The sequence below is a fragment of the Allobosea lupini genome (assembly GCF_900109525.1).
GTDB classification, from domain to species: Bacteria; Pseudomonadota; Alphaproteobacteria; order Rhizobiales; family Beijerinckiaceae; genus Allobosea; species Allobosea lupini.
Genome location: NZ_FOAN01000008.1, coordinates 1 through 55,661 on the forward strand (window position 1 = coordinate 1; position 55,661 = coordinate 55,661).

56 protein-coding genes and 4 pseudogenes (1 of these 60 running past the window's edge) are annotated in these 55,661 nt (G+C 64.2%); 27 read left to right on the forward strand and 33 right to left on the reverse strand.

Going from position 1 to position 55,661, the window contains the following annotated elements:
* Positions 1-370: 370 nt before the first annotated feature.
* On the forward strand, positions 371-2,845 hold the full coding sequence (locus tag BMZ21_RS21860) for an EAL domain-containing protein (RefSeq protein WP_244543953.1): 2,475 nt from the start codon (positions 371-373) through the stop codon (positions 2,843-2,845).
* A gap of 246 nt (positions 2,846-3,091) precedes the next feature.
* Here the strand turns inward: BMZ21_RS21860 and BMZ21_RS21865 are convergent, their stop codons facing one another.
* The 8 genes from BMZ21_RS21865 to BMZ21_RS21895 form a co-directional block, all read right to left on the reverse strand.
* Positions 3,092-3,736, reverse strand: a complete 645-nt coding sequence (locus tag BMZ21_RS21865; RefSeq protein ID WP_167561706.1) for a LysE family translocator — start codon at positions 3,734-3,736, stop codon at positions 3,092-3,094.
* A 22-nt stretch (positions 3,737-3,758) separates the two neighbouring features.
* Positions 3,759-4,058, reverse strand: a complete 300-nt coding sequence (locus BMZ21_RS30435) for a hypothetical protein (protein ID WP_208862344.1) — start codon at positions 4,056-4,058, stop codon at positions 3,759-3,761.
* Positions 4,055-4,351 carry a hypothetical protein gene (locus BMZ21_RS21870; RefSeq protein ID WP_091839513.1) on the reverse strand — a complete coding sequence of 99 codons (297 nt, stop codon included), beginning with the start codon at positions 4,349-4,351 and terminating at the stop codon, positions 4,055-4,057. Before BMZ21_RS21870 ends, BMZ21_RS30435 begins: the two co-directional genes overlap by 4 nt.
* Positions 4,352-4,399: 48 nt before the next feature.
* The gene (locus tag BMZ21_RS21875; protein WP_091839518.1) at positions 4,400-4,681 is read right to left on the reverse strand and encodes a hypothetical protein; all 282 of its coding nucleotides are present in this window, start codon (positions 4,679-4,681) and stop codon (positions 4,400-4,402) included.
* A gap of 130 nt (positions 4,682-4,811) precedes the next feature.
* Positions 4,812-6,353 carry a peroxidase family protein gene (locus BMZ21_RS21880; protein ID WP_091839521.1) on the reverse strand — a complete coding sequence of 514 codons (1,542 nt, stop codon included), beginning with the start codon at positions 6,351-6,353 and terminating at the stop codon, positions 4,812-4,814.
* A 259-nt stretch (positions 6,354-6,612) separates the two neighbouring features.
* A complete protein-coding gene (locus BMZ21_RS21885) occupies positions 6,613-8,745 on the reverse strand; it encodes a S8/S53 family peptidase (protein WP_091839524.1) in 2,133 nt (710 codons plus the stop codon).
* A 24-nt stretch (positions 8,746-8,769) separates the two neighbouring features.
* Positions 8,770-9,939 carry a phosphatase PAP2 family protein gene (locus BMZ21_RS21890; protein WP_091839528.1) on the reverse strand — a complete coding sequence of 390 codons (1,170 nt, stop codon included), beginning with the start codon at positions 9,937-9,939 and terminating at the stop codon, positions 8,770-8,772.
* Between the two features lie 17 nt (positions 9,940-9,956).
* Positions 9,957-11,600, reverse strand: coding sequence for a hypothetical protein (locus BMZ21_RS21895; protein ID WP_091839531.1), 1,644 nt, complete (start codon positions 11,598-11,600; stop codon positions 9,957-9,959).
* Between the two features lie 135 nt (positions 11,601-11,735).
* On the opposite strand from BMZ21_RS21895, the gene BMZ21_RS29990 reads away from it, so the two are divergent.
* Both BMZ21_RS29990 and BMZ21_RS21900 read left to right on the forward strand, forming a co-directional pair.
* Positions 11,736-11,927, forward strand: a complete 192-nt coding sequence (locus BMZ21_RS29990; protein WP_143079756.1) for a hypothetical protein — start codon at positions 11,736-11,738, stop codon at positions 11,925-11,927.
* 246 nt (positions 11,928-12,173) lie between these two features.
* On the forward strand, positions 12,174-14,435 hold the full coding sequence (locus tag BMZ21_RS21900; RefSeq protein WP_091839536.1) for a hypothetical protein: 2,262 nt from the start codon (positions 12,174-12,176) through the stop codon (positions 14,433-14,435).
* 122 nt (positions 14,436-14,557) lie between these two features.
* Here BMZ21_RS21900 and BMZ21_RS21905 read toward each other — a convergent pair whose 3' ends face one another.
* The 6 genes from BMZ21_RS21905 to BMZ21_RS21930 all read right to left on the reverse strand — a co-directional run bounded on the left by BMZ21_RS21905 (position 14,558) and on the right by BMZ21_RS21930 (position 20,089).
* Positions 14,558-15,817 (reverse strand): TRAP transporter large permease, encoded by a 1,260-nt coding sequence (locus tag BMZ21_RS21905; protein WP_091839539.1) that lies wholly within the window; start codon positions 15,815-15,817, stop codon positions 14,558-14,560.
* The gene (locus tag BMZ21_RS21910; RefSeq protein WP_091839542.1) at positions 15,814-16,371 is read right to left on the reverse strand and encodes a TRAP transporter small permease; all 558 of its coding nucleotides are present in this window, start codon (positions 16,369-16,371) and stop codon (positions 15,814-15,816) included. The genes BMZ21_RS21905 and BMZ21_RS21910 overlap by 4 nt, the downstream gene beginning before the upstream one ends.
* 3 nt (positions 16,372-16,374) lie before the next feature.
* Positions 16,375-17,391: a TRAP transporter substrate-binding protein gene (locus BMZ21_RS21915; RefSeq protein ID WP_091839549.1), complete on the reverse strand. Its 1,017-nt coding sequence runs from the start codon at positions 17,389-17,391 to the stop codon at positions 16,375-16,377.
* Between the two features lie 67 nt (positions 17,392-17,458).
* Complete coding sequence (locus BMZ21_RS21920; RefSeq protein ID WP_091839556.1) at positions 17,459-18,469, reverse strand: transketolase family protein; 1,011 nt, start codon at positions 18,467-18,469, stop codon at positions 17,459-17,461.
* Positions 18,466-19,344: a transketolase gene (locus BMZ21_RS21925; RefSeq protein WP_091839558.1), complete on the reverse strand. Its 879-nt coding sequence runs from the start codon at positions 19,342-19,344 to the stop codon at positions 18,466-18,468. The genes BMZ21_RS21920 and BMZ21_RS21925 overlap by 4 nt, the downstream gene beginning before the upstream one ends.
* Positions 19,337-20,089, reverse strand: a complete 753-nt coding sequence (locus BMZ21_RS21930; RefSeq protein WP_091839562.1) for an SDR family NAD(P)-dependent oxidoreductase — start codon at positions 20,087-20,089, stop codon at positions 19,337-19,339. The genes BMZ21_RS21925 and BMZ21_RS21930 overlap by 8 nt, the downstream gene beginning before the upstream one ends.
* A gap of 137 nt (positions 20,090-20,226) precedes the next feature.
* Here BMZ21_RS21930 and BMZ21_RS21935 point away from each other — a divergent pair, with 137 nt between their 5' ends.
* Together BMZ21_RS21935 and BMZ21_RS21940 are read left to right on the forward strand one after the other, a co-directional pair.
* Positions 20,227-21,111 carry a LysR substrate-binding domain-containing protein gene (locus BMZ21_RS21935; protein WP_091839566.1) on the forward strand — a complete coding sequence of 295 codons (885 nt, stop codon included), beginning with the start codon at positions 20,227-20,229 and terminating at the stop codon, positions 21,109-21,111.
* A 600-nt stretch (positions 21,112-21,711) separates the two neighbouring features.
* Entirely contained in the window at positions 21,712-21,984 is a 273-nt protein-coding gene (locus BMZ21_RS21940; protein WP_167561708.1) for a helix-turn-helix transcriptional regulator, read from the forward strand.
* Positions 21,985-22,049: 65 nt separating this feature from the next.
* Here BMZ21_RS21940 and BMZ21_RS21945 read toward each other — a convergent pair whose 3' ends face one another.
* Positions 22,050-22,460, reverse strand: coding sequence for a winged helix-turn-helix transcriptional regulator (locus tag BMZ21_RS21945; RefSeq protein ID WP_244543954.1), 411 nt, complete (start codon positions 22,458-22,460; stop codon positions 22,050-22,052).
* A gap of 182 nt (positions 22,461-22,642) precedes the next feature.
* Here BMZ21_RS21945 and BMZ21_RS21950 point away from each other — a divergent pair, with 182 nt between their 5' ends.
* The 8 genes from BMZ21_RS21950 to BMZ21_RS21980 all read left to right on the forward strand — a co-directional run bounded on the left by BMZ21_RS21950 (position 22,643) and on the right by BMZ21_RS21980 (position 30,016).
* Entirely contained in the window at positions 22,643-23,479 is an 837-nt protein-coding gene (locus BMZ21_RS21950) for an alpha/beta fold hydrolase (protein WP_091839579.1), read from the forward strand.
* 69 nt (positions 23,480-23,548) lie between these two features.
* Complete coding sequence (locus tag BMZ21_RS30440) at positions 23,549-23,695, forward strand: hypothetical protein (RefSeq protein ID WP_167561709.1); 147 nt, start codon at positions 23,549-23,551, stop codon at positions 23,693-23,695.
* On the forward strand, positions 23,692-23,970 hold the full coding sequence (locus BMZ21_RS21955) for a XapX domain-containing protein (protein WP_091839581.1): 279 nt from the start codon (positions 23,692-23,694) through the stop codon (positions 23,968-23,970). The genes BMZ21_RS30440 and BMZ21_RS21955 overlap by 4 nt, the downstream gene beginning before the upstream one ends.
* A complete protein-coding gene (locus tag BMZ21_RS21960) occupies positions 23,970-25,940 on the forward strand; it encodes an amidohydrolase (RefSeq protein WP_091839584.1) in 1,971 nt (656 codons plus the stop codon). The genes BMZ21_RS21955 and BMZ21_RS21960 overlap by 1 nt, the downstream gene beginning before the upstream one ends.
* Position 25,941: 1 nt before the next feature.
* Positions 25,942-26,331: a DoxX family protein gene (locus BMZ21_RS21965; RefSeq protein WP_091839587.1), complete on the forward strand. Its 390-nt coding sequence runs from the start codon at positions 25,942-25,944 to the stop codon at positions 26,329-26,331.
* Positions 26,331-27,962 carry an MFS transporter gene (locus BMZ21_RS21970; protein ID WP_091839591.1) on the forward strand — a complete coding sequence of 544 codons (1,632 nt, stop codon included), beginning with the start codon at positions 26,331-26,333 and terminating at the stop codon, positions 27,960-27,962. Before BMZ21_RS21965 ends, BMZ21_RS21970 begins: the two co-directional genes overlap by 1 nt.
* On the forward strand, positions 27,959-29,308 hold the full coding sequence (locus BMZ21_RS21975; protein ID WP_091839594.1) for an alginate export family protein: 1,350 nt from the start codon (positions 27,959-27,961) through the stop codon (positions 29,306-29,308). The genes BMZ21_RS21970 and BMZ21_RS21975 overlap by 4 nt, the downstream gene beginning before the upstream one ends.
* 33 nt (positions 29,309-29,341) lie before the next feature.
* Positions 29,342-30,016 carry a hydrolase gene (locus BMZ21_RS21980; protein WP_091839598.1) on the forward strand — a complete coding sequence of 225 codons (675 nt, stop codon included), beginning with the start codon at positions 29,342-29,344 and terminating at the stop codon, positions 30,014-30,016.
* 178 nt (positions 30,017-30,194) lie between these two features.
* Here BMZ21_RS21980 and BMZ21_RS31155 read toward each other — a convergent pair.
* Positions 30,195-30,290: pseudogene (locus BMZ21_RS31155) on the reverse strand (integrase); the annotation flags it as partial.
* Between BMZ21_RS31155 and BMZ21_RS31080 the strand changes: the two are divergent.
* Positions 30,276-30,440 (forward strand): annotated as a pseudogene (locus BMZ21_RS31080) (IS3 family transposase); the annotation flags it as partial. The pseudogenes BMZ21_RS31155 and BMZ21_RS31080 overlap by 15 nt on opposite strands.
* Positions 30,441-30,797: 357 nt before the next feature.
* Complete coding sequence (locus BMZ21_RS21985; protein WP_091839601.1) at positions 30,798-31,832, forward strand: IS110 family RNA-guided transposase; 1,035 nt, start codon at positions 30,798-30,800, stop codon at positions 31,830-31,832.
* 429 nt (positions 31,833-32,261) lie between these two features.
* Here the strand turns inward: BMZ21_RS21985 and BMZ21_RS21990 are convergent, their stop codons facing one another.
* Entirely contained in the window at positions 32,262-32,825 is a 564-nt protein-coding gene (locus BMZ21_RS21990; RefSeq protein WP_091839604.1) for a hypothetical protein, read from the reverse strand.
* Between the two features lie 36 nt (positions 32,826-32,861).
* The gene (locus tag BMZ21_RS21995) at positions 32,862-33,158 is read right to left on the reverse strand and encodes a PepSY domain-containing protein (protein ID WP_091839608.1); all 297 of its coding nucleotides are present in this window, start codon (positions 33,156-33,158) and stop codon (positions 32,862-32,864) included.
* Between the two features lie 151 nt (positions 33,159-33,309).
* Here BMZ21_RS21995 and BMZ21_RS22000 point away from each other — a divergent pair, with 151 nt between their 5' ends.
* Entirely contained in the window at positions 33,310-33,822 is a 513-nt protein-coding gene (locus tag BMZ21_RS22000; protein WP_091839611.1) for a YciE/YciF ferroxidase family protein, read from the forward strand.
* 167 nt (positions 33,823-33,989) lie between these two features.
* Complete coding sequence (locus BMZ21_RS22005; protein ID WP_091839614.1) at positions 33,990-34,346, forward strand: response regulator; 357 nt, start codon at positions 33,990-33,992, stop codon at positions 34,344-34,346.
* On the opposite strand, the gene BMZ21_RS22010 is transcribed toward BMZ21_RS22005, so the two are convergent.
* The 3 genes from BMZ21_RS22010 to BMZ21_RS22020 all read right to left on the reverse strand — a co-directional run bounded on the left by BMZ21_RS22010 (position 34,343) and on the right by BMZ21_RS22020 (position 37,131).
* Positions 34,343-35,257 (reverse strand): sensor histidine kinase, encoded by a 915-nt coding sequence (locus BMZ21_RS22010; protein WP_244543955.1) that lies wholly within the window; start codon positions 35,255-35,257, stop codon positions 34,343-34,345. The two genes, BMZ21_RS22005 and BMZ21_RS22010, sit on opposite strands and share 4 nt — an antisense overlap.
* Positions 35,258-35,456: 199 nt before the next feature.
* Entirely contained in the window at positions 35,457-36,257 is an 801-nt protein-coding gene (locus BMZ21_RS22015; RefSeq protein ID WP_091839623.1) for an alpha/beta fold hydrolase, read from the reverse strand.
* A gap of 346 nt (positions 36,258-36,603) precedes the next feature.
* Entirely contained in the window at positions 36,604-37,131 is a 528-nt protein-coding gene (locus BMZ21_RS22020) for a tetratricopeptide repeat protein (RefSeq protein ID WP_167561711.1), read from the reverse strand.
* Between BMZ21_RS22020 and BMZ21_RS22025 the strand changes: the two genes are divergently transcribed.
* Positions 37,111-37,620 (forward strand): endonuclease/exonuclease/phosphatase family protein, encoded by a 510-nt coding sequence (locus BMZ21_RS22025; protein ID WP_425285467.1) that lies wholly within the window; start codon positions 37,111-37,113, stop codon positions 37,618-37,620. The genes BMZ21_RS22020 and BMZ21_RS22025 overlap by 21 nt on opposite strands.
* A 1-nt stretch (position 37,621) precedes the next feature.
* Positions 37,622-38,074, forward strand: a complete 453-nt coding sequence (locus tag BMZ21_RS22030; RefSeq protein ID WP_091839630.1) for a DUF1810 domain-containing protein — start codon at positions 37,622-37,624, stop codon at positions 38,072-38,074.
* Between the two features lie 51 nt (positions 38,075-38,125).
* On the opposite strand, the gene BMZ21_RS30000 is transcribed toward BMZ21_RS22030, so the two are convergent.
* Positions 38,126-38,512 (reverse strand): hypothetical protein, encoded by a 387-nt coding sequence (locus BMZ21_RS30000; protein ID WP_143079757.1) that lies wholly within the window; start codon positions 38,510-38,512, stop codon positions 38,126-38,128.
* On the opposite strand from BMZ21_RS30000, the gene ku (BMZ21_RS22040) reads away from it, so the two are divergent.
* Positions 38,511-39,350, forward strand: a complete 840-nt coding sequence (gene ku / locus BMZ21_RS22040; protein ID WP_091839637.1) for a non-homologous end joining protein Ku — start codon at positions 38,511-38,513, stop codon at positions 39,348-39,350. The genes BMZ21_RS30000 and ku (BMZ21_RS22040) overlap by 2 nt on opposite strands.
* Here ku (BMZ21_RS22040) and ku (BMZ21_RS22045) read toward each other — a convergent pair whose 3' ends face one another.
* The 3 genes from ku (BMZ21_RS22045) to BMZ21_RS22055 form a co-directional block, all read right to left on the reverse strand.
* Positions 39,351-40,139, reverse strand: coding sequence for a non-homologous end joining protein Ku (gene ku / locus BMZ21_RS22045; protein WP_091840186.1), 789 nt, complete (start codon positions 40,137-40,139; stop codon positions 39,351-39,353).
* A 76-nt stretch (positions 40,140-40,215) separates the two neighbouring features.
* The gene (gene ligD / locus BMZ21_RS22050; protein ID WP_091839640.1) at positions 40,216-42,879 is read right to left on the reverse strand and encodes a DNA ligase D; all 2,664 of its coding nucleotides are present in this window, start codon (positions 42,877-42,879) and stop codon (positions 40,216-40,218) included.
* A gap of 37 nt (positions 42,880-42,916) precedes the next feature.
* Positions 42,917-43,168 (reverse strand): hypothetical protein, encoded by a 252-nt coding sequence (locus BMZ21_RS22055; protein ID WP_244543957.1) that lies wholly within the window; start codon positions 43,166-43,168, stop codon positions 42,917-42,919.
* Positions 43,169-43,287: 119 nt separating this feature from the next.
* Between BMZ21_RS22055 and BMZ21_RS22060 the strand changes: the two are divergent.
* Positions 43,288-44,028 (forward strand): annotated as a pseudogene (locus BMZ21_RS22060) (UvrD-helicase domain-containing protein); the annotation flags it as partial.
* Here BMZ21_RS22060 and BMZ21_RS31160 read toward each other — a convergent pair.
* Positions 43,994-44,122 (reverse strand): annotated as a pseudogene (locus BMZ21_RS31160) (UvrD-helicase domain-containing protein); the annotation flags it as partial. The pseudogenes BMZ21_RS22060 and BMZ21_RS31160 sit on opposite strands and share 35 nt — an antisense overlap.
* Positions 44,123-44,581: 459 nt before the next feature.
* Between BMZ21_RS31160 and BMZ21_RS22070 the strand changes: the two are divergent.
* The 3 genes from BMZ21_RS22070 (at position 44,582) to BMZ21_RS22080 (ending at position 46,934) form a co-directional block, all read left to right on the forward strand.
* Positions 44,582-45,883, forward strand: a complete 1,302-nt coding sequence (locus BMZ21_RS22070) for a cation:proton antiporter (protein ID WP_091839646.1) — start codon at positions 44,582-44,584, stop codon at positions 45,881-45,883.
* 116 nt (positions 45,884-45,999) lie between these two features.
* Positions 46,000-46,482: a hypothetical protein gene (locus BMZ21_RS22075; protein ID WP_143079758.1), complete on the forward strand. Its 483-nt coding sequence runs from the start codon at positions 46,000-46,002 to the stop codon at positions 46,480-46,482.
* A gap of 8 nt (positions 46,483-46,490) precedes the next feature.
* Positions 46,491-46,934: a DUF421 domain-containing protein gene (locus BMZ21_RS22080; protein ID WP_091839653.1), complete on the forward strand. Its 444-nt coding sequence runs from the start codon at positions 46,491-46,493 to the stop codon at positions 46,932-46,934.
* Positions 46,935-47,005: 71 nt separating this feature from the next.
* On the opposite strand, the gene BMZ21_RS22085 is transcribed toward BMZ21_RS22080, so the two are convergent.
* From BMZ21_RS22085 to BMZ21_RS22095, 3 genes are all read right to left on the reverse strand, one after another.
* Positions 47,006-47,314 (reverse strand): hypothetical protein, encoded by a 309-nt coding sequence (locus tag BMZ21_RS22085; protein ID WP_091839657.1) that lies wholly within the window; start codon positions 47,312-47,314, stop codon positions 47,006-47,008.
* A 105-nt stretch (positions 47,315-47,419) separates the two neighbouring features.
* Complete coding sequence (locus tag BMZ21_RS22090; protein WP_091839660.1) at positions 47,420-47,803, reverse strand: GFA family protein; 384 nt, start codon at positions 47,801-47,803, stop codon at positions 47,420-47,422.
* A gap of 50 nt (positions 47,804-47,853) precedes the next feature.
* A complete protein-coding gene (locus BMZ21_RS22095; RefSeq protein WP_425285468.1) occupies positions 47,854-48,120 on the reverse strand; it encodes a DksA/TraR family C4-type zinc finger protein in 267 nt (88 codons plus the stop codon).
* A 225-nt stretch (positions 48,121-48,345) separates the two neighbouring features.
* Between BMZ21_RS22095 and BMZ21_RS22100 the strand changes: the two genes are divergently transcribed.
* A complete protein-coding gene (locus tag BMZ21_RS22100; protein ID WP_244543958.1) occupies positions 48,346-49,221 on the forward strand; it encodes an SDR family oxidoreductase in 876 nt (291 codons plus the stop codon).
* A 48-nt stretch (positions 49,222-49,269) separates the two neighbouring features.
* Here BMZ21_RS22100 and BMZ21_RS22105 read toward each other — a convergent pair whose 3' ends face one another.
* Positions 49,270-50,175 carry a LysR family transcriptional regulator gene (locus BMZ21_RS22105; RefSeq protein WP_091839666.1) on the reverse strand — a complete coding sequence of 302 codons (906 nt, stop codon included), beginning with the start codon at positions 50,173-50,175 and terminating at the stop codon, positions 49,270-49,272.
* Between the two features lie 131 nt (positions 50,176-50,306).
* Between BMZ21_RS22105 and BMZ21_RS22110 the strand changes: the two genes are divergently transcribed.
* Positions 50,307-51,272 (forward strand): tripartite tricarboxylate transporter substrate-binding protein, encoded by a 966-nt coding sequence (locus tag BMZ21_RS22110; protein ID WP_244543959.1) that lies wholly within the window; start codon positions 50,307-50,309, stop codon positions 51,270-51,272.
* A gap of 29 nt (positions 51,273-51,301) precedes the next feature.
* Positions 51,302-52,471 (forward strand): mandelate racemase/muconate lactonizing enzyme family protein, encoded by a 1,170-nt coding sequence (locus BMZ21_RS22115; protein ID WP_091839669.1) that lies wholly within the window; start codon positions 51,302-51,304, stop codon positions 52,469-52,471.
* A gap of 114 nt (positions 52,472-52,585) precedes the next feature.
* Here the strand turns inward: BMZ21_RS22115 and BMZ21_RS22120 are convergent, their stop codons facing one another.
* The 3 genes in view from BMZ21_RS22120 to hpsN are tightly spaced (at most 3 nt apart) and all read right to left on the reverse strand, a layout consistent with a single transcriptional unit that may run on beyond the window.
* Positions 52,586-53,611 (reverse strand): zinc-dependent alcohol dehydrogenase, encoded by a 1,026-nt coding sequence (locus BMZ21_RS22120; RefSeq protein WP_244543960.1) that lies wholly within the window; start codon positions 53,609-53,611, stop codon positions 52,586-52,588.
* Positions 53,589-54,359 (reverse strand): SDR family NAD(P)-dependent oxidoreductase, encoded by a 771-nt coding sequence (locus tag BMZ21_RS22125; RefSeq protein WP_091839677.1) that lies wholly within the window; start codon positions 54,357-54,359, stop codon positions 53,589-53,591. Before BMZ21_RS22125 ends, BMZ21_RS22120 begins: the two co-directional genes overlap by 23 nt.
* 3 nt (positions 54,360-54,362) lie before the next feature.
* A protein-coding gene (gene hpsN, locus BMZ21_RS22130; protein ID WP_091839681.1) for a sulfopropanediol 3-dehydrogenase crosses the window boundary here: on the reverse strand, positions 54,363-55,661 show its 3' portion. It continues 15 nt past the right edge of the window; only the last 1,299 of its 1,314 coding nucleotides appear in the window; the start codon falls outside the window, past its right edge — the gene reads right to left on this strand; the stop codon is at positions 54,363-54,365.

Below are 55,661 nucleotides of genomic sequence, written 5' to 3' on the forward strand. Positions count from 1 at the left end.
CAAAGCAGAATGGGACCTTATCCGCGGAAACCATCAGGGCCAGCGGTCGATGACCGCGCGAACAGGCCGGACACAAGACTGCACCCGACCAGCACGCCAAACTGTCACAGACCCCTTGCAACGCGGGAGCCATCCACACAAGACATTCGGAGAGGCCAGTCAGCCAATGGGTTGAGGCTGCCGAGCGGCAGGACGGCTGATGCGCACCTTTGCTCGTCCTGGTCGCCAGTGGCTACAACAGGTGTGCTGACTTCGCCAACGATCGCCTTCAATTTTAGCGTTCGTTAGCACGATGTCGTTCGCATTCCATCCTACTCATTGGGGAGACCGCCAGAACCGCGCAGCTGCCATGTATAGAACGCTATCGTGCTTGACCGATGAACATTCCGGCTGGGTCCTTCCCCTGTCGGCGTTGATCTGTTGGGTGTCGTGCCACGCGACGTTCGGCTTACTTAAACAGGCACGCGAAAGTACGGGCTGGGCGGCAGCCATCTGGCTGGTCGGCACCGGTGCCGCTGCTGGCGCAGGGATCTGGAGCACGCATTTCATCGCCATGCTCGGCTACGAGCCGCCGCTCAGCATCGGCTATGATGTTCTCCTGACGCTGGCATCATTGGGCGTCGCCATGGCGACCGCTTTCGGCGCCGCAACCTGGATTCGAGGTGCCACCAGTGCCACCTCCGTTGTTGCCAGCGGCATCTTGCTGACCATTGGCATCGCCGCGATGCATTTCACCGGGATGGCGGGCGTCCGCATTCCGGGTCGCTTCATCTGGGACGAGGCACTCGTCGCCGCGGCCCTCGCCGCGGGGGCCATGTTGACCTGCGCGGCGCTATTTGTGTTCACCCACCGCTCGACGCGTTACCCCCGTGCCGTCGCTGCGACGCTCCTCGCCGGCGCCATCGGGACCTTGCATTTCCTGTCGATGGCGGCAGCGCAAGCAATACCGGACCCATCGATTGCCGGGCCTGACGACGGGCTTGCGCGCGGGGCGCTTGCAGCCGGCATCGCCGTCGTGATGTTGACGATCCTGGCGTTCTCCGCGCTCGCCTTGTTCGCCGACCGCCTCAGGCGCGCCAACCACGCGCTGGCATCGCATGGTGCGGCGCTTCGCGTCAGCGAAGAACGCTTGGCGCGCGCTCTAGATGCGGGTAGCGACGGCCTCTGGGACTGGGATATCGGAACCGGCCAGACTTGGTTTTCCGACCGCTGGCTGACAATGCTCGGCTACGAGCCAGGAGAGCTCGAGGCTCATGTCCGGACCTGGCAACGCCTGATCCACCCGCAAGACGAGCCGAAGGCCTTGGAGCTCCTGCAAGCCCATTTCGACGGTCGCTCGCCGGTCTACGAGTGCGAGCATCGGTTGCTCCGCAAGGACGGCAGTTGGGGCTGGGTGCTGGCGCGCGGAAAGGTCGTCGAGCGTTGCGCCCTGGACGCCCCCCAGCGCATCATCGGCACGCACATTGATATCGAAGAGCGTAAGGCTGCGGAACAGCAGGTTGCGCATATGGCGCGTCATGACGGGCTGACCGGCCTGACCAACCGGACTTACTTCCACGAGCTGTTGCGCCTGACATTGCGGGAGGTCGCCGAGGACGGCGACGCCTGCGCGGTGATGTGCCTGGACCTCGACCGCTTCAAGACTGTCAACGATACGGTCGGCCACATGGCCGGCGATGAGCTGCTGAAGCACGTCGCCGCCAGGATCGCCGGGTGCATGCATCCAGCCGACACGGTGGCGCGGCTGGGCGGCGACGAGTTTGCCGTTCTGGTTAAGAGCGACCCGTCAGGGGAGTACCTCGGCAACCTGGCTCAGGAACTGATTTCTATCGCGGGCAAGCCGTTCACCTTCGCAGGACAGATTATCGAAGTCGGCCTCAGCATCGGGATTGCGCGTGCGCCGCAGCACGGCCTCGTCGAGCAGCTTCTCTTCAGCCGGGCTGATCTCGCGCTTTATCGGGCGAAGGCCGAAGGCCGAAATTGCTATCGCATTTTCGACGCGGCGATGGACGAGGCGGTTACGAGGCGCCGCGAGCTCGAACGTGATCTCAAAACGGCCCTCGCGGACGGGGGGTTGGAGCTTTTTTATCAGCCACAGGTTAGAGCTAATAGCTGCGAGCTCGTAGGCTTTGAAGCGCTCGCACGCTGGCGGCATCCGACGCGCGGCCTGATACCGCCCAGCGAGTTCATTCCACTCGCCGAGGAGACCGGTCTCATATCGGTCCTCGGTAAATGGGTCTTACGCACCGCCTGCAGCGAGGCCGCCCGCTGGAGCCGGCCTCTCAAGGTCGCAGTCAATCTGTCGCCTCGGGAGTTCCAGCAGAGCGACCTTCCCGACCTCATTCTCGGCATCCTGTCGGAGACCGGTCTGTCTCCGGCCCGGCTCGAGATTGAAATTACCGAGACGGCGATCTTCGCCGATAGGGGCCGCGCGCTGTCGATCCTGCGGCGGCTGAAGGCGCTTGGAATCAACATCGCAATGGACGACTTCGGAACGGGCTACGCTTCGCTAGCAACCTTGCAGGCCTTCCCTTTTGACAAGATTAAGATCGACAGGTCCTTCGTTGGGCAGGTCGAAATCTGCCCACAAGCCGCGGTGATCGTTCGCACCGTTTTGGGACTGGGACGCAGCCTCGGCCTTTCCGTCGTAGCGGAAGGGGTCGAGACCGCTGGCCAGATGCGGTTTCTGATTGCCGAAGAGTGTCAGGAACTCCAAGGTTATCTGTTCGGAAAGCCGCAACCGATCGCAAGCTTCACGGAAGCCACAGGTGGCCGGGAGGGATCCGATCTCGCGATCAGGGTATCGCCAGCTCGCGACGTAGTACGAATGGAGTTCGCATCGTAAGGCCGGCAGGCATGTTTGGATCGCGAAGATTTCACGGACCAGCGCTGCGGCCGAAATGAAATGTCATTGAACCCGCCAAGCGTCATGCAAGGCGCATGCGAGTTCCACACCGCTCCAAAGGCGCTCCACAGGCTCCATAGACGTGCCGCTCGTCAGCGAAATGCGCCAGAAGCCGACTTTGGATTGATGCCCAAAAGCGGACGTCATCGCATGGCCCGTAAAATCGCGCTGTCAGAGCGCCGCGCTCTACAACAAGCCTCGCAGCGCCATCATCCCAAAGAACACGGCAACGGACAGCTTAATTCGAGGCAACCGCTTCTGAACGGCGGCGCGCGCCCATGGCAGTGCTAAGACCCACGCAAGCATGGTTTTGAAAATCAACGAACAGGCTACGACGCCTATGCCCATCCCGGCGATTGACCCAATGCTGGCGAGGGGCGCCCCGTCGGCAAGCTGTGACGAGAAATAGAGCGCGGTGACTGGGTTTGTCAGCCCGCAGCTGTAACCGAGCGCGAAGTCGGTGACATTTTGCCGGGACATGTCGAGTGCCGGGTCGCATGACGGCGATCGCAACGTCATTATCCTCCAGGCGACGACGAGCAGCATCATCGCGCTGACCTTCGGCAACCACATTTTGATTTGCGCGATGTGCATCACGGAGTTCATCAAAAGGCCAATCGCCAGCGCAAGCGATGCCGCGCCCAGGCTAATTGCGAAGATGAGGGGAACGACGCCGCGAAAGCCGCGTGCCGCACTCACGGTTGCGATCAGGAAGCTGTTTGGACCTGGCACGAGCAAGATCGCCAGGTAGCCGAGCCAAAACTGCAAAGGCAGGGACAGCCATATGGCGGCGGTAAGATCCGATCCACCGCCCGATTGAAAATCGGTCACGTCGGCCTCCTTTGGGGTTGGATCACGAGTGATGCTGGGGATGCGAGCGGCGTGGCGCGATGGTTTGCTGCGTATCGCGGCGAAGATCGGCCTGCGTGTCCCGCCAACACTGGGCGAAGCGCACCAGATTGAGCGGCAGCAGCGCGCAATGCAGGCCAAGCACGGGCATTAGGCCGAGGAGCGCCCCATAGGCGATGAACAAGACGTTGGCCAAGATCGCCGCAGAGCGAAGGCAGAGCATGCGCGTGCAGCAGAAGGCGGTGATCGTCATCCCTGCTGCAAGGAAGCCGATAAAATCCGTGACAGCCGCTGCGGGCGTCACTGCTGGTGCCTTTGGTCGCTCAGAACGTCGAGAAGGATCACGTAGAGCTGCGAGATCCGCTGCGGGTCGTCGCCGGCGCAGCGCTTGCCCATCGTTTCAATGAGGCCTTTAGCGATGGCGGCATCTTCGCCCGGCACGATGCCCAATTCTCCGAACTGGCGAACGGTCGCGTCCAGTCGCTCCCGCCAGGCTAGGCAAGACGACTTCTGGTGGTGGTGATCGTGCGACGGCTGAGCGCTGCCGGGTTGAACGAAGCTGACCAGGACAAAGAGAGCGAGCGTGTGACGGCGCATTATTGCCTCCTGAGAGTTTCGACGGGGTGTTGGAAAATGCGCGAAGGGTCAGCCTCTCGCCGCGACGAGCACGGCGATCGCGATCAGGCCGAGCAGGGCAAGGCCGAAGCACTGGTAGAACTCTTGCTGGCTGGCCGGCGCGCTGCCGGTCGCGTCCGCGGGGCGAGCCGAGGGCTCCGGCGTTGTCGCCGTCGCCGGGTCGCCGGCTTCTGGCGCCAGATTTCGGCCGCGACGCAGATGTGCGGAGCCCGCCATCGGCTGCGGAAGCGGGTCATGCCGTGGAAAAGACGCCGGCGCAGGCACGCGGTCGTGAAGGCTCGAGCTCGTCATGGCACTCTCCTGAAAGGGTTGCGAAGGCGCAGCCGTCCGCGATCGCCGCGTCGAGCGGCGCTCCGGCATCGGATGCTCGGTTTGGTGTGAGAACTCCGATCGGGAGCGACCCCAACCGGCGCGCCGTTCGTCAGGCGGGCATTAAGTTGGTCACGCCGGCGAATGTCAGCAGATCAACGATCGTGAACTGGCCAGGCACCTTGCCGAGGGTGGGCTTGAAGCCGTTCGGCGCGCCGAGATAGGAGGTCTTGCTGCCCTGGACGATGCCGATGAACACTTCTGCGACGATGGTCGCTCCGACCGGCCCCAGATGCAGCCCGCCGGATTTCACCTGCGCCTCTTTGAGGATGTAGTACCAGAGCGGCGTCGCCTTATCGAAGCCGTTGGCCTTTGCGACGGCGCCATCCGGCCCGGTCGCAATCTCCTGCGGCGTCAGGGCAGCGATGCCCATCGCCTTGGCGATCGCCTGGCCGGAGGCGAGTTTCTTCTGGACGCCACGCCGCAGATTGAGGGCGGCGAGGCTCCTGGCGAAGGGCGGCCCCTGCTCGGTCCCGGGCAGCTTGTGCAGCTTGTCGATCAGCAGCGGGTCGATCAGCTGCGAGGCGTTGAACTCGAAGCCCGGCTCGCCCGGCGGCGTGCCGAAGTCGAAGAAGCGACGCCAGTCGATCACCCAGTTGCTGGGCAGGACCGGCATGGGCGGCGGAAGGCCGGGCTTGGGCGGCGCGGTCTTGACGCCCTCGGCTCCGACGATGTCGCCGGATTTCGCCGTGAAGTGGAAGAGCAGTTCCAGCGTCGCCGGAATGCCGCCCGCCGGCCGGAAGATGCGGTTGTGGCTGTAGACCTCCCGGACCATCGAATGGCCGAGCCGATAGGCGGCAGCGGAGAACTCCATCGGCATGAACGGCCAGCGCCTGAAGCGGTAGAACCGCCGCCCGCGGCGCATGATGCGGTCGGTGATCCCGACTTCGCCGGTCAGGTGTTCCAGGAACTCGTGCAGGACCATCCACTGGTAGTGCCAGATAACCTGCTCGCGCGCCTTGTCGAAGAGCTGGCCTTCCGGGACGTTCTGGGCGCGCAGATGCGCCACCACCTTGTTGTGGAAGTGCATGAAGGCTAGATGCATCTGGGCGACGAGCAGGTTCTCGTCGTTTCGCGAGTCGGGAATGATCGCCAGACCTGTCACCGGGCTACGCGGGAGGTCGCCGCCCGGGACGGCGGGGACGAGATTGCCGGGGCCTTTCTGGAGGTCGGGGCTTTCGGCCGCCGTGCCCAGCAGCAGCGTCGGCAGCGTCTTGCGCGTGACCGGGTCGCGCTCGAACAGCGACGGTGAGCCGTCCTGCCCGAAGCCGTAGACGGAATCGAGATCCAGAGCCGGCGTTCGGAAGTTTTCCTTTGCCGCCGGGTCGGAATCCTGCTCGCCGATCGAGGTCAGGTCGAGCGTGATGTCGTGATCGATGAACTGGGCGAGGTAGGTGAGGCCTGCCGGGAGCGCCGGGTTGTCGATCACGTCGGTCGTCCGCATCGCGGCGGCGAGCGCGTCCAGCGCCTCCGGCGTGGCCGTTAGCGGCCTGAGGCTGGGGAAAATGTAGCCGAACAGGCCGGGATCGCCGTTCGCCCTCGATCGAAGCGAGTCCGGGATTGGGGCGCGCGGCGGAACGCCGTGACGGGCCATGATGTGTCTCCTGTCGTTGAGGTACAGGAGTATCTAAGTCCAATTCCGCTTGGTAAGCGCGTGAGGAAACTGTGAGTATTGCGGGAATGGAGGTGAAATCTGATCGCCGGCACGCGAAGACATAAACGTGGGCCAAGCAACGAAAATCCAAATACTTTCGAAGCTTGTGTGAGCGCCGAATGACGCTTGTCGGGAATACCTTGGGCTAGGCCTGGGCCATCCGGCGCTCTGGTCCGTGGACGCCGGCGGTCGGCCGTTTTCAGCCAAGTCTCGTCGGCCGCTCAGACAGCTCCGCGTCGGCGACGGGGTGTCGCAGCGGAATCGCTTGGACCGGCGCTTTCGCCGGCGAGATGTGCTGCATCGCCAGAAATCGCGCGACCTGCGGTGCGGCCATGCTGGTCCCGCTCAACCGCACGACGCTACCGCTGCGCGTGCCGGCGGCCAGCACGCCCCGCAGCGCGGTCGACTCGTCCGAGATGGCCGCGAGCCGGACGTCGCCTGCCCCTGCCGGTACGGTCGCGGATCGCAGCGGACCTGAGGCGCCGTACTCCGTCGCGCGTCCGCTATCGCCGTAGCAGCCGGCGACGACCGAGACCTTGTCATGCGTCGCCAGGCCGTTCAGCGTCCCCAGTCTGCGGACGAAGGCGACTGGCGCGTTCTCGATCCGCGAGACCGCGCCGTCAGCGGTGAATCTCAGATCGGCATCGTCGTCGAAAAAGCTTTGGCGCGCGCCCCGCAGATAGCCGAACGGGTCGTTGTCGCGCTGGATGCGACAGGCGACGGGCGCATCCAGTTCGGCGCCGGCGGTTTTGCTCAGCGCAATGGTCCAGCGACCTGACGGCGCAGCCGGCAAGGCCGGGTTGCCCGGCTCGGTCGGAGCAAGCGCGATGACCACCCGCACCCAGGCGTCGTTGTAGCGTTCGACGACACAAAGGCCGATCGTCTTTCCCGAGAGCGTCAGTTGCTGCGACAATGCGGGCGGGCTGCCCGATCGAGGTTGCATTGCGCATGTTAAGGCCAGCGGGCTCGTGGTCTGGCATGCGATCCCTCTGGGCTCCGTGATCGTCAGTCCAAACTGTGGTGCATCCTCGGCCGCAGCCGGGAGCCAGATCTCGAGATAGCTCGACGTGCGATCGTTCGGCTGAAGCCGCCACGGTATCGGGTAGCTCATACCCGTCCGGAGCCGATCCGCCGGGATCGTGCCGTTCATACGGTCGCCGAAAGTGTTCCCTGACGGCATGACGAGCGTGGTCGGCTTGCCTTGCGCCTGCCTGGCCGCGATCAGGCTGGCGATCGCGACCTCGAGCCTGTCGGAGCCGTCATGGGGGCCGCCCGTGAAGCCGTAGCTGAAGTTGATGACGACAGGCAGCGGCGCAGCCTCGTCGTCGAGATAGGCCGCGCCGAGCCTGTCGGCCCGGTCGAAGATGTAGTGCAGCGCGCTGAGGACGAAGGCGTCCTTCCGAAAACCCGTGGTATCGGCCGTGATGGCGGCGGGCAGTTGCACGGCGATGATGCGCATCAGATCGAGATCGTCCTGCCCGGCTGCCGGCCGCAGGCCCGCCGCCGCATCCAGGACGTGCGAGCCATGCGAAGCGACATGATTGAGGGTCGAGCCGTGCCGCCGCGAAGCTTCCACTGCCCCGGCGCGCGTGTAGATCGCGTCCTCGTCGGGGCCATGCGCGGCAACAAGGTCATCGATGGCGTCTCGGGTGAACTCGCGCCCGAACACGACCGACCCGGCGGGCGTTGTGTCCGATGATTGCAGCCAGCAGAACTCGATGCGCGTGCCGTCTCCGGCGCTGTTCAGAAAATTGCGGTGCGCGAACGGCAGTCCATCATCGATCACGGCCATGACAACCAGTCGAGCGTCGCGCGCGAGGCGGGCTTTCACTGCGCTGTCGGCGGTATGCTGCGACGGATCGCTGCTCCCGCTGTTCAACGCCGCTACGCTCTGCTTGCGCATTGGCGAGTTCAACTGGAACTGGAGCTCTTCCTTCCGCCCGGCGGCATTCAGAATTTGGCGAAGTGGCTCGCTCAGATCATCCAAGGTCCTGTTGATCTGCAGCAGGTCCAGAGGATCACGCGCCTCCGGGTCGTCGAAGTCGAGGACGATCGGCCAATAGGTCGTCTCGTGCGACTGTTCGGGCGCTCCGCTCCAGATCACCGGCAAAATGACGCGCGCCGCGCCATTGCCATCCTTCGCCCGGCGGTCGACCTCGGCGGCGAACTGATGTGGATGGGTGCCTGCGGGCAGACTGACCATCGCGGCGACGAAACGCGCCGCGGTGAGCGCGATATCGGCGAGCGCATAGGCAGCCCCGCCTCCGAAGGTCCATTCCTCATAGGCGCCGGTCAGGCGCGGCACCCCGTCAGGCGGCAAATCAGAATGCATGCAAAGCTCCGGCTGACCGAACGGTCAGAGCTTGAACTCGTTGAGAACCTTGCCCCAAAGCCAGCCAAACAGGGGGCTGCTCGGCATCGGCATGGACATGCTCGCTCGCTCGAGCCCGTGGGCGGACGGGTCGCCGCTGCCACCAGTGATACGGGGGAGAAAATCGGCCAGCAAAAAATCGCTGTCGGTGGCGTCGTAGGTCGCATGCGTGGCGCCGCCGCCCCGGCACTTCGCCAGAATGATTTGGCCGACGACCTCTCCCAGCGCAGCGCCGGCCCAGCTGTCAATCGGGAAATGCACGCCGGCCACCGTCCGATTGACCGCGATCCGCTCGGCCTGCTTGTAGAGCAACCTGATCAGGCGGTCGCTCTGGGGGTAGTGCCGCGCAGCCGGCGGCGTTGCATCGAGCGTCTCAAGCAGCCCCTCGAGCACGGTCGCGACCGCAAAGGCCTCGGCGGCGTGCGCGCTTGGAAACGCACCGTGAGCCGGCGTCGGGATCATCGCCATCACCGTCGCGCCGCGACGATCGGGCCGGCGACAGGCCAGGTGGTGCTTGGCTACCATCGCGACATGCGAGGTGATGACCTGCGTGATGCCGATCAGCTCGAAGGTGAAGCGGTTGGCGTCGTTCAGCCCAAGAATGCTGGCGAAATAGTCGACCGGGAAACCGACCTGCGTCAGGATCTCGGCAGCCCGGTCGGAGCGCTGATCGGCATAGCTTCGCATGTGCTTCAGCTGCATTCGAAACAGATCGGCAGCCGGCCTGGCCAGCGTGATCAGAGGCTTCCTGCCGTAGCTGAGCTCGATGCCGGCAAATGGCTGAGCGATCCCGCCTAGCCGTCGTTTGCCGGGCGTCCAGTCGAGGCGCTTCAGCGTGTCCGTCAGATAGAGCGAGGCGCGCACCCATGCAGCCCAGTCATCCATGTTTTCGGCCGGGCCGATCGGCAGGTCCGCATAGGTTCCAGCAGCGACGTCGCCGACGTCGTCAGGTCCAGCGATATGGCCGATCGCCTGCGCATTGAGCGTCAATCCCTGCGACAGGATCGGGCTGACGGCGCCGCCCGGGACGAAAGGCCCGATACCGGTCGATCCAATGCCGCCGATCCCTCCTATCCCACCGATGCCGCCGATCCCTCCTATCCCACCGATGCCCCCGATCCCGCCTATGCCGCCGATCCCACCCGCACTCGACATGATCTCTCTCCAGATACCTATTGCAGGCCGGCCGCCCTGAAGGCGGCCGCGGCCTTGCGCCCGAACTTGGAATCCGACGCCGGATGGCTGCGGAGATAACTCTCGATCGAAAAATCCGGCATGGCGCGTCGAAGCTCGGATCCGGCGGCGCGAAGCTCATCGCCGCGGTCGAGATTGTGCAAGGCGACGATCTTGGCCCGCAGCGTGGACACGTGACGATCATTGAGGAGGAGCGAACTCTCCGCGAACTCGAGGGCGCTTTGGTAGGCGCCCGCCGACAGGTAGGCGGTCGCGCTCAGCGACTCATAGAAGTAGCGGAACGGGTCGAGCGGCGAGAGCCTGCGAGCCCGGTCGACGGCCTGGACTGCGGGTCCGCCTTCGTCGCGGAATGCGTGAAGCGTGCCGCGCAGAAGGAGCGACAACGCCTCGTTCGGATTGATGGCAAGGGCGGCCTTGTAACGCTGCTCGGCGACGTCGAGCCGCTTCAGCAGGTTGTTGTGGGCGAGACCGTCGATGGTCAGGCAGAAGGCATTGTCGGGCGAGAGGTCGAGCGCGCGCGCCGTGCAGTCGAGGCCGCGCTCGGTTTCCGCCGCGATGTCCAAACTCCAGCCATTGAAGACGCTCAGAAAATACCATTTTCCAAGCCAGGCATGGGTCTCGGCCGCGTAAGGCGCACGCCGTAGCGCCTCCTCGAGCAGTTCGCGCGCGCGGGCGAGATCGTGAAGCGTCGCGCGGTTCATCAGCCTGACCCCGGCGATCACCAGTCGATGGTCCTCGACATCGGCGAGGCGCTGGCTCGAGATATGGCTGAGCGCCTCGTCCGCGATGGCTGCCCCGATCGAGCCGACGATGGCGGCGATACCCTCCTCGGCCGACTGGAAGAACGTCCCGACCGGGCTGGTGATCTGCCGCGTCCAGAGAATGCGGCCGGAGCCCACGTCGAGGAAGTCGGCGTCGAGGATCAGCATGCCACCCGACCGTCTCAGGCTGCCGGTTACGCAGAAATCCGCGTGAAGCCTTGATCGCACCGAGGCGATGTCGATCCCGCCGCGTGCGAGTTCCCGGCAGGATAAGTGCGAGATCACGGCGATCAGCCTGGAGCGGCTGAGCGAGCGGCACATCTCCTCCGCCAGCCAGTCGCTGATCGTCGCATCCGCAATGTCGTTGCCGATGACGCGAAACGGCAGGACGGCGATAGCGGGCAGAACTGAAACGCCGCCGCCGCTTAATGAGAGGCTGAACAGGCCATCGAGCTGCGTTGGATTCTGACGGATGCCGCCGATCCACTGACCAAATCCGGCCTCTCGGATATCCAGTCCCTCGAGGAACTCTCCCTGGCCGGGATGGCCGACGAATCTGACCCGCGACAGATCGAGCGTGACCTCGGAATTGGTGCTCGTAACCAGGTCGCCGTAATGGGGACCCACGATCGCCTTGATGTCTGCCAGCGCGCGCCGGAGGCTTTGGCGGCCGGTATCGTAGCAGGCGACGCCCCACAACGTCTCCTGCAGGAACGAGCGTGTACGCCGACCGAACGGCGCGGTGGCGAGGAGCGCAAACAACGCCTTGTGCTTGGCGCCGCCGATCTCGAATCCGTCCGTCGCGCTCGACCTGACCGAGCACGCACCGAACAGATTGATCTCCAGAAGCTTGCCGTCCATGGCGCGTTGTCCAATCTGACTGCCTCGACGTTACCAACGCCAGGTGACAGATCACAACGCGCTTCACGTTTTTTTCACGCGCCAGTCCAGGCATTGGCCGAATATGCTGAACTTGCGGCATTTGAAGAAAACACCATGAACAAGAAAACACTAGGAGCTGAGGCTATGCCTGTTCGAGATTTGGCGGATTTCCATTTGCGCTGGCCAGAATTTCGCAGGAGAGCGGTCGACGTCTCGCAGTCCGCATTCTTGAAACCGCAAGATCGCGAGACGATCATGTGGTTGATCCGCATGGCTGACAGGATCGGACCCCGCGACCTGAACTGAACAATTTGAATCGCGTCGGCAACTCTTCAGTCGAATTGTCGAGCGATTGTGTGCCGTCGACCTTGGACACGATGGGCTGCCCGGGTTCGGGTAGAGCGTCAGAGATTGGGGGCTCCCGATATGCGTACACGCACAATCAGGAGCGACACCACTGAGGCCGGGAAAGGTTCAGGCGGCTCGTTTCCTCACATTCTGCGTTTTGAACGCGCTGGCAGTCGGAGAGTTTATCATCTCAATGACGAGGGATTGGCCAAGGTCTGGGCTGCGCTGGCGTCTCTCATGTTCGACCAATCGGGCAAGACACAAGAGCTTGTCCTCGATGGACGCGCTCAGATTGCGCTGGCGGAAGTTTTGGCGCAGCCCTGCGCAAAGCTATCTTCGGGCACGACGAGATTCGATCCTTTAACCGACGACCCGGCCGACATTTTTGTTCGACTGGAGCGGAGCGGTCTCGTTGGACAAGGCGCGGGCCCGATCATCTCTTTTCTCAATCGAGCCTCAGCAATTTTGTTGCTGTTGTCGCCGGTTTTGATCGCCATATCGGCGTTCGTCTATATTCTGCTGCAGGTCGATCAGGGGCAGGATATCGTCAGGGCGGCGGAGACGGATCATGGGGCCGCTTTCCGCCTGGCATGCGCCCTCGCGCTCCTCGCCGCCGCGGCTGGAGCGTCGCTTTCGGACATTTTGAGTTTCCCCCAGAATCGAAACGGGCGCATCGGCAAGGCGCCCGCTCTGCACGCCAAGCAAACGAAGAGTGATGTCGTATTTGCGGTCTCACTCCTGTTGGCCCTGTGGGGGGCTCTTCTGCTGACGAGCGCGCTGGGGCTGGGCGCCATTTCCGTAGTGGTGGTTTTAGGCGGCACCGTTGCCGGCTCCATGGTGGCACTACCCTTGGCGTTTGCAGCCAGACGCTTCCCTCCAGCAAACCTGACCATCGGAGCCACGGTGCTTTGTTGTCTGGCGGCAATTCCGGAAATGGCCGGCCGAGCGCTCGGTTCTGCGCCGATACTGGCTCTCGCGCTATCCGGCTGGCTGCTCGTCGTGGCGGGCTTCGTCCGGATGGCACATCGCAAACGCATCAGCGGCGCGTTCGTCGCGATGATTATTTTTATAGGACTCTGGTTTTCAGTCGTCTCGAGCACTCCGCCCATTGATCGCATCCGCGCAGTAACAAGCCTCGATGCGCACGGCGCGGCGCCTTCAGTCACACCGATGCTCTCCTTCAAGAGTGCCCTTTTCAGTCTTCTCGATCGGCAAGCCGAAAGTCGCCCAGTGGTCGTGCTCGTCTCGGCGGCGGGCGGCGGCGTCCGCGCGAGCTATTGGACCGCCAAGGTTCTCGCGCGGCTAACTCAGGCATCGCCTGCGCTTCGCGATCGGCTGTTCCTCGCGAGCGGCGTGTCGGGCGGCTCGCTAGGATTGGCGCTTTATCGCGCGCTCTTGGCGGAACCCGATCTGGCTTGCGCGCCGGACGGCCGTTTGGAGGATTGCGTCGCCACATTCCACGACGCCGACTTCCTCGCTGGCCTGCTGGCCGGCGCCCTGACGCATGATTTGCTGAGCGCCGTCCTGCCGATCTCGCCGCAACGCGGAGCCACGCTGGAGAAGACATGGGAAGCGCAGTGGCGTCGGATCGCGCCGTCCAGCGATCGCTTCGCTGAGCCGTTTCGCGATCTTTTCTCGACCACTGGACCTTCGCTCGTCCTCAACACCACCGCGACCCGGGACGGCGATCGCGTTCCGATAAGCAACCTTGACACAAAAGGGTGGCTGATGTCGCGAAGCCGCTGCAAGGTGAATATCGCCGAAGAAGTCAATCTGCCCCTCAGCGCCGCGGCCCATGCGAGCGCGCGCTTTCCTGTCATCTCGGACTGGGCTTCCTTCGAGGTCGCCGCCGCCAGGCGGGCCGGCTGCGAAAGCCTCGAGACCGTTGCCGATGGCGGGTTTTTCGAGAATTATGGGGCCGCGACGGTTCTAGACGCCTATCGTCAGATCAAAAAGTTGACAGCGACGTTGCCGGAGGCACGAAAGCCGCGCGTCATCGTAATCCAGATTGTCAATGATCCGGACTGCGACGCGGCAAGGCTGCTCGAGGCCAGATCGCTGGCACTGGAATGCGAACAGATCATCGCGCAGCGCAAGGAAGCGTACAAAAAGCGAGACGTCAGTCTGTTGCCTTGGCGCTACGTACAGGCTGACTGGAATTACAACGCAACCCTCAACATCCGACGGCTAATCCGACCGACGCCGTCACTGGACCCGCGGCCTGGCCCCTTCGGCGTGATGCTCCGGTCCCGCACAATGGCCGGCATCGAAGTCGCCGACCAACTCCGCCGAGTGGTTCTTGCTGCCGACGACGTCTACCATCTTTTCTCGATGGCCGGCGCCGTCGATGCACCGCTCGGCTGGACGCTGTCCCAGACCGCGCGGCGTCAACTCGACGAACGGCTTGATGCGGTTTGGAAACAACCGCAAATAGAAAACCTTATCAATACGCTCTCTGCGCGATAACAGCAGTGACTAAGCGAATTTAAATTAAGCGCCCATTGCTCGTCCGGGTAAATTGCGCCAATAGCTGAGATTAGCCACCTGGCAGGAAGCGGACATCTTGTGCTGGCTAAACTCCGATGAATTCAGTAAATCGTCAAAGCGGGCACATAGCTCACCAGTAGCAGGACGAGCATCGCAACACCGAAGAAGGGCCAGAGCTCGCGGGTCGTCTCACCCAAGGTCGTTCGCGCAATCGACGTCGAGATGAAGAGCGTCGTGCCGATCGGCGGCGTATAGAGGCCGATGCCGAGGTTGAGCACCATGATGATGCCGAGCTGGACGGGATCGAGCCCGATCGAGGCCGCCAGCGGCACGAAGATCGGCCCCAGCAGCAGGATCGCCGGCGGCAGGTCGATCGGCATGCCGACGAGCAGCAGCAGAACGTTCATCGCGAGGATGACAAGGTAGGGGTTCGAGATCGTGGCCGAGACCCATTCGGCGAAGCGCTGCGGCACTTGATCGAAGGTCAGGATCCAGCCGACGATGGCCGAACCCATGATGACCAGCATGACGACGCCGGTCGCGACGCCCGCCTCCATCATGCTGATCCTGAACCTGCTCCAGCTCATGTCACGGTAGAGCACAATGCTGAGGATCAGCGCGTAAAGCACGGCCAGGACCGCGATCTCGGTCGGCGTCGCGATGCCGAAGCGGAGTCCGAGCAGGATGAAGACCGGCATCAGCAAGGCCGGCATGCTGCGCCACGCGAGCCGCGCGAGCTCCGCCCGGGAGACCGGCGCCTCGGGCGAAACATAGCCGCGCCGTCGCGCGATCCAGCTGCACAGGACGATGAATCCGCCGGCCATCAGCAGGCCCGGCAGGATGCCGGCGGTGAAGAGGTCGGCGATCGAGACGTTCGAAACCAGCGAGTAGAGGATCAGCGGGATCGAGGGCGGGATCAGGATGTCGATGATGGCGGAGGTGGCGTTGTTGGCGGCGCAGAGAGGCGCCGGGTACCCCTGCCGCTTTTGCCAGGGGATCAGCACGGAGCCGAGCGCACTTGCATTGGCGACAGCGCTGCCGGACACGCCGCCGAACACCACGGATGCGACGACCGTGGTCGAGAGAGGCCCGCCACGCCAGCGCTGCATCGACTTAGAGGCGAAGGCGAGCAGCTCGCTACCGAGCTTGCCGCCGAGCATGAGCGAGCCGGCGAGCATGAAGAACGGCAGCGCCAGCATCGGGAAGGACTGCGTCTGTTGATACATCTGCTGGGCGATGATCGTCAGCGGGATCTGGCCCTGCACCAGCAGGGCCGCGCCCGCCGCGACGATCAGCGCATGCCCGACAGGGATCGCAAGCAGCATCAGGATGACGAAGGAGAGGATCAGGGTGAGGCTCATGCGACCTGCTCCTCCGGAGCGGGAACGGGCATCGCTTCGGGCCCCATGATGGCGACCCTCGCCGCCTGGTTCGCGGTGACGACGATGACGAGCGCGAGCCCGATGGCGATGGTGTAGTAGCCGTAGCTCGCCGGGATCCCCATGACGGGAGAGCGGTCGATCCAGAGCATCTCCGCCAAGAGCAGGATGTCCCTGCTCAGCAGGATGTAGCTTCCGATGACGATGGCGTGCCCGACGAGGAGCATGGCGCGCGCACCCTGGCGGCCGAGCATGACGAGCACCGTCTCGACGGCCATGTGCCCACCCTTCTGCACGCCAAGCACGACGCCCGCCATGATGAAGACCGGGAACAGCCGCTCCGGCAGTTCCTGCGCGAAGCGGAAACCGCCGGAATCGAGCACGTAACGAGCGCCGACATTGGCAGCGAGCATGGCCAGCAGTAGCGAACCCACGCCGATGACGACGATCTCGCAGGACTGGGCGACGACCAGGTCGACGCGATCTGCCAGGCGGATGGCGCCTGCGCGCCATCCAGATGGGTGCGGCCGCTCCACCGCTCAGCCCCGCGCCGTCTTGACGAGGCGATCGACGAAGTCGCCGAAGGGCTTGGCCTTCCAGGTGTCGTAGACCTTGGCCGAAGCCTCGCGGAAAGCTGCCTGGTCGGCCTCGTTGACCTGCAGCTTCGGGTTCGCCCTGAACTCGCCGGCGAACTTGCTGTCGGCCTCCAGGAAGAGCTTGCGCTGAAGCTCGCCCGCCTCCTTCGCCGTCGCCCTCACCACCTCGCGATCGGCCGGCGACAGCCGCATCCAGGTGATCTGCGACATCAGGAAGGGCGAGCACTCCCATTTATGCGCGGTCAGCGAAATGAAACGGTTGACCTCGAAGAGCTTCGACGAGGCGATGTTCACGAGCGGGTTCTCCTGCCCGTCAACAACGCCCTGCTGGAGTGCGACGTAAAGCTCGCCGAACGAAATCTGCTCCGTGCCAGCGCCGAGCGCCTGGAAGATGTCGATGGTCATCGGATCGGGCGGCGTCCGGATCTTCAGGCCCTTGAGATCGGTGGGCTTCGCGATGGCGCGCTTGCTGTTGGTGACGTGGCGGATACCGTTGTCCCACCAGCCGAGCGGCACCATGCCGATCTTGGCGAAGCGCTGATCAAGCTCGGTGCCTATCGGCCCTTCAAGCAGCGTGAACGCCTCCGCCGAGGTCCTGAACAGGAAGGGCAGGCCGAGCGCGGCGAGCTCCGGCAGCAGGGCCGAGGTCGAGCCCTGGCTGTTGACGGTCATGTCGACCGCACCGGTCCTGAGGCTCGTGAGCAGCGACTGCTCGTTGCCGAGCTGTTCGGCTCCGGCCACGCGAACGGCAAGGCGCCCTTTCGTGCGCTCCTTCAGGAGTTCGCCGAACCGATCGGCCGCGATCCAGCGCGGGTTGCCGGCAGCCGCATTGTGGCCCAGCGTCATCGTCACCTGCGCCTGCGCGCGGCGCGGCAGCGTCAGGATCGCCGGCGTGACGACACCGGCCGCGAGCAGGCCGCGGCGACTCAGACCGGTGGCGATCAGGTAATTCTTGGTCATGGCTTTCCTCCCTGATGTGACGTCGCCTGAAGGCGCTTCTGTCGATGGTCGATGGGCGAAGGCGGTCTCAGCCGACCCACTCCTTCACACGGGCGCAGATCGCCTCGGTCGAGATGCCGTAGCGGTCGTGGAGCGTCGGCAGCGCGCCGGCCGCCAGGAACTCGTCCGGCAGGCCGATCATGCGGAAGGCGGGATGCACGCTCTCTCTCATCAGCAAGCCCGCCACGGCCTCGCCCAGCCCGCCAATGACGGTGTGGTTCTCAGCAACGATGACGAGACGACCGGGCCTGGAGCAGGCGTCCACGATCGCCGCGGCATCGAGCGGCTTGATCGTCGGGACATGCAGGACTGCGGCCCCGATCCGGTCATTTTCGAGGAGCTTTGCCGCCTCAAGCGCGCGCATCGTCAGGATGCCCGACGAGACGAACAGGACCTCCGCTCCGTCGCGCAGGAGCTTCGCCCTGCCGAGCTCGAAGCTGTACCCGTACTCGTCGAGCACGAGAGGCACCTGCCCGCGCAGCAGCCGCATATAGACCGGGCCCTGATGCGCGGCGATGGCCGGCACGGCCTGCTCGATCTCGTGCGCGTCGCAAGGGTCGATCACCGTGATGTTCGGCATCGCCCGGAACAGTGCGAGATCTTCGGCCGCCTGGTGCGAGGGACCGTAGCCCGAGGTCAGTCCCGGCAATGCGCAGACGATCTTCACATTGCGGTCTTCTTCCGCGATCGTCTGGTGGATGAAGTCGTAGGCGCGACGCGACGCGAAAACGGCATAGGTCGTCGCGAATGGCGTGAAGCCTTCGGCCGCGAGTCCCGAGGCCGCCCCGAAGAGCAGTTGTTCGGCCATGCCCATCTGGTAGTGCCGCTCGGGAAGGGCCTGCGCAAAGATGTGCAGGTCGGTGTACTTGCCGAGGTCGGCGGTCATGCCGAGGACACGCTCGTCGCTCTTCGCCAGCTCGACGAGCGCATGGCCGAAAGGCGCAGGCTTCGTGCGCTGACCTTCGCCAGCGATCGAGGCAATCATCGCCGACGTGGTAAGGCGCGGCTTGCCCGTGGACGGTGGTACGGCGGGCTTCATGCGGGCCTCCGCTCGTCGAGCGCTTGGAGAGCGAGCGCCCACTCATGGGCTTCGACGCGGATGAAGTGGTTCTTCTCGCGTGCCTCCAGGAAGGGTACACCCTTACCCATTAGCGTATCGGCGACGATCATGGCCGGCCGGCCCTGTCCGCGCTGGGCCTTGCAGGCGTCGAAGGCATCGCGGACGGCGTCGAGGTCGTTGCCATCGACCCGCGTCACGAACCATCCGAAGGCATGGAGCTTGTCGACGAGCGGCTCGAAACCCATGACCTTGGTCGAGGGTCCGTCCGCCTGCTGGTTGTTGATGTCCACGACGGCGATCAGGTTGTCGAGCTGGTGATGGGCGGCGCCCAGGATCGCTTCCCAGACCGAGCCCTCGTCGAGCTCGCCATCCGAAAACAGCATATAGACGGTCGCGTCCGAGGCCTTGCGCTTGAGCCCGAGCGCCCGGCCGACGGCGATCGAAAGCCCGATGCCGAGCGAGCCGCCCGACATTTCCATGCCGGGCGTGTAGGCGGCCATGCCGGACATCGGCAGGCGGCTCTCGTCCGAGCCATAGGTTTCGAGCTCGTCCTCGGGAATGAACCCGGCCTCGATCAGCGCGGCGTAGAGCGCGATCGCATAGTGGCCGTTGGAGAGAAGGAAGCGGTCGCGGCCTTCCCACTCCGGATCGTCCGGCCGGTAGCGCATGGCGTGGAAGTAGGCGGCAGCCAATACATCGGCGATGTCGAGCGCCTGGGCGATGTAGCCCTGGCCCTGGACCTCGCCCATCCGGATAGCGTGCCGCCGGATGTTCCAGGCGCGACGCGCGAGCGAGACGTTGTGGCCGATCGGAGCGTGGCCGGCTCGATCGGCATCATGCGGTGCCTCAGCCATGGATCAGCATCCCGCCGTTCACGTCGATCACCGCGCCGGTCACGTAGGCCGAAAGGTCGGAAGCGAGAAAAAGATAGATGCCCGCCACATCCGCGGCGTCGCCGAGGCGGCCGAGCGGGATGCCCCGGAGGATCTCCCGGCGCATCTCCTCGGTCAGTTTGCCGCCGGTGATGTCGGTCTCGATCAGACCGGGCGTGACGCAGTTCACGCGGATGCGGTCGGGGCCGAACTCGCGCGCCATCGCCTTGGCGAGGCCGAGCACGCCGGCCTTGGCGGCAGAGTAATGCGGCCCGCCGAAGATGCCGCCGCCGCGCTGCGCGGAGACCGAGGACATGCAGGCGATCGAGCCGCCGCCGCGCGCCTGCATATGTGGGATGAAGACTTGGCTCAGGAAGAGCACGCCCTTGGTGTTTACGTCCTGAATGCGGTCCCAGCTCGCCTCGTCGATATCGAGCGTCTTCACCGGCTGCGTCACGCCGGCATTGTTGACGAGGATGTCGATCCCGCCGAATGCGGCGATGACCGCGTCGGCGGCCGACTGACAGGATGCCTTGTCCGCGACGTCGCAGCGCAGACCGATATGGCCGGGACCGAGCCCGGCCGCGGCTTGGCGCGCTGCAGCCTCGTCGATGTCGAGGATGGCGACGCGGGCGCCATGGGCCGCGAAGAGCCTGGCGGTCGCCAGGCCTATCCCGCGTGCGCTCGCCGCGCCAGAGATGGCAGCAGTTTTGTTCTGCAGAAGCATGTCCGTCCCTAGAAGCACTTCTTATGCTGCTGAGAGTGGCTCATGGATCGGCAGCTGGGAAACGCAAAAAATTGCGTCTTACATGAATTGAGTTCAGGTATGACGCCCTGGCCCGCCATCTCCCGGAGCTCGCCCGATTGAGACGCCTTCCGCTTTCCTCGCTCCAGGCCTTCGAGGCAGCGTCACGGACAGGATCCTTCCGTGCGGCCGGAGAGGAGCTGGGAATATCGTCGAGCGCGATCAGCCATGCCATCCGCAAGCTCGAGGAGCTGATGGGCACCACGCTCTTCGATCGTCAGAGCCGCGCCATCCGCCTGAACGGAGCGGGCGAAGCGCTCCTCTCCCATGTCGCGACCGCGTTCGACGAGATGCGGCAGGGCGTCGAGACGATCGGGGTTCGCTCAGGAAATCTCCTGCGACTGCACTGCGCGCCGTCGATGGCGACGCAGTGGCTGATGCCGCGGCTGCGCGGCCTGCTCGAGACGCAGCCGGGACTGGAGGTGCGACTGGCGGCGGGTATCGACTATCCGCGTTTCGAGCACGACGAATTCGACGCCGACATTTGTTACGGACCGCCCCGTCAGGAAGGGCTCGTCGTCATCCCGCTTGGCGAGGAGACCGTGACCCCACTCTGCGCGCCCGAAGTGGCCGAGAACATCCGCACGATCGTGGATCTCAAGTCGGCCAAGCTGATAGAAAGCGACAACAAGCGCGTGCGGTGGGCCGGCTGGTTCGCCGCCAACGACCTCTCTCCGCAAGCTTCGCGCGGATCACGCTTCGACCGCTCGTTCATGGCGATCGCTGCGGCGGTCGACGGACTCGGGGTCGCGCTCGAATCCACGCGCCTGGCCGAACGCGAGCTCGCCGATGGTCGGCTCGTAGCCCCTCTGGCTGGCCGCGCGCAGGACGTCCGCTATATCGGCCACTACCTCGTCTTTCCGCGCGTGGCGAAATCCCGGCTCGCCGTCCGAACCTTTGCGCGATGGCTGACTCAAGAGCTGAAGCTTAGCTCAGTCGATTAGCGAGCTGCCCGGGATTGGACCGTTGCGGGCCTCTATGGCACCTATCGTCTGATTTGGTGCGGAGCAGGAAGCCGGGCGAGCAAAGCTGACCTCGCTTGCGCAGCCAAGGTTCGATCGGAAATGCCGAGCAAGGTGGCGCAAAACGGGCTTGAGCGAAGAATTAGAGGCTGCCTTGCGACAGAAGCCGCCCTTCAGCGACTGCAGGGAAGCGGACGTTGGTCACGCCGTGGCCGAGAGTATCGATTGACAAGCGGCCCATGCTCCGAGGCTAATCAGCGTTAATTCAGCGCAACGCGAAGAGACCCGACGAGCCGCCGCTCTCGACAGCCTCGGCTGCGATACGGCCGGTCTCATTCGCAATGAGCGGCTTCAGGCTGGACGTTCCGTCGTCATGCGCAAGACGTCCAAGCGACCTCTCGGCCGGGTCACGACCACTGAGAGTATCCGCGGGGCGTTGCGGGGTGTTTCGCTTTCGGGGCATTACCGTCGCTCGATTGTGATCGACGGCCGGGAAAAGCTCTTCACCTTCGATCCGGGAAAGATCTATCTGCGCGACTTCAGCGCCTGCTTTCCCAGGGCCAGGAGGCCCGCGCAAAGGAGTTGCTCGCCAGCCATCTCGACGGCGATGTTCTGGTCGGAGACATTGCCGCGGCGTGCGGGATGTCCCGCAGCAGCTTCATGAAGGGCTTCCGCGCGACCAGCGGCACGACGCCGATGCAGTGTCTCACGCACATGCGGATCGAGACCGCCAAAAAGCTCCTGGAAGGCAGCGAACTTTCGCTGGCGGAGATCGGCGCCCGATGCGGCTTCGCCGACCAGAGCCACTTCGCACGCGTCTTCTCCGCGAGGAGGGGTGCTCCGCGGGGAGCATGACGCCGCCGGGCTTGAGGCTGGGGGGATCCGCGGCCGGACGATCGGGCACAAGCCCGGACGATCGATCAAGACCCGGACGTCTCTTTCTGACCAATTTTGGAGAGGCTGGCAGACATCAGGCTCTCGCTGCTGGCGAGAGCCGCGTCGACCGCCAGACCCGAGGGTGTCAGGGAGTACTCGACATGCAGCACGCGTCCGCTGAGGTCGCGGCGTTCGACATAGCCTGCCGCTTCCAGCGCCTTCAGCCGGGCCGACAGGACCCGTGCCGAGAGACCGGGCGGGAGCTGCCGGCGAAGCGCCCCGAAACGAAGTGCGCCATGGCGCGCCAGTGCGAGCACGATGTGGCTCGTCCATTCCTGCGCGAAGAACTTGAGGAAGCCATCGGCGGCGCAGGCTTCACGGGCATCGGGGCCGGCGGGCCGCTCGATGCCCTCATCGGGATCCGGTATCCGCGAGGTAACTAATGGCGTTCCCACGATGGCCTCGCTAACATATCGACGAAATGTCGTTAAAGCACAGCATGGCCATTGAAGCCAACTCAGTTTTTCCTGGCAGCACTGTCGAACATTCGGTGCCTTCATTGTCCAAAATGAAGACGTGAGTTATCGATGCTTTATTATGAAATATTTGTGAGATCAGTCGAGAAGAAGGATTGAGTATGCCTCTAGTCAAGACCGGTGAAGGTGTCGAAATCTTCTACAAGGATTTCGGGCCGAAAGACGCGCAGCCCCTCATGTTCCATCACGGCTGGCCCCTGTCATCCGACGATTGGGACGCGCAGATCCTGTTCTTCCTCGGCATGGGCTATCGCGTCGTCGCGCATGACCGCCGCGGCCATGGCCGCTCGACCCATGTCTGGCAGGGCCACGACATGGATCATTACGCCGCTGACGCCTTCGCGGTTGTCGAGGCGCTCGATCTGCGTAACGCCGTCCATATCGGACACTCCACCGGCGGCGGTGAAGTGGCGCGCTATGTCGCCAAATATGGCGAGCCCGGGGGGCGGGTCGCCAAGGCGGTGCTGGTCAGTGCCGTGCCGCCCCTGATGCTCAAGACCGAAGGCAATCCGGGCGGGCTACCGCTCGAGGTGTTCGACGATTTCCGCAAGGCCACTGCCGACAACCGCGCGCAATTCTTTACGGATGTTCCCGCCGGTCCATTCTACGGTTTCAACCGGGACGGTGCGAAGGCCTATCCCGGCGTCGTGCAGAATTGGTGGCGGCAGGGGATGATGGGCAGCGCCGTCGCCCATTACGAAGGAATCAAAGCGTTTTCTGAAACGGACCAGACCGAGGACCTGAAGGCTATCTCCGTCCCCACTCTCGTGCTCCACGGCGAGGATGACCAGATCGTGCCGATCGACGCCTCGGCCCATGCCTCGATCAAGCTGCTGCGAAACGGCACGCTCAAGACCTATCCCGGCTTCAGCCACGGCATGCTGACGGTCAATGCCGACGTGCTGAACGCGGATCTGCTGGCCTTCATCGAGAGCTGAGCGACAGGCCGGCGCCCCGTTCGACGGACGCCGGCCACTCACTCGAACTCACCGCAAAGGATTTTGGTCATGACGACCCTCTCCAAACGCGCCTGTACCGCGGTGCTGGTCCACGGAGCCTGGGCCGACGGTTCGAGCTGGATGCGCGTCATCGCGCGCCTCGATACCGTCGCCGCGGCAAGCGGGTCTTCCTCCGTCACACAGGCCGCGCGATGAAAATCTACCTCTTGTCACTCGGCGCCGGCCTTCTGGTCGGCGTGATCTACGCATTGATCAATGTACGGTCGCCGGCGCCGCCCGTGGTCGCGCTTGTCGGGCTCCTCGGGATTTTGGTCGGCGAACAGCTGCCACCTTTAGTGCGGAGCCTCTGGGCGAAGGCGCCTGCCAATCAATCCTGGGAACATCAGGTGAAGCCGCATGTCTTCGGACATCTTCCGGCCGGCAAGGCGGCCGGTGGCAAGCCTGGCTCCGACATCGAAGGGAACGGCTGATGCCTACCCGACGCGCCATTCTGGGCGGGCTCGCCATGCCCGGCCTTGCCGCCTCTGCCTTGGGCCAGACTTCACCATCCGGAGACAAACCGATGTCCGCCGATCTCATCCTGCATAGCGGCCTGATCACGACGCTCGACCGCGGAAACCCCGCGGCCAGCGCGGTGGCCATCAAGGATGGGCGCTTCCTCGCCGTCGGCCGCGAGGCCGAGGTGATGGCCCATGCAGGACCGGATACCAAAATCGTCGATCTGAAGGGCAAGCGGGTCCTGCCCGGCCTGATCGACAACCATCTCCACATCATCCGCGGTGGGCTTAACTTCAACATGGAGCTGCGCTGGGACGGCGTGCGCTCGCTCGCGGACGCGATGTCCATGCTGAAGCGCCAGGTGGCGGTGACGCCGCCGCCGCAATGGGTCCGCGTCGTCGGCGGCTTCACCGAGCATCAGTTCGCCGAAAAGCGCCTGCCCACGATCGAGGAGCTGAACGCCGTCGCACCGGATACGCCGATCTTCATCCTGCATCTCTACGATCGCGCGCTGCTGAACGGCGCAGCGCTGCGAGCTGTCGGCTATACGAAGGACACGCCCAACCCGCCCGGCGGCGAGATCACCCGCGACGCGAGCGGCAACCCGACCGGCCTGCTGCTTGCCCGGCCGAACGCCAACATCCTCTATGCGACGCTGGCCAAGGGGCCGAAGCTGCCCTTCGACTACCAGGTCAACTCGACCCGCCATTTCATGCGCGAGCTCAACCGGCTCGGCGTCACGGGCGCGATCGATGCCGGTGGCGGCTACCAGAATTATCCGGACGATTACGCCGTCATCCAGAAGCTCGCCGACGAGAACCAGCTCACCATCCGCCTCGCCTACAACCTGTTCACGCAGAAGCCGAAGCAGGAGAAGGAGGACTTCCTCAACTGGACGAAGACCTCCAAGTACAAGCAGGGCGACGATTATTTCCGCCATAACGGCGCGGGCGAGATGCTGGTCTTCTCCGCCGCCGATTTCGAGGATTTCCGCGAGCCGCGCCCCGACATGCCGCCCGAGATGGAGGGCGATCTCGAAGGCGTGGTGCGCATCCTCGCCGAGAACCGCTGGCCCTGGCGCCTGCACGCGACCTATGACGAGACGATCTCGCGCGCCCTCGATGTGTTTGAGAAAGTCGACAAGGACATTCCGCTCACGGGCCTGAACTGGTTCTTCGACCATGCCGAGACGATCTCGGAGCGCTCGATCGACCGCATCGCCGCGCTCGGCGGCGGCGTCGCCGTGCAGCACCGCATGGCCTATCAGGGCGAGTATTTCGTCGAGCGCTATGGTGCCGCTGCCGCCGAGGCTACCCCGCCCGTGGCGCGGCTGCTTGAGAAGGGCGTCAAGACCTCGGCCGGCACCGACGCCACCCGCGTCGCTTCCTACAACCCCTGGGTCGCGCTCGCCTGGTTGGTCACCGGCAAGACCGTCGGCGGCCTGCGCCTGACGCCGCAGCGCAACTGCCTCGACCGCGAGACGGCTTTGCGGATGTGGACCGAGAACGTCACTTGGTTCTCCAACGAGGAGGGCAAGAAGGGCAGGATCGCGGTCGGCCAGTTCGCCGATCTTATCGTGCCCGACCGCGACTTCTTCGCCTGCCCAGAGGACGAGATCTCGTTCATCACGGCCGACCTCACCATCGTCGGCGGCAGGATCGTCTATGGTGCCCGCGATTTCGCCAGCACCGACGAGAGCACCCCGCCGCCGGCCATGCCGGACTGGTCGCCGGTGCGCACCTTCAAGGGCTATGGCGCCTGGGGGGAACCTGATGGCGCCGGCAAGAACTCGCTGCGGCGGACGGCCATGACGAATTGCGGCTGCGCCAATTCCTGCGGCGTGCATGGCCATGATCATGCCAGCGCCTGGTCGAGCAAGCTGCCGGTCGCCGATCTCAGGAGTTTCTGGGGTGCGCTCGGCTGCGCCTGCTGGGCGGTCTGACATGACTGGCGCAGTCCGCTTCCTTGCCCTGCTCCTGCTCTGCGCCGCCTATATCCAGGGGCCGGTGACCAAGATCTTCGATTTTCAGGGTGCTCTCGTCGAAATGAGCCATTTCGGCCTGACGCCGGCGCCGCTCTTTGCGGTCGGGGTGATCGGCTTCGAGCTCGGCGCGACCGCGCTCATCCTGATCGGCCGCTGGCGCTGGCTCGCCGCGCTGGCGCTCGCCGGCTTCACCCTGGCCGCGACGTTCATCGCCGTGCGCTTTTGGGAGATGCCGGCCGGCCAGGGGCGGATGATGGCGATGAACGGCTTCTTCGAGCATCTCGGCCTGATCGGGGGCTTCATCCTGGTCGCGCTCGACGATCTCGCCCAGACGAAGGAGACGCGATGATGAGCGAGGCTCCGTCGCACCCGCCCGCTTCGAGCTTCGCGCCGCTGCGCCAGAAGGTCTTCGCTGTGCTCTGGGCGGCGACGATCATTGGCAATATCGGCTCGTTCATGCGCGATGTCGCCAGCGCCTGGCTCGTCACCGACCTCTCCGGCGCGCCCGCCGCGGTCGCGCTGGTCCAGGCTGCTGCGACGCTGCCGATCTTCCTGCTGGCGATCCCCGCCGGCGTCCTCTCCGACATCCTCGACCGCCGCAAGTTCCTGATCGCCATCCAGATCCTGCTCGGCTGTGTCAGCCTTGCGCTGATGGCGCTGGCGAGCCTCGGCCAGCTCAGCGTGCCGGCGCTGGTGGGCCTCACCTTCCTGGGCGGTGTCGGCGCGGCGCTGATGGCGCCGACCTGGCAGGCGATCGTACCCGAGCTGGTCGGCCAGGCGGATCTGAAGAGCGCAGTTGCGCTCAACTCGCTCGGGATCAACATCTCGCGCGCCATCGGCCCGGCACTGGGTGGGCTGATCCTCGCCGCCTTGGGCGCGGGATTCACCTATGGCGCCGACGTGCTGAGCTACGTCATCGTCATCGGCGCGCTGCTGTGGTGGCGGCGCCCGCAGGGCGCTGACGATGCGCTAAGCGAGCGCTTCGCTGGCGCCTTCCGGGCGGGGCTGCGCTACGCCAAGGCGAGCCGCGAACTGCATGTGGTGCTGCTGCGTGCCGCGATCTTCTTCGCCTGCGCCAGCGCCGTCTGGGCCTTGCTGCCGCTGGTCGCGCGCAATCTGCTCGGCGGCGGCGCTGGCTTCTATGGTGTTCTGTTAGGGGCGGTCGGCGCCGGCGCGATCGGCGGCGCCGTGCTGTTGCCGCGCCTACGCGCGCATCTGGGTGCCGATGGGCTGCTGCTTCTCTCGGCTGTCGTCACCGCCGCGGTGATGGCAGCGTTGACGCTCGGCCCGCCGCAATGGCTCGCCCTCGTCATCCTGCTGTTGCTTGGCGCGGCCTGGATCGTCGCCCTGACCACCCTTAACGGCGTCGCCCAGGCGATCCTTCCAAACTGGGTGCGGGGGCGGGCGCTCGCGGTCTACCTCACGGTGTTCAACGGCGCGATGACCGCCGGCAGCCTCGGTTGGGGCGCAGTCGCGGAGGCAGCCGGCATCCGCGGCACTCTGCTGATCGGCGCGGGTGCGTTGCTGGTCGCCGGCCTTGTGATGCACCGGATCAAGCTGCCGGCGGGCGAGGCGGACCTCGGGCCATCCAATCATTGGCCGGAGCCGCTCGTCGCCGAGGCCATCGATAATGATCGCGGTCCCGTCCTGATTCTAATCGAGTACAGTGTGCCGCAGGCCGATCGCGAAGCCTTCCTGGAGGCGATCTACGCGCTCTCGGTCGAGCGGCGCCGCGACGGCGCCTATGGCTGGGGTATCACCGAGGATACCGCCGATCCCGGCAAGTTGGTCGAATGGTTTATGGTCTCGTCCTGGGCCGAGCATCTGCGCCAGCATCGCCGCGTCTCCAAGGCCGATGCCGATCTCCAGAGCGAGGTCAGGCGCTTCCATGCCGAGGAACAAGGACCGGTCGTGCGGCACTTCCTCCATATCGACCCGCCGTTTCACCCGGCCGCGTCCAAAAAGAAGACGGAGCCATGAGGCGGCTGCGCAAAGCGACGCTGGTCGGCGCGTGCTGGCTGCCGCTGGCCGGCGCCGCCATGGCACAGGCCGACAAGCCTGGCGGCACGCCGGAGACGGATCCGTTCGACCGCTTCAAGGATATCGCGCTGACGGCGGATGGCGCAGTCGGCTTGAGGCTCGGCGGGCAGATCCGCATCCGCCCGGAATTCTCGCGCCATCCCGTCTTCGGGCTGGCGACGCCGGACCACAATAACGGCTTGCTGATCCGCTCCTTCCTCTCGGCGGACCTCAGACTCGGCCCCTATCTGCGCGCCTTCGTCGAGGTCGTCAGCGGCCAGGCGCCGATCTGGGCCGGGACGCCGCCGGGAACGCAGCTCGATCGGCTCGACCTGCGCCAGGGCTATGGCGAACTCACGCTGCCGATCGCGGCCGGCAGCCTGATGGTGCGCGGCGGACGCCAGGAGATGAGCTTCGGCTCCTCCCGCCTGATCTCGGTGCGCGACAGCCCGAACATCAGGCGTGCCTTCGACGGCGTTCGCGCCGCCTGGATCGCGTCGCCCGACACCCGCGTCGACGCCTTCCTGGTGCGGCCGGTCGCGCCGCTGGCGGGGCTGTTCGACGATAGGTCGGACCCTGCCCAGGTGTTCTGGGGCGTATACGGGGCAAACCCCGTTCCCGGCGTCCCCGGCCTCAAGGCCGATCTCTACTATCTCGGCCTGAACCGCGAAAACGCCCGCTTTGCGCAAGGCACGGCCGATGAGCATCGCCATACCGTCGGCGCAAGGCTGTTTGGGAAGGCCGGCGGATTCGACTGGAATCTGGAGGGCGCTTACCAATTTGGCAATTTCGGACGCGCCGACATCCAGGCCTGGATGGCCTCGGCCGTGGTCGGCTACAGCTTTGCGGACCTGCCCTTCATGCCGCGCCTCGGCCTCAACGCCGATGCCTTCAGCGGTGACGGCAATCTGCGCGACGGCAAGCTCGGTACTTTCAATCCGCTCTTCCCGCGACTGCCCTATTTCTCCGAGGCCAATCTCGTCGGACCGGCCAACCTGCTTAACATCCAGCCCAACATCACACTGGCCCTGCTGCCCAAGGTGAAGCTCACGCTCGGCTGGAATCCGCTCTGGAAGCAGGCGAAGGCAGATGCGTTCTACGGCCCGGCGATCACGCCCGTCGCGCGCACGGCCGGCGGCGCGGGCCGTTATCTCGGCCAGCAAGTCTCCACCACGCTTGAATGGACCGCGAGCGACCATCTCACGCTCGGCGGAACCTATGTTGCCTATGCGCCTGGGGAGCGCATCCGGCAGGCCGGAGGCCGCTCCGGCTCCTTCGCCGCCGGTTGGGCGACCGTCACCTTCTGAAGCCCCACGCAAGAGTCCCAAGAGGAGAACACCATGTCCCATCTCGAAGTCCTGACCCCGCAGAACAGCCAGCTCATCTTCATCGACCAGCAGCCCCAGATGGCCTTCGGCGTGCAGTCGATTGACCGGCAGGTGCTGAAGAACAATGTCGTCGGCCTCGCCAAGGCGGCCAAGACCTTCAATATCCCCACCACCATCACCACCGTCGAAACCAAGGGCTTCTCCGGCCACACCTATCCCGAGCTTCTGGCGGTCTTCCCGCAGAACAAGATCCTCGAGCGCACCTCGATGAACTCCTGGGACGACCAGAACGTCCGCGATGCGCTATCTGCCAACGGCCGCAAGAAGGTCGTCGTCGCGGGTCTCTGGACCGAGGTCTGCAACACCACCTTCGCACTCTGCGCGATGCTGGAGGGCGGCTACGAGATTTATATGGTCGCCGACGCCTCGGGGGGCACCTCGGCCGATGCGCATAAATACGCCATGGACCGCATGGTGCAGGCTGGCTGCGTGCCGGTCACCTGGCAGCAGGTCCTGCTGGAATGGCAGCGGGATTGGGCCCGCAAGGAAACCTATGACGCCGTCGTCGCGATCGCCAAGGAGCATTCCGGCGCCTACGGCATGGGCATCGACTACGCCTACACCATGGTCCATGGCGCGCCCGAGCGCGTCGCCCATGGCGAGACCATCGGACCACGCGCTGCGTGAATGGTTGTTGTCGACGTGCAGCAGGAAGTCAGCTAACGCCCGCAGTCGAGCATGAAGCTCGCAGTTCGTTCCCGTGTGCAGTCCGGTAGCTGCGGGGTCAACTTGCAGATGACATGCCAGAATGAAAGCTAGAAAGGGACCCGGCGAAGGCAAAGGCTGCCGCCGGGCTCCCGCCCTTCTAAATGTCGGTCTGATCGGACAGGAGCAACGCGTCGTCGACCTCGATGCCCAGATATTTGACGGTGCTCTCCAATTTCGAATGGGGCCGAACGAGCGCTGGTCACTCGACTTCGTCTCCGACCAGTTCACGGACAGCCGCCGCTTCCGGATCCTGGCCATCGTGGATGATTGCACGCGTGAGAACCTGGCGCTGGTCGCCGACACCTCGCTGTCGGGCCTTCGGGTCGCACGCGAACTCGATCGGGTGATCGCCGGGCGCGGTCGGCCAAGGATGATCGTCAGCGCCAATGGCAGTGAGTTTACGCCTTCTGGGCGTCCGAGAACTTCGAATCCTTCATCGTCTTCCGCTCCTCCCAGCCCATGGGAAACGACGCGGAAAACTCTAACTCCAAGCGGTCCAGTTTTAAGGGCTCAGATCACCGGAAACTCCAGCTTCCGGCGGTCCAGCGAATGGTCTCGGATCAGTCTTCGGATCGGCAAGCAGGCGCCAATTCCAGACATGAGGCGTCTGCCCGAAAGCAGATGGGGTGGATGGCTCCCGCTCCCGGCGTTGCAGCGCCACAGTGGTGCTGTCACGCAGGACGAGCTTGGAGCGACCACGATGGAGATCACGACTGTCGGCATCGACCTGGCCAAGAATGTCTTCCAGGTGCACGCCATCAACGGAACAGGAGAGGTCCTCGCCCGACGAGCGCTGAGGCGAGCTCAGGTCATGCCCTTCTTCCGCAAGCTTGCTCCCTGCCTGGTCGGCATGGAGGCCTGCGGCACGAGCCATCATTGGGCGCGCGAACTGACCGCTCTGGGGCATACTGTGCGATTGATGCCGCCGGCTTACGTCAAGCCATACGTGAAGCGGGGCAAGACCGACGCCGCTGATGCGGAGGCGATCTGCGAGGCGGTCACGCGCCCGACCATGCGCTTCGTCCCGATCAAGTCGGTCGAGCAGCAGGCCGCGCTGGCCCTTCATCGGACCCGCGACCTCCTCGTTCGTCAGCGTACACAACTCATCAACATGATCCGTGGGCTCCTGGCCGAGTTCGGCATCGACATCCCCAAGGGCATCACCCATGCCTTGGCCTTCGTACGACGCGCTGTCGCCGGTGGCGCACACGAGGTTCCCGGTCTCGCCACCAAGGTGATCAGCGCCTTGGCCGAGCAAGCGATCGAGGCTCAGGACCGCATCCGCCAGCTCGAACGAGACTTGCTGGCCTGGTACCGATCGAGCGATCTCGCGCAGCGCATCGCCACGGTGCCGGGCGTGGGCCTGCTCGGGGCGAGCGCATTGGCGGCCACTGTCACCGATCCGACCCAGTTCCGCTCCGGGCGCCAGTTCGCGGCCTGGTTAGGCCTGACGCCGCTCAACAACTCCAGCGGAGGCAAGGAGCGCCTCGGTCGCATCTCCAAAATGGGCGATCAGTACCTGCGGCGGCTTCTGGTCACCGGCATGACGTCGCTCGTCAGACGCAACAAACATCACCCCGATGCAGCGGATCCTCGCGTAACCGCGCTGCTCGGTCGCAAGCCGATCCGGCTCGTCACCGTCGCCTTGGCGAACCGGGCAGCACGGGCGATCTGGGCCATCATGGTTCGAGGCGAGATTTACCGGATGCCGGTGCCCGGCTCGGCAGCAGCCTGAGAACCAGTCGTTCAATCAGCGCGCTATCCGCGCGAAGGAGGTTGCGAGGACCATGTGAGATGATGGCGCACCGGTCAGACTGGGGATGAGGACAACCCGCCGAATGTCGAGGGCGTCGAAGCCCGCAAAGCAGAATGGGACCTTATTCGCGGAAACCATCAGGGCCAGCGGTCGATGACCGCGCGAACAGGCCGGACACAAGACTGCACCCGACCAGCACGCCAAACCATCACAGCCCCCTTGCAACGCGGGAGCCATCCACACAAGACATTTGGAACTGAGCTTTCATCGGCACGAATCGATTATGGCCGTAGCGCTGCATCGCCGATTCCTCTGGCGATAGCGTTGTGAGGAACGGGTTGGGGACCACCTTGACGAAAAGGCCCCGAGGTCTCCCTCGGGGCCTGTTACGCAGTCGATGCGGCCGGATCAGATGACCGGCTGAGCGATGCGGCCCGAGGCAGTCGCCTGGCGATCGTAAGGATCGGCGTTCTCGTCGAAGCGGTTCCAGCCTTCCTTGCGATATTGGGCGGTGCGCTCGGTACGATCGATTGGCGTTGCACCGTCGAGAATTGCCTCAACGGCAGCCTCCTGCTCGGGCTCGGCACGGACCGAGACGACGGAGCCGCCGCGACGGACGGTCTCGGCGTAATAGTTCGCTTCGTCCTCGTCGTGGCCTTCCTTTACGAAGGAGCCGACCAGGCCGCCAGCGGCGGCGCCGGCCACGGCGCCGGCTGCGGTAGCGGCAAGCCAGCCCGCGGCGACCACGGGACCGACGCCCGGGATCGCCAGCATACCAAGGCCAGCCAGCAAGCCGGCGGCTCCACCGACGCCGGCGCCGATGCCGGCACCTTCAGCGGCGTTGGTCTCGCTGTCGCCATTGCGGCCGACAATGCTGACGTTGCTGCTGGAAATGCCGGCGGCCTCAAGCTGCTCGACGACCGAGCTGGCGGTTTCGTGGTTGTCGTAGGAACGGGTGATGGTGCGGGTCATCGTGGTCTCCAAAAATCGGGGCGAGAGGGGCAACCGTCAGTTCTTGACGATGTTGCCGCGGTAATCGACGGAGACGGTGACCGAGGCGCCAGCGTTGGTCGCCTTGCCCTTCCAGACGCCGTTCTCGTCCTTCCTGAGGTCCATCACATTCGTGTAGCCATTGGATTCCAGGCGGCTCTTGGCCTGGCCCTCGGTGAAGCTGTTTGCGCCCGGCAGCGGGGCGTTCTGGTCAGCTGGTGCGGGCGTCGGCATCGGCGAGGTGGTGGAGGTCTGGGCGATTGCGGCGAACGAAGGCAGCGCCGCGACCAGCGCAACAAGAACGAGCTTTTTCATTTTTGGGATCCTTTTTCGCGGTCTTTCCGCGCTGCCCAATCAACGGGTAGGTGCTCGTTTAAGTTCCGAAGATATAAATCAAATCCCGGAGGAACAGCTGTGAGCGCGGGCAGTTCAGCCACCACGATCCCGACAATCTGGAGGATACCCTATGGCCACGACCACGAAGCCGCTCGACGACCTGTTCCACGACATGCTCAAGGACGTCTACTACGCCGAAAAGCAGATCCTGAAGGCCCTGCCGAAGATGGCCAAGGCGACCAAGTCGCCCGAGCTCAAGAAAGCCTTTGAGACCCATAAAGCCGAGACCGCCGAGCAGATCGAGCGGCTCAGCCAGGTCTTCGAGGTCATCGGCAAGACGCCCCGCGCCAAGACCTGCGATGCAATCCTCGGCATTCTCAAGGAAGGCGAGGCGGTCATCGAGGACTATGAGGGCAGCCCCGCGCTGGACGCCGGCCTGGTCGCCTCGGCGCAGGCCGTCGAGCATTACGAAATGGCCCGCTACGGCACCCTGAAAGCTTGGGCCACCCAGCTCGGCCACAAGGACGCCGTCAAGCTTCTCGACGAGACCCTTGCCGAGGAGACCAAGACCGACAAGCTGCTCACCCAGCTGGGCGGGCCGGCGAACACGGCGGCCACCGCGCCTGCCGCCAAGGCGGCCTGACCAAGGTCTGATTGGAAGGCCCGCCGTGCGGCACTCGGCGGGCCTTTTCGTTTGGTGCGACGGACGCGGGTAACGATCGGCTAAGCATAACCCGGACAATTCTTTCGATCTTCCGGCAACAACCATCGGCTGTGGCAGTTAGCTAACTGAACAACCGAAAGTCAGCCATGTCGAAACTGGTCGTCCTGATCGTTGAAGATGAGCCGCTGCTCCGGATGGACGCGGTGGATTTCCTTGAGGGAGCTGGTTTTGAGGTGATAGAGGCCGCGCATGCCGACGAGGCCATGGCCGTATTGGCCGACCGCGGCGACGTCGACGCCGTTTTCACCGACATCGAGATGCCCGGCTCTATGGACGGCATCGAGTTCGCTCATACCGTCCGTCATGGATGGCCGCCGATGATGATCGTCGTGGCTAGTGGGCGTGTCGTTCCCGCAGAAGGCGACCTGCCGGACAACGCGCGTTATCTGAGGAAACCGTATCGCCCCGATAAAGTGATCGCTGCCCTTCGACGGGCGGCCTAGGGCACCTGGTCTGGCTGTGTCGGCATCCGAAACGTGAACCGGGTCTCGGCTTCTGACGATGCAACGGTCAGCGTGCCGCCATGAGCCTTGGCGATCTCGGACGCGATGTGAAGCCCTAGCCCGAGGCCGTTCGCACTATGACGGACGTCACCTCGGAAGAACGGCTGGAACAGGCGCTCCATGGCCGCGGCGGGAATCGGATCTCCCCCATTGGCGACGGAGATCTCCAAGCCTTCATTGACGCTTGCCGCCTCGACGCGGATGGGTTTGCCAATCGCCCCGTGGGTCAGCGCATTGCCCAGCAGGTTTGACAGGAGCTGCGCGATTCTGGAGTGATCGCAATCGACGGCCGCGTGGATGGAGAATTCCTCCACGATCTCGACGTCCGGATGCGTCGCCTGGAGTTCGGCGACCACCTGTCGAAGCGTCGGCTCCAGCGGCTTCGAGAGATCGCGCGCCAGGGTCAGCCCGCCGCCGAGCTGACCGCGGGCGAAGTCCAGCACATTGTCGATCAAGCCCGACATCCGCAGTGAGCTCGCCTGCATCAGGCCGACGAGGCGGGTCTGCTTCGGGCTGAGCGGCTCCTTGCTCGCCATGCGCAATCCTGCGTCGATCGAGGCGAGCGGGTTGCGCAGGTCGTGCCCCAGCACCGCGATGAATTGCTCTCGCAGCGCGCTTGTCGCCCTTTCGTCGGCGAGCCCCTGGTAGGCGTCGTCGCGGGATCGGACGAGTGATTGCTCGAAGGTGCGGCGTTGCTCGGCCTGGAAGACGACGAGACGGGTAAGTTCGAGGTTCTCCTCTGCGTCCCGCCGCTCATTGGCGCTGACGAAAACCGGGAACTTGCCGGTCGCTGTCATCAGGTCCACGGCGATCTCCGTGACGAAACCCTGCATCCGCAGGAGCGGGATCAAATGCGTCTCATAAAGTATGCGCCCCGGCATTGTGAGCCGGTCCCTAAATCTCCCGCCGACCAGTTCGTGAGCCGGGACGCCCAGCCAATCGCAAAGTGTGGCGTTGACCTTGGCGATGCTGCCGTCTGCGAGGAGAACGACGTACCCGCAAGGCGCGTTTTCGTAGAGATCGTCCAGATCGCCGGAAGGGACTGCCGGGTCAGACAAAGGCGCGGATCTCACGGATGACCTCGGCGGGCGCGCTGAGATTCGGGCAGTGGCCCGAGGCGTCCAGCATGACGAATTTACTGCCTGCGATGTTGTCGTGGACGAAACGCCCGACGTTCTCGGCGGCGATGATGTCGTCCTTGCATTGCAGGATCAGCGTCGGTACCGCCACCAGCCGCAGATCGGCGCGGTTGTCGGAGGTGAACGTCGTCCGCGCGAACTGCCTGGCGATGTCGGGATCGGTGCGGCAAAAGCTTGCCGTCAGCTCCTCACCCAGCTCGGGGCGGTCGGCGTTCCCCATGATCGCGGGTGCCATCGCGTTCGACCAGCCCATGTGGTTCTCCGCGAGCGAACCCAGCAAGTCATCGACGTCGCCGGCGGTGAAGCCGCCGACATACTCGCCGTCATTGATGTAGCGTGGAGACGGCCCGACCAGGACTAGCTTGCCGAACATCCCCGGCGCCCTGAGCGAAGCGAGCACGCCGATCATCGCACTGACGGAATGGCCGACGAAGATGGCGTCTTGGAGCCCGAGCTCGTTGCCGATTTCCACAATGTCTTCGGCATAGCCGGAGAGGCTCGCGTACTTGTCGGGATTGAATGCGGATAGGTCGGACTTGCCGGCTCCTACGTGATCGAACCGGACGGTCGTGAACTGCGGTCGGAAGGACGGCTCCACCAACCGCCACATGTTCTGATCGCAGCCGAAGCCGTGCGCGAACACCAGGGCCCTGTCGCCTGAGCCATCCGTCACGACGTTGTTTCGCCGAAGGGCGGTGGTTCTATCCAACATTCTCGGGTCCTAGCATTCCCGCGGTCGACGAGTCTTCCACGCGCTGTCGGTCGGGCCCGATCAAGGCTTTTTAGAATGTCTACAGATTAGTCATAGCCCAGCCTGCCGTGAACCGGAAATGAATGACGCTCGGAACCCCAAGCGGACCGGATCGCGCGCGGGCGCGACGCGCCACAAGTTGACGTTGGCGCGCTACCATAAAGCAGACGTTAGCTTTCGGGCTGAGTGGCCGGCATCGAGCTATGTCAAGCGTTCAGCCCGGGCCACAAAAACGCATCCTCAAGCCGATAGTCGCCCCAGAAGACCTCTTTGCCCATCATGAAGTGCAGAGATCCGAGCCCCGTACCTAGTCGGGGATACCGGACTTCCGCATGCCCTCGGCGAAACGCTCAATATAGCTCGGGGCATTCTTGGGCAGCGTTTCCAGGATCGCGGAGACTGTCATTCCTGGATGACCTGCGAGGAAGGTATCGGCCGCTCGCCGGGCCTCCTCCACACGACCCAGGTGGGCGAGCGCGGAGGCTAGGACGCGATGGACGAAGGTTGCGCTTGGCCGGGTGGCCATCGCCGCCTCAAGCCACTCCACGGCGGCTTCGACGCACTCCTTACCGAAGAAGGCGAAGCCGATCCCGAAGGAGGCATTGTAGTTCCGCGGATCCAATGGACTCGCCCGGATGCTCGCCCTGAAACGATCGACAGCCTTGTCGTACTGGCCGTTGTAGAAACTGTTCCACGCTCCCCTCTGCAGCGTCCGCGCCGAGTTCGGGTTAAGCAATAGGGCCCTGTCCGGCGCGGCCTTCCTGGCGACCCCGACGACGATCAGAGCCGCTATGTAGAGGCGGCCGTCGACGGCATGTTGATCGGATGCCTGCACTTGCCTAATGGCAACCCAACGCCCGGCCCGAAGTTCGACTATAAACTCCGCTGGCTCGGGCGCCTGAATGGCTACGCGGCGGAACTGCTTGAGCTGGACGTACCCATCATGCTGGTGGGCGACTTCAACGTGAACCCGACGGATTTGGACGTCTATAAATCCGCACGCTGGCGCAACGACGCGCTGTTCCGTCCAGAGGTTCGGGACGCCTTTCATGTTGGCCGGCCAGGGTTGGACCGACGCCGTTCGTGCCCTGCACCCCGACGAACGCATTTACACGTTCTGGGACTATCTCCGGAATGCGTGGGGCCGCATGCCGGACTGCGCCTGGATCATTTCCTGCTGAGCCCCCAGATCGCGAAGCGGCTCGTCACTGCCGGCGTCGATTGCGACGTTCGCGGCTGGGAAAAAGCCAGCGACCACGCTCCTGTCTGGATCGAACTTTCCGATGGTGTGCGGCGCCGACGCTCACCTGCGAGGGGATCATAGGATGGACCAGGATTCATTCCGCTTACAGCGGTTCGTGGAGGCCCAAGCCACAACGTTCGACACTGCGATGAGCGAGATGCGCGAAGGCCGCAAACGCAGCCACTGGATGTGGTTCATCTTTCCGCAACTGCGCGGTCTTGGCCGCACCGCGACGGCGCAATTCTACGGTATGGCTTCGCTGGAGGAAGCACGAGCTTATCTCGCGCACCCGCTCCTTGCGCCGCGCCTCGACCTGGTCACGCAGGCCGTGCTTGCCACCAGCGGTCGGTCACTGCACGAAATTTTTGGTTCGCCGGACGACCTGAAATTCCATTCCTCGATGACGTTGTTCGCCATAGCGTCTGGGCGCAATGACGGCCCCTTTCGCGATGCCCTCGATCGCTGGTTCGCTGGCGGGATGGATGCTGGATCGATGGCGCTGCTTGGACTCTCGGAGGAGGAAGACCCCAAATAAGCGATGGTGGGCACTGCCTTACGTCTGCCTCCCGCGATGTTCGTGCGCCGATCACTGTATCGTATCTGGAACCGGCAAGTGCTCCGATGCCTCCCGATAAGCGGCATCCAGGTAGAGCTGAAGACCCTTCCGAACCGCCGCCGTCAGCTCGACATCCTCCCCATCGTGGGTGACGCCTCGTATCACAAGACGCTTGATCTCACGCTCGAGCGCAAGACGAAGCGCCGGCATCCGTTCGGATCGGCCACTTCCATCATTTTGATGGGCAAATGCCACAACGAGTAACCGGCGCAGGCCTGCGTTGAGCGCCTTGGCGATGGCGGCATCCTGGTTCGACATCTGACCTGACTTTCTCAAACTTACCGCTGTGGAACCATGATCCTCCCCAGCTAGTTCCTCGACCGCGTTGTCGGGTGACGCGATTGAAGGAACGGCCATGGCTCCGCGTGCTGTCTGGAAGGGTGTTCTCAAGATCGCCGAAGTGACCTGTCCGGTATCCCTCTACACGGCCGCGTCCACATCCGAGCGAATCTCGTTCCACACCCTGAACCGCAAGACCGGCAACCGCGTCCATCGCCAGTTCATCGACGAGGTCTCGGGCAAGCCGGTGGAGACCGAAGATCAGGTCAAGGGTTACGACAAGGGCAATGGTAACTACGTAATCCTCGAACCCGAAGAGATCGCTGCCGCCATCCCCGAGAGCGACAAGACGCTGACGGTCGAGACGTTCCTGCCCTGCGACGAGATCGACGATATCTTCTTCGACAAGCCCTACTACGTAGCGCCCAGCTCGCCGGTTGCGTCCGAGGCCTTCGCGCTGATCCGAGAGGGCATGAAGGGTCAAAAGTCTGCCGCACTTGCCAGGACGGTGATCTTCCGCCGAATGCGGTCGATCCTGATCCGGCCCCATGGCGAGGGACTGATCGCGACGACTCTCAACTTCGACTACGAAGTGCGATCCGCTGAAGACGCATTCAGCGATGTGCCGACGATCAAGATCGACGACGAGATGCTCCAGCTTGCTGAGCACATCATCAAGACAAAAGCCGGGGAGTTCGATCCAAAGGAATTCGACGACCGGTATGAAAGTGCGTTGGCAGAGCTTGTCCAGGCGAAGATCGAAGGACGCAAGATCAAGCCGCAGAAGCGGCCCGAGCCGACCAAGGTTGTCAGTCTGCTGGATGCGTTGCGCGAGAGCGCCAAAGGCGGAGCCGGCAAGAAGGCTGCAAAAGCGGCCGCCGCTTCGAAGGAAGCCCCGCGGAGAAAGGCCGGCTGATCACGTCTTGCGGGGTTCGAGGCTCCGCTTCAGCGCGTCCATGATGTTCACGACATTGCCTTCGCTGGCCTGAGGCTTCGCCGCTTTCGTGGGCTTACGGCCCTTCTGCTTGGCCTTGATGATGGCAAGAAGCTCGTCCTGAACCGGGTCCTTGGCAAGATCGGGCGACCAGTCCTTCGTCCGAGTGGTGATCAGCTTGTCCATGAGCGGCCGAAGATCAGCTTCAGGCTCGGCGTCCTTGATCCCTGCGAAATAATCCTTCTCGGGCCGGACCTCGTCGCCATAGCGCAGCGTCCACAGGACGATGCCGTTGTCGCGCGCATCGAGCAGCACGGCCCGTTCGCGGCGATAAAGCACGACGCGGGAGATCCCCACCGTCTTCGTCCGCTTCATCGCCTCGCGGATGACCGAGAACGCCTCCTCGCCGACCTTGGAGTCGGGCACGAGATAGTGGGGCGCGTCATACCAGATCCAGCCGACTGAGGATCTTGGCGCGAACGTCTGGATGTCGATCGTCCGGGTGCTTTCCAGAGCAACCGAATCCAGCTCGTCATCCTCCAGGACAACGTAGTCGTCATCTCCCTTAGGATAGCCTTTGACCTCGTCGTCATCAGCGACGGGCTTGCCGGTGACCGCATCCACGTACCTGCTCTGGATGCGGTTGCCAGTCTTGCGGTTCAGCGTGTGGAAGCGGACCTTCTCGCTTTCCGAACGCGCCGGCATCATCGCGACCGGGCAGGTCACGAGCGACAGCTTCAGATAGCCCTTCCAGAATGTCCGCGGCGCCATGGTCTTCATCTCCCGAATGGCCGGTGAACGCCGGGCTGTGGCCGTTCGTTCCGGTCGATCGCTTGCCGGTGGCCCGTCAGGCCGCCTCAGTGCGCTTGCCAAGTTTCTTGATGGCGTCGGCGATCGACCCCGCCGCGTCGTCGTAGCCCTCCCAAGCCTTGGTCTTCTTCAGCAGGCCAGGCAGGGTCCTGACGGTGAAGCGGCTCGGATCGAGATCGGCCTTCACTTGCGACCAGGTGAGCGGCATCGACGCATGGGCGCCTGGACGCGCCCTGGGGGACAAGGGTGCGACGGCGGTCGCCATACGGTCGTTGCGGAGATAGTCGAGGAAGATGCGGCCGTTGCGAAGTCGCTTGGACATGTTGATGACGTAGCGCGAGGGCTCCTCGCTTGCCAGCTCGGCACAGACCCGCCGTGCAAAGTCCTTGGCCGCCGGCCAATCGACGGTGGCGCGCTTGCCCGACGCCAGCGGCACGACGACGTGCAAGCCCTTGCCCCCGGTCGTCTTGCAGAAGCTGACCAGACCGAGGACCTCAAGCCGCTCGCGCATCTGCTTGGCTGCATCGATCACGTCGCCAAAAGTTACCCCCGGCCCTGGGTCCAGATCGAAGACGAGGCGCCCGGGCGTCTCCGGATCGCCGGGGAGGCAGTTCCAGGGGTGGAGTTCGATACCTCCGACTTGGGCTGCCGCAGCCAGTGCCTCGATCCGATCGATCTGGAGATAGGGCTTCTTGTCGCCGAAGACCCGAACGAGTTCGAACAGGTTCGATGTCCCCATGCCGGCATGGCGCTGGAAGAACGTCTCGCCGCCGATCCCATCAGGAGTGCGCACCAGAGAACAGGGCCTTCCCTTGATGTGCGGCAGCAGCCACGCGCCGACCGCCTCAAAATATTCAGCCAGGTCTTGCTTGGAGACAGGTCGGCCGTCTTCCGCATCGGGCCACAACGGCTTGTCGGGATGGCTGATGCTGACACCCATGACATCGGCCCTGCCGCCGCGTCCGCGAGCGCGAGAGGGAGGCCTGGGCTCGGGCGTCTGCGTATCCGCCGGATCGGCAGGCAGTTCGGTCTCGACCTCATCCGCAGGCTTGTCCTCGCGCAGTCCCTTGAATGCTGCCTGGCGGACCATGCCGTCACCGGTCCAGCCGGCGAATTCGATCTCGGCGACGAGTTCCGGTTTCAGCCAGGTCACACCCGGCTCACGTTTAGGCGCGCCTACGCCGGTGAAGGGCGATGCCTTCGCGGTGACGGCCTTGAGCCTCGGCAGCAGTGCATCAACCTTCGCCGCGCTGTAGCCGGTGCCGACACGGCCGACATAAACGAATTGGGAGCCCCGGTTGACGCCAACGAGAAGCGATCTGAACTTGCCTTCGGTGGTGGACCAGCCTCCGATCACGACCTCATGGCCGGCTCGACACTTGGACTTCGTCCAAGTGTCACTTCGTCCCGAGACGTAAGGTGCATCGACGGCCTTGGAGACGATGCCTTCCAGTGACAGCTTGCAGGCCGATTTCAGGACCGCATCGCCACCTGTCTCGAAATGCTCGACATAGCGCAGCACGACACCATCAGCATGATCCTCAAGATACGCCTTCAACTGCTCTTTTCGTCGAAGCAGAGGTCGCTCGCGCAGATCGGTATCCTTGTCGAACAGCATATCGAAGGCGAAGAAGACCAGATCATCAGTCTTGTTCTCGGAAAGGGCGGCCTGGAGCGCCGCAAAATCGGGCGAGCCGTGACCGTCGAGCGCAACGATCTCGCCGTCGATAATCGCGTCCGGCAGCCCCTTGGCTGCCTTCGCGATCGCGCCGAATTTTTGGGTCCAGTCCAGACCCTTCCGCGTTTTCAAGGTCACCTTGCCGGCGTCGATCCGCATCTGGATGCGATAGCCGTCGAACTTAATCTCATGGACCCAACCGCCGCCGTTGGTGGGACGCTCGATGCTCCGACAGAGCTGTGGCGCGATGAAGGCTGGCAGAGCAACTGGAGCGCCGGACTTGCTGGAGGCAAGCGCCTTAGGCGACGGAGATTTGGACTTGGAGGCGGGCTTGGTCGGTTCGTGCCTCTCGTCGGCCGCCAGTCCTTTCCGACTGTCCCACTCCGCGTCCGGGGCGAGGATATCGTCCTCTAGCATGAAAGGCTTGGGCGAGCGTCCCTTGCCTGCAGCGATGGTTGCCATGCTGCGACCTGACGCCACCGACTTATCGTCTGCCAGGACCGCGTCGCCATGGCTTTCGACGGCATGTTCGTCGCGGTGCTTGATCAGGAGCCAGTTGGTGCGCTTGCCGCCGTCCCGATCATGGCGCATGCGGACGAGGACGAAGCTGCCGTGTAAACGCTCACCCTCGAGTGCGAATTTAAGCTCGCCCTTCTCAAGTTGCCTTTCCGGGCTGAGCTTGCCTTCAGCTTCCCAGTAGCCGCGATCCCAGAGTTGGACCGTTCCGCCGCCATACTGCCCCTTCGGAATGGTGCCTTCGAAATCGCCGTAGGGCAGGGGGTGATCTTCGACCTCGACGGCCAGCCGCTTGTCGCCTGGATCGAGCGATGGACCCTTGGTCACAGCCCAGGAGCGAAAGACGCCATCGAGTTCCAGCCGCAGGTCGTAGTGCAGACGGGTTGCGTCATGCTTCTGGATCACGAACCGCAGGCGGTTCGACGCAGCGACCGAAGCCTCACCATCAGGCTCCTTGGTCTTCTCGAAATCGCGCTTCTGGCGATACGCCTTGAGCTTTTCCAACACACACCCCCACTGCACACTCGAAGTTGGACTGCCGCGATCAGGCGGCGATCTCGCGATAATGTGCTGCGGATGCAGCAAGGCGGTCGGCGCGATTCAGATCCTCCTGAGACCAGGCGGGGATGGGATCCTCCAGCAACGCCAGCAGAACCTCGCGGTCGATCTGGCCGTTGGCCACGGCGCTGGCGATGGCCGCTCTCGTCTCACGCTCGGCTCCAAGCTGTGCCGCGAGCGCCCGGATGAGCCTATCTCTGGGATCTTTACGCATGACCATCTCCCTGTTGAGAAGCAAAACAAGCTTTCGGGCTCGTGTGTTCCGTTGCACTCAAGGGCAGAGGGTGGATAGGCTAGCGTCACTATGCGCGATTGCGAATAAAACCGGAAACTGGTCGAATCCGGCTCACGCTCGCCATCGATTCGCCTGTCCTCACCACGCCCTATCTCGACGCGCTGAATTCGGCGCAGCGCCGCGCCGTCACCCACGGCGTCGGCAGCGATCTCGCCTCGCCCCTGCTGGTGATCGCGGGCGCGGGAAAGACCAATACGCTGGCGCATAGCGTCGCGCATCTGATCGTCACTGGCGCCGATCCGCGCCGCATCCTGCTGATGACCTTCTTGCGCCGCGCAACCGCCGAGATGACGACGCGCGTCGAGCGCATTGCCCACTAGATGGGGGAGGGCGCGAGCGTGATGACCGACGCGCTGAGCTGGGCCGGCACCTTCCACGGCCTTGGAGCAAGGATGCTGCGCGACCATGCCGACCAGATCGGCCTCGATCCTGCCTTCACATCCATGACCGCGAGGATGCGGCCGATCTGATTAATCTGGTGCGGCACGAGCTCGGCTTCTCGAAGACTGAAACGCGCTTTCCGGCCAAGGGCACCTGCCTGGCGATCTACTCGCGCTGCGTCAACGCCAAGGCCCCAATCGAGACCGTGCTAATCCGGTCCTTTCCCTGGTGCGTCGCCTGGGCGGCAGAACTGCGCGAGTTGTTCGCGGCCTATGTCGAGGCCACGCCGGCAGGATGTGCTTGATTACGACGATCTGCTGCTCTACTGGGCCCAGACCATGTGCGACCCCGATCTCGCCGCCGGTATCGGCGCGCGCTTCGATCACGTCATGGTGGACGTGTATCAGGACACCAACCGGCTGTAATCATCGATCCTGCTGGCGCTGAAACCGCGGCCCGGAAGGAATAGATCGACTGCGCGTCGTCGCCGACCACGGTGAGGCCGCGGCCATCGGGTGGGCGCTTGAAAAGCGCCGGAACGCGCACGGTGAAACTGCGCGGTCGCGCGAGGGCCGTGACGTTTCACGTCTTCGACCCACCTAACATCGAGGACATGCTCGATGGGGACCGTCCAGTCGTCTGGCGTGGGGACGATGCGCGTGTGGCGGCCGAAAACCGACGGCGTGCGGCTCGCAAAGCGGCTCTGGCGCGTGCCGCCAAGCATCAAGATAGGAAGGTGAGCGAGACGGAAGGCAACAAGGACGACGACGCGCGGGCGCCGTTGGAGGGCTGGGATGCGTTCTCGGCCGACGGCCTCCTCCGTTGAAGCCGACCATGACGACAGCTTGCGCGAGGCAATCTTGGCGGTTCTTTAGCGTAGGGGAGTAGGACAGCGCTGCCTCCACGAGATGACTGGTGGCCGCGGAAAGTTCGTGGGTCCCAAGGATCGAATGGGCCGACCGGCGGTTGACTGACATGCAGTCGACAACTGACCTTGCTCCCGATCCCCATATCCTTGTCCTCACGGGTGCCGGACTCCTCATCGCGCTCGTGGCCTGGCTGCCCTTGGCGCTGCAGCGCCTGCCCCTCTCCTTGCCGATCGTGTGCATAGCCTTGGGAGCGGCGATCTTCTCGCTGCCCTGGGTGACGCTTGATCCCTTGCCGATGCATTATCCCGAGATTACAGAGCGCTTCTCGGAGTTCGTGGTCATCATCGCCTTGATGGGCGCTGGGCTAAAGCTCGACAGGCTCTTCAGCTTCCGAAAATGGGCGATCACCTGGCGACTGATCGCGATCACGATGCCCCTAAGCATCGCTGCGATCATGCTTCTGGCCGGTTGGTGGCTAGGTGTACCATGGGCGATCGCACTCCTCCTTGCAGCCGCGTTGGCACCGACCGATCCCGTGCTGGCAGCCGACGTCCAGGTCGGCCCGCCGCAATCGGGACAGGAGGACGAGGTGCGCTTCGGACTGACCTCGGAGGCTGGACTGAATGACGGCTTCGCCTTCCCCTTCGTCCACCTCGCAATTGCTCTCGCAGCCGCCTCGGCCACGGGCGAGCCGTGGCTGACGGATTGGCTGACCTATAATGTGCTTTGGGAGATCGGCGCCGGCATAGCCGCCGGTTACGTCATCGGCCGCGCTTTTGGCTGGCTGACCTTTAACGCGCCGGCCAAGACCAAGCTGGCCAAGACCGGCGATGGCCTCATCGCGCTCTCGGCGACCTTAGTCTCCTACGGCCTGACCGAACTCATCCATTGCTACGGTTTCCTCGCGGTATTCGTCACGGCGCTGACCTTCCGCAACGCCCACCGCGATCACGACTTCCAGCTCGAGATGCATGAGCTGACCGAACAGATCGAGCGCATCGCTATGATGGTTCTGCTGCTGGCGTTCGGCGGCGCGCTCGTCAGCGGGCTGCTGGCACCCCTTTCTAGAATCGACGTTGTGCTGGCGTTGGTCATCCTTCTCGTCATACGCCCGGTCACAGGACTGATCGGACTGATCGGTCACGATGCGAACTGGACCGAGAGGCTGACGTTGGCGTTCTTCGGTATCCGGGGGGTCGGCACCATCTACTATCTCGCCTATGGGCTGAACCACATGGGCGTTGTCGAGGGAGGCGAGCGGCTCTGGGCGATCGTGGGCCTGATCATTCTGATGTCGATCCTGATGCACGGCATAACGGTCACACCGGTCATGCGTCTGCTCGACCGTCGCCGGGCGCATGATCCGGATAGGAATGGGGCAAGCACTGGATCCGTCGACGAGACCTGATCCCGGCTCAGCGACGCACAGGACGCAGCCGATCGCAACGCAACCAACGCTAGCCGGTAGCGTTACAGATCGGGGCGATAGCCACATATGCGGGTTGCGAGTGGGGACCAATGACCATGGCCGAACAACTCGAACTCGATGAGCACCGCGCCTTTCAAGAGAAGTACTGGACCGTCCAGCGCTGGGCCTGGGTCGGATACGGCCTCATCATCGTCGCTGCGCTGCTGGGGCTTTCAGGAGAAGGCGGGTTGTTCGCTCGCGCTCAAATCCAAGTGGCCGGCAATGAGATCAACTACCCCCGTTTCGCGCGCTGGCAGACAGAGGACACCATCTCCATCGCGTTCGCCCCAGCGGGGCAAGCCGACCGCAGAATTCTTATATCCCCCGAGTTCGGCAGAAGCATCGCGATCGAAGGGGCCCAGCCTCAGCCATCGAAATCATTGGCCACGGCGGCTGGCGAAGAGCTGATCGTCCACGTTCCACCTGGCGAACGCGCCAAGGCTAGGATCAGGATCAAGCCGGACACCCCCGGTATCGTACGCGGTACCGTTTCGATCGACGGCGCGCCCGCGGCCGTGACCCTGATCATTCTACCCTAGGATCCGTCATGGAAACCGTTCTTCGCGGCTTTGCGATCTACGTCGTCTTGCTTGTCATCGTTCGGCTGTCGGGGCGCAGGACGCTCGCGCAGATGACGCCCTTCGACCTCGTCCTTCTGCTGATCATCGCCGAGACCACGCAGCAAGCGCTGTTGGGGGACGATTTTTCGATCACCAACGCGCTTGTTCTGATCGTCACGCTTTTCGGGATCGACATCGCCCTATCCTATCTCAAGAAGGGATATAGTGGGTTGAGCCTGTTGATCGATGGCACGCCGACAATCCTCTTAAGCCATGGCCAGCCTGACGAGCGCGCGTTGAGGCGTGCCAGGGTCAGCATCGATGACGTTTTGAAGGCCGCTCGCATCCAACAAGGTCTGGAAAGACAGGATCAAATCAAATTCGCAGTCCTCGAAGCGAGCGGCGAGATCAGCATCGTACCGAAGGATTAGACGCGGCATCCAGCCTCAGAGCGTCAGCGTGGCTTGATCAGCGCCACCCTGCACCGCTCCAGTTCCGTCCATCATCCGCGACCGCCGTCGTGAGCGCCAAATTCCGCGAACGCGTCGCGAATTGTGCTCGCTGTCGCGTCATCCTGGATATCGACCGAGACCTCTATCGGCCCGGTCAGCTTGGCGTCGGACCGTTCACCCGTGCTCGGCGCAGCAGCATCGCTGTCGGCTCCGGCGGTCTGCTCGCCCGCACTGTTGGCATCTCCCGCAGGCGCGATGAGGATAAGGCTGCGATCGACGCCATGTTCCTGAACCAGACGCTCCACCGCCATCTCCGCGTCACGTCTCGTCTCGAACAGTCCAGTCACATTCGCAGCCATGACGGGTATCCCTCACGCTTGTGGCAAAGAACCTGAACTAGCGGCAGGCGGGATGGTTCGATGTTGCCATCGGACCAAAAGCATGGCGTCGAATGACTGCGTCCATCAGGGGCGGTTGGTGCTATGCTGATCGGCCTCGGCGATGGGTAACTGCCAATGCTCCCGGCGATGCACCCATAGCTCGTGATCAGGCGTCATCCCCGTCGGGGCTCGATCGAGGCTACCGATACGGATTTCGATCTCGGTGCTGTCGTCGGTTGCGAACAAGGCGCTTCCGCACATGCCACAGAAATGGCGTCGGTCAGTCGACCCCGTCCAGCTTCGGGTCTCGCCGCTTACTGTCACGGCGGCTTGGTCCCAAACCGCATAGGCCATGAATGCCGACCCCGTCTCCTTGCGGCAGGTCAGGCAATGGCACAGTCCGGTCCGGATCGGCTCGCCCGCCAGTTGAAACCGGACCTCGCCGCAGCAGCCACCCTCAAGTTCCATCCGCTCGAATCCCTTCTTGAGGTGATGTCGCGCGCCAACGCGTGCACGCCTCACCTCAGCTGGCTGTCCTTGCTACCGCGGCGGTTGTAAGCACTCATGGAGGCGGGCGCGTCACGCGTGGATTGGCAGTCGACGCAGGTGCGGACACCTGGCATCGCTTGCCTGCGCGCTTCGGGAATCTCCTCGCCGCAGCTCTGACAGTGGATCTCGCCCGGCCCCGAGGGAAGGCGCGACCGTGCGAGACGCACAGCGTCGCTGATGCTGTCGTCGATCTGATCCTGAACCGCTCCGTCTGGAGCCCACCCGCTCGCCATCATCTCGTCCCTTCCGCCTCTCGATCACTGATCTGTCATCACAAATCTGGAACGGCGAGGTGGACCCATGCGTTCCAAGGCCATCCCCAAAATGCATAGGATTCGGCAATGGCTCACGATTCGAACTCCATCTCCCGGCGCAAACTGGTCGGCGCCGCGGGCACGGGTCTGGCGTTGGCCGCCGCCGCGACGGGCGCGCAAGCCCAAGCGCCAACGACTGCTGCGCCGATGAGCGATCCGACGACCAAATATCCCAAGCCGCCCTTCCAGAAGCAGTCCCAGCCCTGGCCGGGCCTCGCCAGCAAGATGGAGCCCCGGCCGGATCATGGCGAGACGAGCTACAAAGGTTCCGGTCGGCTGGCAGGCAAGAAGGCCCTGATCACTGGCGGCGATTCCGGCATGGGACGGGCGGCCGCCATCGCCTATGCCCGCGAAGGCGCCGACGTCGCGATCAACTACCATCCCGATGAGGAGCCCGATGCGCGCGAGGTGGTCGCGCTGATCAAAGCGGCGGGCCGCAAGGCGGTGGCACTGCCGGGCGATCTGAGGGATCCGGCCTTCTGCGCCAAGCTCGTTACTGACGCTGTCGCAGGGCTTGGCGGGCTGGATATCGTCGTCAACAACGCGGCCCGCCAGCAGACCAACGCCTCGATCCTCGACATCACAAACGACGAGTTCGACTGGACGATCAAGACGAACATCTACGCGCCGTTCTGGATCATCAAAGCCGCGCTACCCCATCTGAAGCCAGGCGCTGTGATCATCGGCACGACCTCCGAGCAGGCGACGAATCCGTCGGCTGACCTCTACGACTATGCGCAGACCAAGGCCGCAACGACGAACTATGTGCTCTCTCTCGCCAAGCAGCTCGGCAAGAAGGGCATCCGCGTGAATGGCGTCGCGCCCGGCCCGATCTGGACGCCATTACAGGTCAGCGGTGGTGCGACGGACGAGAAGCTCGAAAAATTCGGGGGGATGACGGCTCTCGGGAGGCCGGGCCAGCCGGCCGAATTGGCTTCGATCTATGTTCAGCTTGCGGCGGAAGACGCCAGCTTCACGACCGGCGGGATCTACAATGCCCATGGTGGTGGCACGGTGAGCTGACAAATCCTCAATCGGGCCAGCCGCGCGGAATCCGTTGCGCTGCGCTCTCTAATCAGTGTTGCCGGCGGCGGCCGCAACCCGGAGCTTTTCAACCAGGAGACTGGCAGGAAGCGACAATCCCCTGTTCCTTATCGAGATGACAAATTGGCGGCAGGCCCAGGAGTCGGTTAGCGGGACAACCGTCAGACCCAGCGCCTGCTGAACGGCGCGCGCTTCCTCGCCGGGGACGATGGCGACAGCCAGTCCAGCGGCGACGATCCGGTAGGCAGCATCCACCGTCGACACCTGGATCCGGTGGATCAGCTGCTTTCCGGCAGCTCCTGCAGCACTCCGTTGTCGCTGCTGCAAGATGCTGCGAGCCAGGATATCGACGTGCTCGTAGTCCAGAGTCTCGATGAAGGCGACCGCGTCGCGGTTAGCAAGCGGGTGCCCCTCGGGTACCACGACGGCGAGGTGATCCCGGTGATAGGGAAAGACGGTCAGATCCCGGAAATCCACCGCATCCCAGCAAACGCCGATATCGGCTCGTCCCTCTTCGACGCCCCTCACAACCTCCCAGATTTCCCGCTCCTCCATGCTCACTCGGACGTCGCGGTAAATCTTGGCGAAGCGGCCGATGTCATTGGGTAGGAACTGGGCGAGCGCCGACTTGCTGCCGAAAACGCGAACCTGGCCCTGCACGCCCTGCGCAAAGGCGCCGAGCTCCGATTTGATCCGGTCCAGCATCTGCAGCGACTCCCGCGCATAGCGCCAGAGCGCCTCGCCCGCGGCCGTGACCGTCACGCCTCGACGACCACGCTCAAACAATCTGACGCCGGCTTCGCTTTCCATCTGGGCGAGGCGCTTGCTTATCGCCGAGGGCACGATCGCTTCCCTCTGGGCGGCGGCCGCGATGTTGCCCTCCTCGCAGACAGCGACGAACAGGCGCAAGGATACGGGGTCGAAACTGCGCATGAAGCCTCCCGCGGAGTTTTACAGCCATCTCCAAATGGAACGGCTTTGATGAATAATGACCACGCCAGAGGTGGCTGATATTGCCTTTGGCTCGCTCTATCGTCCCGTCAACCAAAAACGGGAAGGCAACGATGGCGAAACTGGCTCTTGGCATGTTGCTGGCGACGGCGATCGCGACGCCAGCTGCGGCGCAGAATTATCCATCACGGCCGATCACGATGATCGTTCCCTTTGCCGCTGGGGGGCCGACCGACACGGTCGCTCGTGTGACCGCGGAAACAATGGGCCGCATTCTCGGCCAGAACATCATCGTCGAAAATGTGGCCGGCGCCGGCGGCACGACCGGCAGTCATCGCGCCGTCCGCTCCGATCCCGACGGCCACACCATCCTGCTCAATCATCTCGGACTGGCGACGGCCGTCACGCTCTATCGCAAGCTGCCTTTCGATCCGACGGCCGATCTCAGGCCCGTCGGGGTCGTCTCGGATGCCAGCATGGCGATCATCGCCCGGCCGGGATACCAGCCTGAATCGCTCGCGGATCTGATCAAGGACGTCAAAACGCGCGGGCAGGATATGACCTTTGCCCATTCGGGCCTGGGCGCCTCCTCGCAACTCTGCGGACTGCTGTTCATGGCGGCCGTGGACAAAAAGCTCACTCAGGTGCCTTTCCGGGGCGGCGGGCCGGTGCTGCAGGCGCTGCTAGCGAACCAGGTCGACCTTGGCTGCGAGCAGGCCACCACTGCCGCGCCCCAGCTGCAGTCGAAGAGCATCAAGGGCTATGCTGTCACGAGCACGCACCGCATCCCTGCGCTTCCCGATGTGCCCACCGTCGGCGAAGGCGGTCTTCCCAACATGGACATCAGCGTGTGGCACGGCCTTTTCGTACCTGCGAAGACCCCTGACTCCGTAATTCAGACGTTGACGGCAGCGTTGGCGAAGGCTCTGCAGGACCCCACGCTCGCCAGACGCTTCATTGACATCAGCACCGCACCGACGCCGGAAAAAGCCACCCCGCACTCCCTGGCGCAGACCCTGAAAAGCGACATTGGCCGCTGGCGTCCGCTCATCCAGGCCGCCGGTCAGTTCGCCGACTGAACCCAGCCGATCTCCTCCCATAGGAAGCCATTTTAATGCGTATCGTCGACATCCGGGAGCGCACGGCTCCGATCGCCTCGCCCATCGCCAATGCCTTCATCGACTTCTCGAAGATGACGCTGAGCCTGGTTGCCGTCGTCACCGACGTCGTCCGCGACGGCAGGCCGGTGATCGGCTACGGCTTCAATTCGAACGGGCGCTATGGCCAGGGCGGGCTGATCCGCGAGCGCTTCGCGCCGCGTATCCTCGAGGCGGCGCCCGAGAGCCTGCTCGATGCCGAGGGCGGCAATCTCGACCCCGGCAAGGTCTGGGCCGCGATGTTCACCAATGAGAAGCCGGGCGGCCATGGCGAGCGCTCCGTCGCGATGGGCACGATCGACATGGCGGTCTGGGATGCCGTCGCTAAGATCGCCGGCAAGCCGCTCTTCCGTCTGCTGGCGGAGCGTGCCGGCGTTAGCGCCGATCCGAAGGTCTTCGTTTATGCCGCCGGCGGCTACTATTATCCCGGCAAGGGGCTGGCAGGGCTGGCGGCCGAGATGCAGGGCTATCTCGACCGCGGCTACACGGTGGTGAAAATGAAGATCGGCGGCGCTTCGCTGGTCGACGACTGCAAGCGCATCGAGACCGTGCTGAAGATGCTGCCAACCGGCTGCCGGCTCGCGGTCGATGCCAATGGCCGCTTCGATCTCGACACCGCCATCGCTTATGCCAAGGCGCTGCGGCAATACGATCTGTTCTGGTACGAGGAGGCCGGCGATCCGCTCGACTACGACCTTCAAGCTCGGCTCGCCGAGCATTATCCCGGCCCGATGGCGACCGGCGAGAACTTGTTCTCGATGCAGGACGCGCGCAACCTGATCCGGTATGGCGGCATGCGCCCGGACCGCGACTGGCTGCAGTTCGACTGCGCGCTGAGCTACGGCCTCGTCGAATATCTGCGCACGCTGGAGATGCTGAAGCAGAATGGCTGGTCCTGGCGCCGCTGCATCCCCCATGGCGGCCACCAGATGTCGCTGAACATCGCAGCGGGCCTCGGCCTCGGCGGCAATGAATCCTACCCCGACCTGTTCCAGCCCTATGGCGGCTTCCCCGACGGTGTGCGTGTCGAGGCCGGCCACATCGTCATGCCGGACCTGCCGGGCATTGGCTTCGAGGGCAAGGCGGACCTGATAAGCGAAATGCGCAGCCTCGCCGCGTGAGGCTACAGGCGCCGTTCTTGTGCGCCAATTGCTGACGTTGGCGTCTTGCCCAGAAGCAGACGCTAAGCGCCCTATCGGGAATGCCACGCCGGCCACTAAAAATTGCGGATCCAGCTAGGTTCTGAGAACGATTTTTGCTGCACCGACACGACCACCATCGATGTCGGCAAAAGCTTGGTCGCCCACATTCAGAGGTCGTTGCTCGATCCAGCCGAGGGCGCCGAGACGTCCTTGAGCCAGAGCCTCAACGGTCTGCGCAAAATCGGCCGGCGTATAGCAGTAGACGCCGGCCAGCGTGACTTCCTGGAGGGTGATCTTGCGAACGTCGAGGCCGCCTTGCCCGGGCAGCAGGCCAACATGCACGATCACGCCGCCGGGGCGCACGATGCGGCAGGCGGCCGCCCGGGTCGCATCGGCACCGACCGCGTCGATGACGAGATCGGCGCTGTTGGCACCTGGCTCGTCCTCACCCGGCTGATAGACCCCAATCCCTTCCGCCAGCACCGTCGCGCGGCGCTGCAGGTTGGTTTCGCCGATAACGAGATCGCGGGTGCCGAACAGCCGCGCGACCAGCCCGGCGGCCAATCCGATCGCGCCGCCGCCGAGAACCACGACACGACAGGCCGCAAGCGGCTGGTGCAGGCGCTGCATGCCGGTCCGCACAGCATGCCAGGAGACCGCGACGGGCTCGGCCAGCGCCGCATGGGCGATCGGCATCGCTTCGGGGATCGGCGTCACATTGCGCAGCGGAATCCGGGCTAGTTCGGCGAAGGCGCCGGGCCGCGGCGGCATTGAGATGATCTGCCGCGTCGGCGAGAGATGCCAACGCCCCTCGATCGCATAGGGACAGGCCGGGTCGACCACGAGGGGATTGATGGTGACGCGTTCGCCGGCACGGGGCCCCGTTGCAATACGCCCCGCCGCCTCATGGCCGAGGATCAGCGGCGGCGGGCGGCGGGCGTCGAAGCCGTGATAGGCGTGCATGTCGGAGCCGCAGATGCCGACCGCCTCGACCCGGACCAGCACCTCGTCGGTTTCTGGCACGGGGTCGGGCTCGTCTCTGAAGACGAGGCTGTTGGGGCCGATATAGACCAAAGCTTTCATGCAGCGCGCGTCATCATTTAGCGGTGAAACCGCCATCGACCGCCAGTGTCTGGCCTGTGACATAGGCGGAGGCCGGCGCAGCCAGGAAGACCGCAGCGCCGGCGAGATCGGCGAGTTCGCCATTGCGGCCGATGGCGGTCTGCGCCGCGTTTTTGGCGGCGCGCGTGGGGTCGGCGAAGACGGGCGCCGTCAACGGCGTCGGGAAGAAGCCCGGCGCGATGGCGTTGCAGGTGACGCCATTGCGCGACCATTCCTCGGCGATGGCGCGGGTTAGTTGGACGACGCCACCCTTCGCGGCACCATAGGGAGCGCAGTCGGGGAAGGCCCGGTAGCTCTGCAGAGAGGCGATGTTGACGATGCGGCCATAGCCGCGCTGCGCCATGCCTGGCGCAAAGGCCTGGGTCAGCAGGAAAGGCGCACGCAGATGCACCGCCATGTGCAGGTCGAAGGCCTCGGCCGTGACCTGCATGAAAGGCTGGCGCAGATTGAGCCCGGCGGCATTGACGAGGATGTCGATAGACCGGCCCAGCCGCTCGCAGGTCGCGGCCAAGGTGGCGCCGGCCTCCGGCGAGGCGAGATCGACGGCGACGATGTCGGTCGCGATGCCCTCCGCCCGCAGCCCCTCGGCCGCCTCACGCAATGCATCCTCCCGTCTTGCGACGATGACGAGATCGGCGCCCGCCAGACCCAGCGCCCGCGCCATAGCGAGGCCGATGCCGCTGTTGCCGCCTGTGACCAGCGCGGTCTTGCCGGTGAGGTCAAAAAGAGGGGTCAGCCCGAACATGTCTCAGACCTCGACCGGCGTGCCGAGGTCGACATTGGAGCCTGGAGCATATTTGGCCATGCGCGCGTCGCTGGTGCGGGCATGGGCCTCCATGCCCTCCAGCCTCGAGATTCGGGCCGAGACGGGAGCGATGCGCTGGCACGCGTCGCGGTCCATGCGTTGCCAGGTCAGGGGCTTCAGGAATTTGTGCACCGACAGCCCGGCCGAGTAACGGGCCGCGAACTTGGTCGGAAGGATGTGGTTGGGGCCCGAGACCTTGTCACCGAAGGCGACATTGGTTTCCTCGCCGAGGAAGAGCGAGCCGTAATTGCTCAGATTGTCATGCCACCAGTCGAGGTCGCTGCAATGCACCTCCAGATGCTCGCAGGCATAGCGATCTGAGACGGCCACCATTTCCTCGCGCGTGTCGCACTGGACGATCTCGCCATAGTCGCGCCAGGCGGCTCCGGCCGCATCGCGCGCTGTTGGCGGCAGGGTCGCGATCAGTTCCGGCATCAGCCGGGCAACCTCGTCGGCCATGCGGCGCGAACTGGTGATCAGCCAGGCCGGGCTTTCGTGGCCATGCTCGGCCTGCCCGACGAGATCGGTCGCGACGATCAGCGGGTCGGCGGTCTCGTCGGCGAGGACCGCGACCTCGGAGGGGCCGGCGAAGACATCGATCCCGACCTTGCCGAACAGCATGCGCTTGGCCTCGGCGACGAATTTGTTGCCGGGCCCGACGATGATGTCGGCCGGCTGGCCGGTGAACAGGCCGTACGTCATGGCGGCGATGGCCTGAACGCCGCCCAGGCACATGATGATGTCGGCTCCCGCCACCGTCATCGCGTAAAGCACATGGGGATGGATGCCCTGGCCGCGAAAGGGCGCCGAGCAGGCGACGACGGTTTTCACACCGGCGGCCTTGGCGGTCGCGACAGACATATAGGCCGAGGCGATATGGGCATAGCGGCCGGTTGGCACATAGCATCCGGCGGTGTTCACCGGCACGAGCTTCTGGCCGAGATGCAGGCCCGGCGATATCTCGATCGAGAAATCCCGGCACGATTCGCGCTGCGCCTGCGCGAAGCGCCGGACCTGTCCCGCCGCGAAGCTGATGTCGTCCTTGACGCTTTGGGGGATGTCGCTGATGCGCGCGGCGATGGCCGCCTTGTCCATCACGATGTCACCGTCCCATTTGTCGAGCTTGCGCGCATAGTCGCGCACGGCCTGCTCGCCGCTGGTCTCGATCGCGGCCAGCATGGCGGTGACCACCTCGCGCGCCGCGTCGGTTTCGGTTTCGGGCGTCTTGGTGGCGGTTTTCAG

Coding starts and splice junctions, on each gene's coding strand:
- BMZ21_RS21870 (WP_091839513.1), bottom strand. CDS start 4,351: ATGCGCCGTCACACGCTCGCTCTCTTTGTCCTGGTCAGCTTCGTTCAA.
- BMZ21_RS21875 (WP_091839518.1), bottom strand. CDS start 4,681: ATGACGAGCTCGAGCCTTCACGACCGCGTGCCTGCGCCGGCGTCTTTT.
- BMZ21_RS21880 (WP_091839521.1), bottom strand. CDS start 6,353: ATGGCCCGTCACGGCGTTCCGCCGCGCGCCCCAATCCCGGACTCGCTT.
- BMZ21_RS21885 (WP_091839524.1), bottom strand. CDS start 8,745: ATGCATTCTGATTTGCCGCCTGACGGGGTGCCGCGCCTGACCGGCGCC.
- BMZ21_RS21890 (WP_091839528.1), bottom strand. CDS start 9,939: ATGTCGAGTGCGGGTGGGATCGGCGGCATAGGCGGGATCGGGGGCATC.
- BMZ21_RS21895 (WP_091839531.1), bottom strand. CDS start 11,600: ATGGACGGCAAGCTTCTGGAGATCAATCTGTTCGGTGCGTGCTCGGTC.
- BMZ21_RS29990 (WP_143079756.1), top strand. CDS start 11,736: ATGAACAAGAAAACACTAGGAGCTGAGGCTATGCCTGTTCGAGATTTG.
- BMZ21_RS21905 (WP_091839539.1), bottom strand. CDS start 15,817: ATGAGCCTCACCCTGATCCTCTCCTTCGTCATCCTGATGCTGCTTGCG.
- BMZ21_RS21915 (WP_091839549.1), bottom strand. CDS start 17,391: ATGACCAAGAATTACCTGATCGCCACCGGTCTGAGTCGCCGCGGCCTG.
- BMZ21_RS21920 (WP_091839556.1), bottom strand. CDS start 18,469: ATGAAGCCCGCCGTACCACCGTCCACGGGCAAGCCGCGCCTTACCACG.
- BMZ21_RS21925 (WP_091839558.1), bottom strand. CDS start 19,344: ATGGCTGAGGCACCGCATGATGCCGATCGAGCCGGCCACGCTCCGATC.
- BMZ21_RS21930 (WP_091839562.1), bottom strand. CDS start 20,089: ATGCTTCTGCAGAACAAAACTGCTGCCATCTCTGGCGCGGCGAGCGCA.
- BMZ21_RS21950 (WP_091839579.1), top strand. CDS start 22,643: ATGCCTCTAGTCAAGACCGGTGAAGGTGTCGAAATCTTCTACAAGGAT.
- BMZ21_RS30440 (WP_167561709.1), top strand. CDS start 23,549: ATGACGACCCTCTCCAAACGCGCCTGTACCGCGGTGCTGGTCCACGGA.
- BMZ21_RS21955 (WP_091839581.1), top strand. CDS start 23,692: ATGAAAATCTACCTCTTGTCACTCGGCGCCGGCCTTCTGGTCGGCGTG.
- BMZ21_RS21960 (WP_091839584.1), top strand. CDS start 23,970: ATGCCTACCCGACGCGCCATTCTGGGCGGGCTCGCCATGCCCGGCCTT.
- BMZ21_RS21965 (WP_091839587.1), top strand. CDS start 25,942: ATGACTGGCGCAGTCCGCTTCCTTGCCCTGCTCCTGCTCTGCGCCGCC.
- BMZ21_RS21970 (WP_091839591.1), top strand. CDS start 26,331: ATGAGCGAGGCTCCGTCGCACCCGCCCGCTTCGAGCTTCGCGCCGCTG.
- BMZ21_RS21975 (WP_091839594.1), top strand. CDS start 27,959: ATGAGGCGGCTGCGCAAAGCGACGCTGGTCGGCGCGTGCTGGCTGCCG.
- BMZ21_RS21980 (WP_091839598.1), top strand. CDS start 29,342: ATGTCCCATCTCGAAGTCCTGACCCCGCAGAACAGCCAGCTCATCTTC.
- BMZ21_RS21985 (WP_091839601.1), top strand. CDS start 30,798: ATGGAGATCACGACTGTCGGCATCGACCTGGCCAAGAATGTCTTCCAG.
- BMZ21_RS21990 (WP_091839604.1), bottom strand. CDS start 32,825: ATGACCCGCACCATCACCCGTTCCTACGACAACCACGAAACCGCCAGC.
- BMZ21_RS21995 (WP_091839608.1), bottom strand. CDS start 33,158: ATGAAAAAGCTCGTTCTTGTTGCGCTGGTCGCGGCGCTGCCTTCGTTC.
- BMZ21_RS22000 (WP_091839611.1), top strand. CDS start 33,310: ATGGCCACGACCACGAAGCCGCTCGACGACCTGTTCCACGACATGCTC.
- BMZ21_RS22005 (WP_091839614.1), top strand. CDS start 33,990: ATGTCGAAACTGGTCGTCCTGATCGTTGAAGATGAGCCGCTGCTCCGG.
- BMZ21_RS22015 (WP_091839623.1), bottom strand. CDS start 36,257: ATGTTGGATAGAACCACCGCCCTTCGGCGAAACAACGTCGTGACGGAT.
- BMZ21_RS22025 (WP_425285467.1), top strand. CDS start 37,111: ATGTTGATCGGATGCCTGCACTTGCCTAATGGCAACCCAACGCCCGGC.
- BMZ21_RS22030 (WP_091839630.1), top strand. CDS start 37,622: ATGGACCAGGATTCATTCCGCTTACAGCGGTTCGTGGAGGCCCAAGCC.
- ku (WP_091839637.1), top strand. CDS start 38,511: ATGGCTCCGCGTGCTGTCTGGAAGGGTGTTCTCAAGATCGCCGAAGTG.
- BMZ21_RS30000 (WP_143079757.1), bottom strand. CDS start 38,512: ATGGCCGTTCCTTCAATCGCGTCACCCGACAACGCGGTCGAGGAACTA.
- ku (WP_091840186.1), bottom strand. CDS start 40,139: ATGGCGCCGCGGACATTCTGGAAGGGCTATCTGAAGCTGTCGCTCGTG.
- BMZ21_RS22070 (WP_091839646.1), top strand. CDS start 44,582: ATGCAGTCGACAACTGACCTTGCTCCCGATCCCCATATCCTTGTCCTC.
- BMZ21_RS22075 (WP_143079758.1), top strand. CDS start 46,000: ATGGCCGAACAACTCGAACTCGATGAGCACCGCGCCTTTCAAGAGAAG.
- BMZ21_RS22080 (WP_091839653.1), top strand. CDS start 46,491: ATGGAAACCGTTCTTCGCGGCTTTGCGATCTACGTCGTCTTGCTTGTC.
- BMZ21_RS22085 (WP_091839657.1), bottom strand. CDS start 47,314: ATGGCTGCGAATGTGACTGGACTGTTCGAGACGAGACGTGACGCGGAG.
- BMZ21_RS22090 (WP_091839660.1), bottom strand. CDS start 47,803: ATGGAACTTGAGGGTGGCTGCTGCGGCGAGGTCCGGTTTCAACTGGCG.
- BMZ21_RS22095 (WP_425285468.1), bottom strand. CDS start 48,120: ATGATGGCGAGCGGGTGGGCTCCAGACGGAGCGGTTCAGGATCAGATC.
- BMZ21_RS22100 (WP_244543958.1), top strand. CDS start 48,346: ATGAGCGATCCGACGACCAAATATCCCAAGCCGCCCTTCCAGAAGCAG.
- BMZ21_RS22105 (WP_091839666.1), bottom strand. CDS start 50,175: ATGCGCAGTTTCGACCCCGTATCCTTGCGCCTGTTCGTCGCTGTCTGC.
- BMZ21_RS22110 (WP_244543959.1), top strand. CDS start 50,307: ATGGCGAAACTGGCTCTTGGCATGTTGCTGGCGACGGCGATCGCGACG.
- BMZ21_RS22120 (WP_244543960.1), bottom strand. CDS start 53,611: ATGGCGGTTTCACCGCTAAATGATGACGCGCGCTGCATGAAAGCTTTG.
- BMZ21_RS22125 (WP_091839677.1), bottom strand. CDS start 54,359: ATGTTCGGGCTGACCCCTCTTTTTGACCTCACCGGCAAGACCGCGCTG.